The sequence below is a fragment of the Mesorhizobium sp. Mes31 genome (genome assembly GCF_024519675.1).
Classification (GTDB): Bacteria; Pseudomonadota; Alphaproteobacteria; order Rhizobiales; family Rhizobiaceae; genus Mesorhizobium.
This window is the reverse complement of sequence record NZ_JALJRL010000009.1, coordinates 84,932-140,537: the sequence shown is the minus strand read 5'-3', so window position 1 is coordinate 140,537 and position 55,606 is coordinate 84,932. Positions and strand designations below refer to the sequence as shown.

The 55,606-nt window shown below is 64.0% G+C and carries 56 protein-coding genes and 1 tRNA gene (1 of these 57 only partly in view); 28 read left to right on the top strand and 29 right to left on the bottom strand.

Annotation, left to right across the window (positions count from 1 at the left end; all coding sequences use genetic code 11):
• Positions 1 to 1,740, top strand: partial view of a 3-hydroxyacyl-CoA dehydrogenase NAD-binding domain-containing protein gene (locus tag NR193_RS17170; RefSeq protein WP_256751967.1) — the 3' portion only. Its footprint begins 330 nt before the window's first position; 1,740 of the gene's 2,070 nt are visible here — the last part of the coding sequence; the start codon falls outside the window, past its left edge; the stop codon is at positions 1,738 to 1,740.
• Positions 1,741 to 1,805: 65 nt separating this feature from the next.
• Here the strand turns inward: NR193_RS17170 and NR193_RS17165 are convergent, their stop codons facing one another.
• Positions 1,806 to 2,711, bottom strand: a complete 906-nt coding sequence (locus NR193_RS17165) for a LysR family transcriptional regulator (RefSeq protein ID WP_256751966.1) — start codon at positions 2,709 to 2,711, stop codon at positions 1,806 to 1,808.
• Positions 2,712 to 2,816: 105 nt separating this feature from the next.
• Between NR193_RS17165 and bla the strand changes: the two genes are divergently transcribed.
• Positions 2,817 to 3,710 carry a class A beta-lactamase gene (gene bla / locus NR193_RS17160; RefSeq protein WP_256751965.1) on the top strand — a complete coding sequence of 298 codons (894 nt, stop codon included), beginning with the start codon at positions 2,817 to 2,819 and terminating at the stop codon, positions 3,708 to 3,710.
• Between the two features lie 34 nt (positions 3,711 to 3,744).
• On the opposite strand, the gene NR193_RS17155 is transcribed toward bla, so the two are convergent.
• The 9 genes from NR193_RS17155 to NR193_RS17115 all read right to left on the bottom strand — a co-directional run bounded on the left by NR193_RS17155 (position 3,745) and on the right by NR193_RS17115 (position 11,495).
• Positions 3,745 to 5,253 (bottom strand): aldehyde dehydrogenase, encoded by a 1,509-nt coding sequence (locus NR193_RS17155; protein ID WP_256751964.1) that lies wholly within the window; start codon positions 5,251 to 5,253, stop codon positions 3,745 to 3,747.
• Between the two features lie 19 nt (positions 5,254 to 5,272).
• Complete coding sequence (locus tag NR193_RS17150; RefSeq protein ID WP_256751963.1) at positions 5,273 to 5,617, bottom strand: cupin domain-containing protein; 345 nt, start codon at positions 5,615 to 5,617, stop codon at positions 5,273 to 5,275.
• 23 nt (positions 5,618 to 5,640) lie between these two features.
• Complete coding sequence (locus NR193_RS17145; RefSeq protein WP_256751962.1) at positions 5,641 to 5,982, bottom strand: cupin domain-containing protein; 342 nt, start codon at positions 5,980 to 5,982, stop codon at positions 5,641 to 5,643.
• Positions 5,983 to 6,003: 21 nt separating this feature from the next.
• Positions 6,004 to 6,354 (bottom strand): cupin domain-containing protein, encoded by a 351-nt coding sequence (locus tag NR193_RS17140; protein WP_256751961.1) that lies wholly within the window; start codon positions 6,352 to 6,354, stop codon positions 6,004 to 6,006.
• Complete coding sequence (locus NR193_RS17135) at positions 6,351 to 7,625, bottom strand: glycosyltransferase (protein ID WP_256751960.1); 1,275 nt, start codon at positions 7,623 to 7,625, stop codon at positions 6,351 to 6,353. Before NR193_RS17135 ends, NR193_RS17140 begins: the two co-directional genes overlap by 4 nt.
• Positions 7,626 to 7,637: 12 nt before the next feature.
• Positions 7,638 to 8,711, bottom strand: coding sequence for an ABC transporter ATP-binding protein (locus tag NR193_RS17130; RefSeq protein WP_256751959.1), 1,074 nt, complete (start codon positions 8,709 to 8,711; stop codon positions 7,638 to 7,640).
• A complete protein-coding gene (locus tag NR193_RS17125) occupies positions 8,708 to 9,502 on the bottom strand; it encodes an ABC transporter permease (RefSeq protein ID WP_256751958.1) in 795 nt (264 codons plus the stop codon). Before NR193_RS17125 ends, NR193_RS17130 begins: the two co-directional genes overlap by 4 nt.
• On the bottom strand, positions 9,495 to 10,337 hold the full coding sequence (locus tag NR193_RS17120) for an ABC transporter permease (RefSeq protein WP_256752096.1): 843 nt from the start codon (positions 10,335 to 10,337) through the stop codon (positions 9,495 to 9,497). Before NR193_RS17120 ends, NR193_RS17125 begins: the two co-directional genes overlap by 8 nt.
• 93 nt (positions 10,338 to 10,430) lie before the next feature.
• On the bottom strand, positions 10,431 to 11,495 hold the full coding sequence (locus NR193_RS17115) for a spermidine/putrescine ABC transporter substrate-binding protein (RefSeq protein WP_256751957.1): 1,065 nt from the start codon (positions 11,493 to 11,495) through the stop codon (positions 10,431 to 10,433).
• Between the two features lie 239 nt (positions 11,496 to 11,734).
• Between NR193_RS17115 and NR193_RS17110 the strand changes: the two genes are divergently transcribed.
• The 4 genes from NR193_RS17110 to NR193_RS17095 are packed head-to-tail and all read left to right on the top strand — an operon-like array spanning position 11,735 to position 16,656.
• Positions 11,735 to 12,673 (top strand): GntR family transcriptional regulator, encoded by a 939-nt coding sequence (locus NR193_RS17110; RefSeq protein ID WP_256751956.1) that lies wholly within the window; start codon positions 11,735 to 11,737, stop codon positions 12,671 to 12,673.
• Positions 12,674 to 12,683: 10 nt separating this feature from the next.
• Positions 12,684 to 13,967 (top strand): glycosyltransferase, encoded by a 1,284-nt coding sequence (locus NR193_RS17105; protein ID WP_256751955.1) that lies wholly within the window; start codon positions 12,684 to 12,686, stop codon positions 13,965 to 13,967.
• 5 nt (positions 13,968 to 13,972) lie between these two features.
• On the top strand, positions 13,973 to 15,355 hold the full coding sequence (locus NR193_RS17100) for a glutamine synthetase family protein (protein ID WP_256751954.1): 1,383 nt from the start codon (positions 13,973 to 13,975) through the stop codon (positions 15,353 to 15,355).
• A 2-nt stretch (positions 15,356 to 15,357) separates the two neighbouring features.
• Positions 15,358 to 16,656: an FAD-binding oxidoreductase gene (locus NR193_RS17095; RefSeq protein WP_256751953.1), complete on the top strand. Its 1,299-nt coding sequence runs from the start codon at positions 15,358 to 15,360 to the stop codon at positions 16,654 to 16,656.
• Between the two features lie 261 nt (positions 16,657 to 16,917).
• Here NR193_RS17095 and NR193_RS17090 read toward each other — a convergent pair whose 3' ends face one another.
• On the bottom strand, positions 16,918 to 17,688 hold the full coding sequence (locus NR193_RS17090) for an IclR family transcriptional regulator C-terminal domain-containing protein (RefSeq protein WP_256751952.1): 771 nt from the start codon (positions 17,686 to 17,688) through the stop codon (positions 16,918 to 16,920).
• A 119-nt stretch (positions 17,689 to 17,807) separates the two neighbouring features.
• Here NR193_RS17090 and NR193_RS17085 point away from each other — a divergent pair, with 119 nt between their 5' ends.
• The 7 genes from NR193_RS17085 (at position 17,808) to NR193_RS17055 (ending at position 25,652) form a co-directional block, all read left to right on the top strand.
• Positions 17,808 to 18,665, top strand: a complete 858-nt coding sequence (locus NR193_RS17085; RefSeq protein ID WP_256751951.1) for a CoA transferase subunit A — start codon at positions 17,808 to 17,810, stop codon at positions 18,663 to 18,665.
• On the top strand, positions 18,662 to 19,459 hold the full coding sequence (locus tag NR193_RS17080; RefSeq protein ID WP_256751950.1) for a CoA-transferase subunit beta: 798 nt from the start codon (positions 18,662 to 18,664) through the stop codon (positions 19,457 to 19,459). The genes NR193_RS17085 and NR193_RS17080 overlap by 4 nt, the downstream gene beginning before the upstream one ends.
• A 1-nt stretch (position 19,460) precedes the next feature.
• Positions 19,461 to 20,666 (top strand): 3-oxoadipyl-CoA thiolase, encoded by a 1,206-nt coding sequence (gene pcaF / locus NR193_RS17075; RefSeq protein WP_256751949.1) that lies wholly within the window; start codon positions 19,461 to 19,463, stop codon positions 20,664 to 20,666.
• Between the two features lie 257 nt (positions 20,667 to 20,923).
• Complete coding sequence (locus NR193_RS17070) at positions 20,924 to 21,955, top strand: BMP family protein (protein ID WP_256751948.1); 1,032 nt, start codon at positions 20,924 to 20,926, stop codon at positions 21,953 to 21,955.
• Positions 21,956 to 22,144: 189 nt separating this feature from the next.
• Positions 22,145 to 23,656: an ABC transporter ATP-binding protein gene (locus NR193_RS17065; protein ID WP_256751947.1), complete on the top strand. Its 1,512-nt coding sequence runs from the start codon at positions 22,145 to 22,147 to the stop codon at positions 23,654 to 23,656.
• Entirely contained in the window at positions 23,656 to 24,711 is a 1,056-nt protein-coding gene (locus NR193_RS17060; protein ID WP_256751946.1) for an ABC transporter permease, read from the top strand. Before NR193_RS17065 ends, NR193_RS17060 begins: the two co-directional genes overlap by 1 nt.
• Entirely contained in the window at positions 24,708 to 25,652 is a 945-nt protein-coding gene (locus NR193_RS17055) for an ABC transporter permease (protein WP_256751945.1), read from the top strand. Before NR193_RS17060 ends, NR193_RS17055 begins: the two co-directional genes overlap by 4 nt.
• A 243-nt stretch (positions 25,653 to 25,895) precedes the next feature.
• Here NR193_RS17055 and NR193_RS17050 read toward each other — a convergent pair whose 3' ends face one another.
• A complete protein-coding gene (locus tag NR193_RS17050) occupies positions 25,896 to 26,663 on the bottom strand; it encodes an SDR family NAD(P)-dependent oxidoreductase (protein WP_256751944.1) in 768 nt (255 codons plus the stop codon).
• Positions 26,664 to 26,954: 291 nt separating this feature from the next.
• Between NR193_RS17050 and NR193_RS17045 the strand changes: the two genes are divergently transcribed.
• Positions 26,955 to 27,110 (top strand): hypothetical protein, encoded by a 156-nt coding sequence (locus NR193_RS17045; RefSeq protein WP_256751943.1) that lies wholly within the window; start codon positions 26,955 to 26,957, stop codon positions 27,108 to 27,110.
• 112 nt (positions 27,111 to 27,222) lie between these two features.
• Entirely contained in the window at positions 27,223 to 28,170 is a 948-nt protein-coding gene (locus NR193_RS17040; RefSeq protein ID WP_256752095.1) for an LLM class flavin-dependent oxidoreductase, read from the top strand.
• A gap of 23 nt (positions 28,171 to 28,193) precedes the next feature.
• On the opposite strand, the gene NR193_RS17035 is transcribed toward NR193_RS17040, so the two are convergent.
• Complete coding sequence (locus tag NR193_RS17035) at positions 28,194 to 28,868, bottom strand: cysteine hydrolase family protein (RefSeq protein WP_256751942.1); 675 nt, start codon at positions 28,866 to 28,868, stop codon at positions 28,194 to 28,196.
• Between the two features lie 266 nt (positions 28,869 to 29,134).
• Between NR193_RS17035 and exbB the strand changes: the two genes are divergently transcribed.
• From exbB to NR193_RS17020, 3 genes are read left to right on the top strand one after another with little or no spacing between them, the layout of a single operon-like run.
• Positions 29,135 to 30,073 carry a tonB-system energizer ExbB gene (exbB, locus tag NR193_RS17030; protein ID WP_256751941.1) on the top strand — a complete coding sequence of 313 codons (939 nt, stop codon included), beginning with the start codon at positions 29,135 to 29,137 and terminating at the stop codon, positions 30,071 to 30,073.
• Between the two features lie 26 nt (positions 30,074 to 30,099).
• The gene (gene exbD / locus NR193_RS17025) at positions 30,100 to 30,561 is read left to right on the top strand and encodes a TonB system transport protein ExbD (protein WP_256751940.1); all 462 of its coding nucleotides are present in this window, start codon (positions 30,100 to 30,102) and stop codon (positions 30,559 to 30,561) included.
• Positions 30,558 to 31,484: an energy transducer TonB gene (locus NR193_RS17020; RefSeq protein WP_256751939.1), complete on the top strand. Its 927-nt coding sequence runs from the start codon at positions 30,558 to 30,560 to the stop codon at positions 31,482 to 31,484. Before exbD ends, NR193_RS17020 begins: the two co-directional genes overlap by 4 nt.
• A gap of 23 nt (positions 31,485 to 31,507) precedes the next feature.
• Here NR193_RS17020 and NR193_RS17015 read toward each other — a convergent pair whose 3' ends face one another.
• The 5 genes from NR193_RS17015 to NR193_RS16995 all read right to left on the bottom strand — a co-directional run bounded on the left by NR193_RS17015 (position 31,508) and on the right by NR193_RS16995 (position 34,755).
• Entirely contained in the window at positions 31,508 to 31,828 is a 321-nt protein-coding gene (locus tag NR193_RS17015; RefSeq protein WP_256751938.1) for a hypothetical protein, read from the bottom strand.
• Positions 31,829 to 31,936: 108 nt separating this feature from the next.
• Positions 31,937 to 32,197 carry a hypothetical protein gene (locus NR193_RS17010; protein WP_256751937.1) on the bottom strand — a complete coding sequence of 87 codons (261 nt, stop codon included), beginning with the start codon at positions 32,195 to 32,197 and terminating at the stop codon, positions 31,937 to 31,939.
• Positions 32,198 to 32,202: 5 nt separating this feature from the next.
• Positions 32,203 to 32,454: a hypothetical protein gene (locus NR193_RS17005; RefSeq protein ID WP_256751936.1), complete on the bottom strand. Its 252-nt coding sequence runs from the start codon at positions 32,452 to 32,454 to the stop codon at positions 32,203 to 32,205.
• 71 nt (positions 32,455 to 32,525) lie between these two features.
• The gene (locus NR193_RS17000; RefSeq protein ID WP_256751935.1) at positions 32,526 to 33,584 is read right to left on the bottom strand and encodes a SagB family peptide dehydrogenase; all 1,059 of its coding nucleotides are present in this window, start codon (positions 33,582 to 33,584) and stop codon (positions 32,526 to 32,528) included.
• Positions 33,585 to 34,005: 421 nt separating this feature from the next.
• Positions 34,006 to 34,755, bottom strand: a complete 750-nt coding sequence (locus tag NR193_RS16995) for a helix-turn-helix transcriptional regulator (RefSeq protein WP_256751934.1) — start codon at positions 34,753 to 34,755, stop codon at positions 34,006 to 34,008.
• Positions 34,756 to 35,217: 462 nt separating this feature from the next.
• Here NR193_RS16995 and NR193_RS16990 point away from each other — a divergent pair, with 462 nt between their 5' ends.
• Positions 35,218 to 35,958, top strand: coding sequence for a metallophosphoesterase (locus NR193_RS16990; RefSeq protein ID WP_256751933.1), 741 nt, complete (start codon positions 35,218 to 35,220; stop codon positions 35,956 to 35,958).
• Positions 35,959 to 35,971: 13 nt separating this feature from the next.
• Complete coding sequence (locus NR193_RS16985; RefSeq protein WP_256751932.1) at positions 35,972 to 37,426, top strand: bifunctional serine/threonine-protein kinase/universal stress protein; 1,455 nt, start codon at positions 35,972 to 35,974, stop codon at positions 37,424 to 37,426.
• A gap of 293 nt (positions 37,427 to 37,719) precedes the next feature.
• Here NR193_RS16985 and NR193_RS16980 read toward each other — a convergent pair whose 3' ends face one another.
• Together NR193_RS16980 and NR193_RS16975 are read right to left on the bottom strand one after the other, a co-directional pair.
• Positions 37,720 to 39,879 (bottom strand): bifunctional diguanylate cyclase/phosphodiesterase, encoded by a 2,160-nt coding sequence (locus tag NR193_RS16980; RefSeq protein WP_256751931.1) that lies wholly within the window; start codon positions 39,877 to 39,879, stop codon positions 37,720 to 37,722.
• A 380-nt stretch (positions 39,880 to 40,259) separates the two neighbouring features.
• Positions 40,260 to 40,335 (bottom strand) — tRNA-Ala (locus NR193_RS16975).
• 160 nt (positions 40,336 to 40,495) lie between these two features.
• Between NR193_RS16975 and NR193_RS16970 the strand changes: the two genes are divergently transcribed.
• Both NR193_RS16970 and NR193_RS16965 read left to right on the top strand, forming a co-directional pair.
• Positions 40,496 to 40,786 carry a YggT family protein gene (locus NR193_RS16970; RefSeq protein WP_091576245.1) on the top strand — a complete coding sequence of 97 codons (291 nt, stop codon included), beginning with the start codon at positions 40,496 to 40,498 and terminating at the stop codon, positions 40,784 to 40,786.
• A 13-nt stretch (positions 40,787 to 40,799) separates the two neighbouring features.
• Positions 40,800 to 41,114: a DUF167 family protein gene (locus tag NR193_RS16965; protein WP_256751930.1), complete on the top strand. Its 315-nt coding sequence runs from the start codon at positions 40,800 to 40,802 to the stop codon at positions 41,112 to 41,114.
• Positions 41,115 to 41,351: 237 nt separating this feature from the next.
• Here NR193_RS16965 and NR193_RS16960 read toward each other — a convergent pair whose 3' ends face one another.
• The 3 genes from NR193_RS16960 to NR193_RS16950 are packed head-to-tail and all read right to left on the bottom strand — an operon-like array spanning position 41,352 to position 44,084.
• Complete coding sequence (locus NR193_RS16960; RefSeq protein ID WP_091576109.1) at positions 41,352 to 42,233, bottom strand: MurR/RpiR family transcriptional regulator; 882 nt, start codon at positions 42,231 to 42,233, stop codon at positions 41,352 to 41,354.
• A 10-nt stretch (positions 42,234 to 42,243) separates the two neighbouring features.
• Positions 42,244 to 43,311 (bottom strand): ABC transporter ATP-binding protein, encoded by a 1,068-nt coding sequence (locus tag NR193_RS16955; protein ID WP_256751929.1) that lies wholly within the window; start codon positions 43,309 to 43,311, stop codon positions 42,244 to 42,246.
• 2 nt (positions 43,312 to 43,313) lie between these two features.
• Positions 43,314 to 44,084, bottom strand: a complete 771-nt coding sequence (locus tag NR193_RS16950; RefSeq protein ID WP_256751928.1) for an SDR family oxidoreductase — start codon at positions 44,082 to 44,084, stop codon at positions 43,314 to 43,316.
• Between the two features lie 181 nt (positions 44,085 to 44,265).
• Between NR193_RS16950 and NR193_RS16945 the strand changes: the two genes are divergently transcribed.
• From NR193_RS16945 to NR193_RS16930, 4 genes are all read left to right on the top strand, one after another.
• Positions 44,266 to 45,498 carry a sugar ABC transporter substrate-binding protein gene (locus tag NR193_RS16945; RefSeq protein ID WP_256751927.1) on the top strand — a complete coding sequence of 411 codons (1,233 nt, stop codon included), beginning with the start codon at positions 44,266 to 44,268 and terminating at the stop codon, positions 45,496 to 45,498.
• Positions 45,499 to 45,590: 92 nt separating this feature from the next.
• A complete protein-coding gene (locus tag NR193_RS16940; RefSeq protein WP_256751926.1) occupies positions 45,591 to 46,460 on the top strand; it encodes a carbohydrate ABC transporter permease in 870 nt (289 codons plus the stop codon).
• A complete protein-coding gene (locus NR193_RS16935) occupies positions 46,457 to 47,281 on the top strand; it encodes a carbohydrate ABC transporter permease (RefSeq protein WP_091576114.1) in 825 nt (274 codons plus the stop codon). The genes NR193_RS16940 and NR193_RS16935 overlap by 4 nt, the downstream gene beginning before the upstream one ends.
• A gap of 150 nt (positions 47,282 to 47,431) precedes the next feature.
• Positions 47,432 to 48,907, top strand: coding sequence for a M81 family metallopeptidase (locus NR193_RS16930; RefSeq protein WP_256751925.1), 1,476 nt, complete (start codon positions 47,432 to 47,434; stop codon positions 48,905 to 48,907).
• 7 nt (positions 48,908 to 48,914) lie between these two features.
• On the opposite strand, the gene NR193_RS16925 is transcribed toward NR193_RS16930, so the two are convergent.
• The 6 genes from NR193_RS16925 to NR193_RS16900 all read right to left on the bottom strand — a co-directional run bounded on the left by NR193_RS16925 (position 48,915) and on the right by NR193_RS16900 (position 54,321).
• Complete coding sequence (locus tag NR193_RS16925) at positions 48,915 to 50,969, bottom strand: M3 family metallopeptidase (protein ID WP_256751924.1); 2,055 nt, start codon at positions 50,967 to 50,969, stop codon at positions 48,915 to 48,917.
• A gap of 90 nt (positions 50,970 to 51,059) precedes the next feature.
• Positions 51,060 to 51,479 (bottom strand): nuclear transport factor 2 family protein, encoded by a 420-nt coding sequence (locus tag NR193_RS16920; protein ID WP_256751923.1) that lies wholly within the window; start codon positions 51,477 to 51,479, stop codon positions 51,060 to 51,062.
• Between the two features lie 5 nt (positions 51,480 to 51,484).
• Positions 51,485 to 52,129, bottom strand: coding sequence for a carbonic anhydrase (locus NR193_RS16915; protein ID WP_256751922.1), 645 nt, complete (start codon positions 52,127 to 52,129; stop codon positions 51,485 to 51,487).
• A gap of 146 nt (positions 52,130 to 52,275) precedes the next feature.
• Complete coding sequence (locus tag NR193_RS16910; protein ID WP_256751921.1) at positions 52,276 to 53,175, bottom strand: DUF429 domain-containing protein; 900 nt, start codon at positions 53,173 to 53,175, stop codon at positions 52,276 to 52,278.
• On the bottom strand, positions 53,172 to 54,056 hold the full coding sequence (gene pdxY / locus NR193_RS16905) for a pyridoxal kinase PdxY (RefSeq protein ID WP_256751920.1): 885 nt from the start codon (positions 54,054 to 54,056) through the stop codon (positions 53,172 to 53,174). Before pdxY ends, NR193_RS16910 begins: the two co-directional genes overlap by 4 nt.
• 13 nt (positions 54,057 to 54,069) lie before the next feature.
• Entirely contained in the window at positions 54,070 to 54,321 is a 252-nt protein-coding gene (locus NR193_RS16900; protein ID WP_256751919.1) for a hypothetical protein, read from the bottom strand.
• 165 nt (positions 54,322 to 54,486) lie between these two features.
• On the opposite strand from NR193_RS16900, the gene NR193_RS16895 reads away from it, so the two are divergent.
• Both NR193_RS16895 and NR193_RS16890 read left to right on the top strand, forming a co-directional pair.
• Positions 54,487 to 55,125 carry a LemA family protein gene (locus NR193_RS16895; RefSeq protein ID WP_183447365.1) on the top strand — a complete coding sequence of 213 codons (639 nt, stop codon included), beginning with the start codon at positions 54,487 to 54,489 and terminating at the stop codon, positions 55,123 to 55,125.
• 177 nt (positions 55,126 to 55,302) lie between these two features.
• The coding region (locus tag NR193_RS16890; protein WP_375162709.1) for a TPM domain-containing protein at positions 55,303 to 55,606 on the top strand (304 nt) is incomplete at its 3' end.

Genomic DNA, 55,606 nt, shown 5'->3' with positions numbered 1-55,606 from the left:
CATTTCCGCGTCGCCGATGCCGGTGCCAAACTCGGCCTTCCTGAGGTCAAGCTCGGCCTGCTGCCGGGCGGCGGCGGCACAGTGCGGCTGCCGCGTCTTGTCGGCGCGGTGAAGGCGCTCAAGATGATCGTTTCCGGTACGCCGATCGGTGCGGCCGAGGCGCATGCCGCCGGTCTCGTCGATGCCGTCTTCGAAGGCGACCTGACCACGCATGCGGTGAACTTCGCCAGGGAAATAGCCCGCATGGGTGGTCCCTTCACGCCGGTGCGCGATCGCGATGAGGGGCTCAGGGAAACCGACCTGGCGGCCTTCGACGCCGAGGCAACGGATCTTGCCAGGAAGGCGCGCGGCCTCGAAGCGCCGATCGCCTGTGCGCAGGCGGTGCGCAATGCCGTCACGCTGCCCTTCGACGAGGCGCTGGCGGCGGAGCGCGCGCTGTTCGTCAAGCTCATCGCCAGCGACCAGTCGCGCGCCCAGCGCCACCTGTTCTTTGCCGAACGTGAGGCGGCAAAGCTTCCCGGCAAGGACATCGTCAAGCGCAAGATCGCCCGCGTCGGCGTCGTCGGTGCCGGCACGATGGGCGGCGGCATCGCCATGGCTTTCGCCAATGGCGGCTATCCCGTCACCTTGCTGGAAACCAGCCATGAGGCGTTGCAACGCGGGCTGGCGACGATCGACAGGAACTATGCCGTTTCGGTCAGTCGCGGCTCCTTGACCGAAGATGCCAGACAGCAGCGGCTCGCCCAGTTCAAGGGTTCCACCGACTATGCCGATCTCGCCGATTGCGACCTGATCGTCGAGGCGGTGTTCGAGGACATGGCGGTCAAGAAGGAGGTTTTCGGCAAGCTTGACGCCGTGGCCAGGCCGGGCGCGATCCTCGCCACCAACACCTCCTATCTCGACATCGACGAAATCGCCGCCTCGACCTCGCGGCCGCAGGATGTGCTCGGCCTGCATTTCTTCTCGCCGGCCAATGTCATGAAGCTGCTGGAGATCGTGCGGGCCGACAAGACCGCGCCCGATGCGCTGGCGACCGTGGTCGACCTGGCGCGGCGGATCGGCAAGGTGGCTGTCGTCGTCGGCGTCTGCCACGGCTTCGTCGGCAACCGCATGCTGGCGGCGCGTGGCGCCGAATCCGAAGCGCTGCTGCTGGAGGGTGCCACGCCGCGCCAGATCGACCAGGCGTTCACCGATTTCGGCTGGCCGATGGGTCCGTTCCAGATGGGCGATCTCGCCGGCCTCGACATCGGCTGGCGCAATCGCAAGGCGCGCGGTCAGACGGCCGTCATCGCCGATACGCTGTGCGAACAGGGCCGCTTCGGCCAGAAAACCGGTAGGGGTTTCTATCTCTACGAGGCAGGCGCTCGCACGCCGGTTCCCGATCCAGAAGTCGAAGCGCTGATCCGCGACAAGGCCGCCGAGAAGGGCATCGCGCCGCGCGCGATCAGCGCCGAGGAGATCGTCGAGCGCACGCTCTACCCCCTGGTCAACGAGGGCGCGAAGATTCTGGAGGAGGGGATAGCGACCCGCGCCTCCGACATCGATGTCGTCTGGGTCAACGGCTACGGCTTTCCCATCGGCAAGGGCGGCCCGATGTTCTGGGCTGGTCTCGAAGGCGCGGCCAAGATCATCGAGCGCCTCGAATACTGGCATCAGCGGACCGGCAAGGATGTGTTCAAGCCCGCGCCGCTGCTGAAGCGGATGGCCGAAACCGGCTCCTGGGACGGCGCGCCAGGTTGAGCTCGTCCCCCTGGCGGCTTTGCATAGTATGTCTCAGGTCTTGCCGGAAGGCACGGAGAGCGTCCTTAGGACGCGATTGGAGCTCGCTCCAAGGCTTCGTCAGATCGAGCCGCCTCGGCCCTCAGCCAATCCGCGAAGCTGGTCATCGCCTGTGAGTTCTGCCGCCGGCGCCTTGCCGACAGCCAGTAGCGGCCGACATCGACGGTGCTGGCGAAAGGCTGGACCAGCTGGCCGCAAGCAAGCTCGCGGCTGAACATCGACACCGGCAGCAGCGCCACGCCGGCACCCTGGACGGCGGCATTGGCCATGGTGACGGAGGAATCGAAGACGATGCCCTTGATCGGCGGGCAATGCCGCCCAGCCGCTTCGAACCAGCGCAGCCATTCGTCCTCGCGGTACGAACAGAGCAGGGTTTCGCGGCCGAGATCCAACGGATCGCGAAGACGCGCTGCGATGTCCGGCGCGCAGGCAGGTGAGAACGAGCCCGGCAGTAGCGGTGCGTTGTCGGTTCCTTGCCAGGAACCGTCGCCGAAGCGGATGGCGAAGTCGAGACCGTCGGCGGCGAGATTGACCCGGTTGTTGTTGGTCGAGATGCGCAGTTCGATGTCCGGATAGGCCTTGTGAAACAGTGGCAATCTCGGGATCAGCCAGCCCGAGGCGAAGGTGCCGACGACGCCGACGGTGACGATGTCATGGAAGCGGCCGCCTTCGAAGCGGTCGAGCGTGACGCTGATCCTGTTGAAGGCGTCGCTCAGCACCGGCAGCAAGGCCTCGCCTTCCTCGCTCAAGGCGAGGCCGTGCGGCAGCCGGCGAAAGAGCCGGACGCCAAGTACCTCTTCAAGGCCCTTGACCTGATGACTGACGGCCGCCTGTGTGACGCGCAATTCCAGGCCGGCGCCGGTGAAGCTGAGATGCCGTGCGGCGGCCTCGAAGGCGCGCAGGCCGTTCAGCGGGAGATGCGATCGCTTCATCGGTCGCAGCCCTAATTTTTCTCATGGCGCAGGCGACGTTTACTCGTTTGCGATGGCGCCGGATCCGGTCCAGTTCTGCGGCGCGGGGCAACAGAGAGTATGGACATGACAAGCAGACGCAGTTTCATTGGTGGTCTCGCGGTGGTTTTGACGGCCCCCATCGCGCTTGGCGCCATGGCGAAGGCGGCGACGAGCCCGACAAAATTTGATGGGGTCTTGCCGAAAATAAGGCGGATCGAGGCAAAAAGCGGCGGCCGGCTTGGCGTGGCCTGCCGAATCTCCGGAACGGCTGTTCAGTTCGAGTATCGCGAGAACGAGCTGTTTCCGATGTGCAGCACCTTCAAGGCACTGGCGGCAGCCCTTGTCCTGCACCGTGTCGATGGCGGCATCGAACAGCTCGACCGCAGCATCAAGGTTCCGCATGACGCGATCATCGCCAATTCTCCGACGACCAAGAAATTCGCTGGCGCCGCAATGACAGTGGCGCAGCTTTGCGAGGCCGCGGTGACGGTCAGCGACAATGGCGCCGCCAATCTGCTGCTGGCATCCTTTGGCGGGCCGCCGCAGCTGACCGCCTATCTGCGCTCGATCGGCGACACGGTGACCAGGCTCGACCGGATCGAACCGGAACTGAACGAGTCGCTGCCGGGCGACGCGCGCGATACCACCTCGCCGCTCGCCATGATCGAGGATTACGAACGCCTCACGCTCGGCGACAGCCTCTCGCAAAAGAGCCGGGCGCAGCTTGTCGACTGGCTGGTGGCCAACAAGACCGGCGACGAGCGCATCAGGGCAGGATTGCCGAAAGGCTGGAAATGCGGCGACAAGACCGGCACCGGCGCCAACGGCAGCACCAATGACGCGGCGGTCATCTGGCCGACATCAGGCAATCCGGTTCTGATGTCGGTTTACCTGACCGGCACGAAGCAGAGCCTGGCCAAGCGCAACGCGGTGATTGCTTCGGTCTCGCGGGCGCTGGTCGAAGCGATCGAGGCGTAAGCCCAATCGGCGCGGCTTTGCCGCGCCGATACTTTCACACGTGCTTGCGGCCGCCGGTCTCGCGGAACCAGCTGTCGGGATAGGGGTACCACCAGTCCTGGATCGCCGGCTTGTGGTCGATGATGACCATCTTGGAGCGGCGGAAGGCATCCAGCCCCTGGCGTCCAAGCTCGCGGCCGAGGCCCGAGGCCTTCCAGCCACCGAAGGGCAGGGCGTCATTGTCGATCAGCGGGTTGTTGACCCAGACCATGCCGGCCTCGAGCCGTTCGGCCGCCTCATGCGCCTCGGCCAGATCGGTGGTGAAGACCGAGGCGCCGAGGCCGAACGGGCTGTCATTGGCAAGCCGGATCGCCTCGTCGAAATCCCTGACCCGGCAGATCGCGGCGACCGGACCGAAACACTCCTCGCGCACGATCGCCATGTCAGGGGTGACGCCGGTGAGGATGGTTGGCTCGTAGAACCAGCCGGTGTTATGCGCCGGTGGGATGCGCCCGCCTGTCACCGCCTTGGCGCCGTGCGCGATGGCGTCGTCGACCAGCCGCATCACCTTTGTCCGCGCGCTTTCGCTGACCAGCGGGCCGATCTCGGTCTTGTCCATGCCGTTGCCGATGCGCAGCGCGCGCGTCCTTTCGGCGAACAGCGCGACGAAGCGGTCGTGAACGGCGTCGACGACGAAGAAGCGCTCGGCCGAAGTGCAGACCTGGCCGGTGAGGTGGAAGGCGGCGGTGACGCTGCCAGCTGCCGCTATGTCGAGCGGGGCGTGCTCGCTGATGATCAGCGGATCACTGCCGCCGGCCTCGATGACGCAAGGCTTCATGCGCTCGGCGCAAGCCACGGCAACCGCCTTGCCGGCAGCGACCGAACCGGTGAAGGCAACCGCATGGGTACGCTCGGAAGCGATCAATGCCTGCGCGGTGGCGGCGCCGCCTGGCAGGCAAGAGACCAGACCCTCGGGCAGCGAGCGGAACACGGTCATGTAGTCTGATGTCGACAGCGTCGTCGCCTCGGCCGGCTTGATCACACAGGCATTGCCAGCGGCAAGCGATGCCGCGACGGTCCAGCACATCAAGAGGATGGGGAAGTTGTAGGGCATGATGTGGACGGAGACGCCATAAGGCTCGTAGCGGGCGTACTGGAACGAGCCGGCCTGCGTCGTGCCGGCGATCTTCCCGGCATCGTCGCGCGCCATCTCGGCATAGTAGCGGAAGATCGGCGCGCAATTGGCGATCTCGCCGATCGCTTCGGGATAGGGCTTGCCCATCTCGCGCACCATCAATTCGGCGCAGCGGGTGAAGTCGGCCGCTTCGATAGCGTTGGCGACGGCATGCAGATGCTTTGCCCGGCTCTTGGCGTCGAGCCTTTTCCAGGCGGCTTGCGCCTTGGTGGCGGCGGTGAGCGCGGCGTCGATTTCACTATCGGTAGCGGCCGAGATCGCGCCGACGGTTTCGAGCGTCGCCGGATCGATCACCGGTTTCGTCGTGCCGGCCATCGGCCGATAGTCCGGATTGACGAAGAACGCCGGCTGGTCAGGGGAGAAATTCATGGAATCCTCTCAGATCCGCTCAGCGGATCATGTAGACCTTCTTGATCGTCTCATGGACGGTGCAGACGCCTTTCCAGTCCTGCGGGAAGAAGGCCGCCGTGTCCGGCTCGATTTCGATCACCTCGCCGGATTCATGGACATAGGTGCAGCGGCCTTCGAGGAAGTGGCAGAACTCGTCGCGGGTGACGTGGCAGTGCCATTTGCCGGGCGTGCAGACCCACAGACCGCATTCGGAGCGGCCCTCCGGCCCCTTGTGCAGCAGCTTGCCCGAGGTGCGGGATTCGCCCTCGATCATGGTCGGGATGATGCCCCAGTCGACGAGGTCTGAGATGGCGAGCGGCGATTGCATGATGGGGGTGGTCATATCGATTTCCTTGAAATGGCTGCTTACCGGCACATGAAGGCCTTGGTCAGCGTTTCGGTGATGATGGAGATGCCGGTCCAGCCGGCGGGAAAGAACACCAGCGTTCCGGCCTCGACCGGGATCTGCTCGCCGGCATCGTGGACATAGCTGCCGCGCCCCGACAGGAAATGGCAGAACTCGTCGACGGCAAAGGTGACCTTGCGGGTGCCCGGCGTGCACGACCACAGGCCGCATTCGCTCGATCCATCCGGGTTTTTCGAGAGGATCCGTCCCGAAGCGCGAGGCGCGCCGGCGAGTGTGTTGGCCCCCGCGCCCCAATCCTCCAGTTCAACGCTCGAGGCCTTCGGCCAGTGCGGTGTCGACATCTGATCAAGCTCCGTTGCCGTTCAGGCCAGCATGTAGACGTTGCGCATGGTCTCATGCACGGTGCATTCACCCGTCCAACCAGCCGGGAACATGACCACGGTCCCGGTGGAGACTTCTATCACCTCGCCGACATCCGACCGGTAGGTCGCGCGACCGGCGACGAAATGGCACAATTCGTCGCGCGGGATGCTCAGGCGCCAGCGCCCTGGTGTGCAGACCCAGATGCCGGACTCCGGCTGGTTGTTCGGACCCTTGTGCACCAGCCTGCCGGTGGAATGCGAAGCGCCGTCCAGCGCATCGGGCTGAACGCCCCAGTCGACGAGATCGGTGCGAGTAGAGGCCTTGTGGAGGTGCGGGGCGGAGGAGGTCACAGCAGCGCCTCCAGCAACCCGGCCGCCTTCTCGGGGCCGTTCTGCGCGTGCATCTGCGCCGAGGTCTTTGCCAGCTTCGCCTTCATGGCCGGGTCGGTCAGGCAGGCTTCGATCCTGGCGATCAGCTCGGCATCGCTCCAGTCGTAACGCGGCATGCCGAAGCCGTGACCGGTTTCCTCGACGCGGGTGGCGTTGTCGTGGCCGTCCCAGACATAGGGCATGATGATCGCCGGCTTGCCGAAATAGAGGCATTCGGTGAACGAGTTGTTGCCGCCATGGTGGATCACCGCATCGACCTGCGGGATGACAGAAGGCTGCGGAAACCAGCTCTCGACGATGACATTGCCGGGCACGTCCGTGTATAGGTCCTTGTAGCCGCCGACATTGACCAGCGCGCGGTAGCGCGTCTTGCCCAGCGTCGCGATGATGCGCTTCAGCAGCTCGACATCGCCGGCGCCGAGGCTGCCGAAGGAGACATAGAGCAGCGGCCCGTCATTGTTCTTGGCGAAGGTCGGCACCGTGTAGGGTTTTTCCTGCCGCACGCAGCCTTCCAGATACTGGAACTTTGCCGGGTCGAGCGGATGGCGGCGCTTGAATTTCGCCGCTTCGGGATAGAGCAGCAGATTGAGATAGGGCGAGGCCTCGAAGAACTGGCCGATCGGATAGGGCGCCTCGTTGTTGGCGGTGAGGAAGGCGTTGAAGTCGTCGTGGATCGGCTTGATCACGGCGTTGAAATGGTCGCGGTAGCGCTGGTGCCCGGCATGGTCGTTCTCGCCGCAGCCCGACAGATGCGGCGGAATGTCCTCGTCCTCGATCTCGTTTTCCGAGCAGGAGATGACGCGCACCCACGGCTTGCCGAACTGCTTGATCGCCGGGAACAGGATGACGTTGTCGACGCAGATGACATCAGGCTTGATGCTGGCCAGAACGCGCGGCAGGTCCTTCTGGGCCCATTTGGCGCTGTCGACGATCGCCGTCCAGCAATCCTTCACGTAATTGTCGACCTGGTCGTAGGGGGATTTGCGGAAGTTCGGGATGTGGCCGTTGATGAAATCCTCCCAGAACTTGGCCATCTGCTCGGGCGGCATTGGCTCGGACAGGTTCACCGGATGCGCCTCGAAGCCGTAGCCCCTGTAGACGTCAACAAAGCCGGGGTCGGACAGGAAAACCGCTCTGTGGCCGCGCGCCTCGACCGCCTGGGCGATGCCGACGGAATTGAGCGCCGGGCCGTAAGCCGCTTCGGGAAAAAACGCGATCGTCTTCTGCGCCATCAAGCTTCTCCTCTATTCCTCAAAAATTCTGACATCGGAGGCGTCCCAGCCGAGTTCGACCTGATCGCCCGACGAGACCGGCCGGCGGTCGGCCGCATCGGCGGTGACGCGCACCAGGAATGGCTTTGGCGACAGGGGCGTGCGGACATGCAGCTGCAGGTCGAGCCCGTGGTACGCCAGCGCCTCGACCGTGCCGGTGGTGCGGTTGGCGGTCTGAGCCTCCGGGAACAACCGGATGCGTTCGGGCCGCACTGAGGCGACGGCGGAAGCACCGGGTGAAAGCGCGGCGGGAACCTTGCCGGCGATGCGCGCGCCATTGCTCGCCACAACGCCATCGCTGGTGGCCTTGCCCGGGACGAAATTCATCACGCCGATGAAGTCGGCGACGAAACGGTCGGCGGGATGTTCGTAGACCGTGTGCGGGGTGTCGCACTGCAGCAGTTTGCCATCCCTGAGCACCGCCATGCGGTCGGCCATGACGAGTGATTCCTCCTGGTCGTGGGTGACGATGACGAAGGTGATGCCGACCTCGTGCTGCAGGCGTTTCAACTCAAGCTGCATGGCGCCGCGCAGTTTCTTGTCGAGCGCGCCGAGCGGCTCGTCGAGCAACAGCAGCCGGGGCCGCTTGACCAGCGCACGGGCCAGCGCGACGCGCTGCTTCTGGCCACCCGACAATTGCTCGGGCTTGCGGTCGGCGAAGGGGACAAGTTCGGTCGTCGCCAGGATGGCGTCGACGCGCGAGCGGATTTCGCTGGCCGGCAACCGCTCCATTTCGAGGCCGTAGGACACGTTGGCGCGGACGCTCATATGCGGAAACAGCGCGTAGGACTGGAACATCAGATTGACCGGCCGCTTGTTGGGCGGGGTTTTTGCGATGTCGCGGCCGTCGAGCAGGATGCGCCCGTCACTGGGTGTCTCGAAGCCGGCGAGCATGCGCAACAGCGTGGTCTTGCCGCAGCCCGATGGGCCGAGCAGCGCGAAGAACTCGTTCTCGCGGATGTCGAGCGAGATACCGTCGACGGCGGTGACCCGGCCGAAATTCTTCGACACCTGATCGATGGCCAGCAGCGTGCGCGGTTCGCTCATTGGCCGATGATCCCACGGTTGAGCCGCTGCGACAGGGTCAGCGCGGTGATCGAGACCGCCATGACGATGGTGGCCAGGGCGTTGATCTCCGGCGTGATGCCGAAGCGGATCATCGCGTAGATCTGCATCGGCAGCGTCGTCGAAGCGCGCCCGGCGCCGGCAGTGAAGAAGGCGATGATGAACTCGTCGACCGAGAGCGTGAAGGCGAGCAGCGCGCCGGCTATGACCGCCGGCAGGATCACCGGCAAGGTGACCCGCCGGAACGTGGTGACGGCGGAGGCGCCAAGGTCGGCGGATGCTTCGACGATCGACCAGTCGAAACTCTTCAGCCGGGCGCGCACCACCGAACAGACGAAGGCGAGGTTGAACACGACATGGGCAAGGATGATGGTGTGCAGCCCCATGGTGAGGTTGAGCATCGAGAAGAACGACAGCAGCGCGATCGCCAGCACGATGTCGGGAATGATCATCGGCGCGAAGATCAGTGCTTCGAGGCCTTTTCCGTATTGCCGGCGCATCTCGACGCTGATCGCCAGCAGGGTGCCGAGCAGCGTGGCGATGGCCGTGGAAACCAGCGCCACGATCAGCGTGTTCAGCGCAGCGGAGAGGATGGCGGAATTGCCGGCCAGCGAGGTGTACCATTTCAGCGAGAAGCCGGACCATGCCGTCGGCAGTCCGCCTTCATTGAAGGACAGCGCCACCAGCACGGCGATCGGGATGTAGAGGAAGGCGAAGACGAGGCCGAGCACGAGCCAGAGCGTGCGCCGCGTGGCAGGGGAGCGCTCAGCCATCGGCGCTACCCGCGGCTTGTGCGGCGCGGCCAGCGGCACGATCGGCGGCGAGCGCCTGCGCCATCAGCACCAGCAGCATGATGGCGATCAGCGCCATTGCGAGCGCTGCGCCGAAAGGCCAGTCATTGGCGGTCAGGAACTGGTCGTAGACGAGATTGCCGATCATCTGGAAGCGGCCGCCACCGAGCAGCGCCGGGGTTACGAAATTGCCGATCGACAGCACGAAGACGAACACGGCGCCGGCGGCGATGCCAGGCACGGTCAGCGGCAGGATGACACGGCGAAAGGTGGTCATCGCGGAAGCGCCGAGGTCCCGCGAGGCCTCGGCGAGTTCCGGGTTGAGGCGCGACAGTGGCGCGTAGCAAGCGAGGATGACGAAGGGCAAATAGTTGTAGACGAGGCCGGCGATGACCGCGCCTTCGGTGTAGAGCATCGATGGCGGCTCGCCGGTGTAGCCGAACCAGCGCAGCAATTGCGTGATCAGCCCTTCGCGGTTGAGCAGCACGATCCAGGCATAAGTGCGGATCAGATAGTTGGACCAGAACGGCAGCACGGCGAAGAACAGGAATACCGGCTGCAGCCGGCGCGGTGCGGCTGATATCGCGTAGGCGGCGGCATAGCCGATCACCACCGCGATCAGGGTCGCCGTGCCGGCGATGCGAGCCGACTTGAGGAAGATGCCGGCATAGAGCGGGTCGAAGACCAGCCCGAAATTCTCCAGCGTGAAGGTGTATTCGATGCCGCCATAGATGCCGCGCCGGAAGAAGGCGAGCGCCAGCACCAGCGCGCACGGCACCACCATCAGCGCGGTCAGCCAGACCAGCGCCGGGGCCATCAGCAGGGAGGAGCGAAGTCGGGTCTGGGACAATTTTCGGATACCGCTCAAGGCCGGCGGCAGAAAGTGCCACCGGCCGTGATGTCTGGCCGCTTACTGCGCGGCCTTGATCTCGCTGACGATCTTCGAATAGTCGCGCTGGGCGTCGCCCACGTCGCGCAGCTGTTCGAACTTGACGAGGTCCGCCACCGGCATCGCCATGTTGGGGAATTTCGCCAGGAAATCGGCGGGCAGGCTTTCCATCGCCGGCTTGTTCGGCACCTTGTAGTCGATGTTCTGCGCCGCCCAGGCGTGGTTCTTGGCGTCGAGCATGAAATTGATGAACTGGAAGGCGGCGTCCTTGTTGGCGGACGCCTTCATCACCACCATCGTGTCGACCCATAGGTCCGAGCCTTCCTTGGGGATGATGTACTTGATCTCGGGCTTCTCGGCGATGCCGTAATTGCACCAGCCGTCCCATGCCTGCACCATCAGCGCCTCGCCCGATACCAGCTTCGAATAGAAGGTGGTGTCATCATAGGCGAGCAGGGTCTTCTTGGCCGAGATCAGCAGGTCCTTGACCTCGGCCATCTTGGCCGGGTCGGTCTCGTTGACCGAATAGCCCTTGTCGAGCTGGCCGGCGGCCAACAGCCAGCGATCGGTCGCCAGCATGGTGGTCTTGCCCTTGAGGTCATCGGAGGGGCTGAGCAGGTCGCTCCAGCTCGTCGGTGCCACCTTCACCAGATCCGAACGGTAGCAGAGGCCGGTCGTGCCCCAGGTGTAGGGCACGGAGAATGCGTTGCCGACATCGTGCGGCAGCTTGGTCGCTTCTGGATAGAGGTTGGCGAGGTTGGGGACCTTGGCGTGGTCGATCGGCTCGGTCAGCCCGAGCTTGTTCAACACCTCGGCAAAGGGTGAGGAGACGAAGACCACGTCATAGCCCTTGCCGCCAGCGGCGATGAGCTTGCCCATGATCTCTTCATTGGTGGCGTGCACCACCACTTCGCCCGAAACCCCGGTCGCGGTCTTGAAGGCGGCCATGGCATCCGGCGCCATGTAGCCATCCCAGTTGGAAATGACGAGATCGGCGGCCATCGCCGGCGCAGACAGCGCCAGGGCCAGGCCGAGCGCGATTGAAGACGTTCTCAGCGCACGGCGCCGCAGGCTGGTAGCGGTCATGACAGACTCCCATTCCGGTTGATCGTCGAATTTCATTCGTCGGACCAACGCTTGCGACCCATGCCGCGGCCTCGATCCTGTTCCCCGGTCTTTTTCTCGCCGATTACATTGACAGTACTATTGCAGAAAAAAGTACGTCAATCCATAATTTGCCAAGCGACCGAGGAATCTGGCCGATTGCGTCCGCGCGGGTGATCGGTCAAATCAATGCGGCCCCATTCGTTCCACCGAGACCAGTCATGCAAACCGCAGCCCGACGACCTCGCACCAACCACCTCGATCTGGCGCAGCGCATCCTCGATGTGGCGCGGCAGCGCGGCTTCGAACCCGGTGCACGCCTGCCGGAACAGCAGATCGCCTCATTGTGCAACGTCTCGCGCACGCCGGTGCGCGCCGCGCTCAGCCTGCTCGCGGACCGGGGCGTCGTGCGCTGGGAGGCGGATTCGGGTTATCATCTGGCCATCGACCTCACCGCGCAGCCGACCATTGCCGCCGAGCTGCCTGTTACCGAGGAAGACGAGCTGGCCGAAGCGATACTGCGCGACCGGTCGGCGCGGCGGCTGGACCAGACGGTGACCGCCGCGGGGCTGATGCGACGGTACAGTGCTGAGCGCAAGACGGTACTAAAAGCGCTTAACAAACTGACGGAAGAGAATCTGCTGGACCGTGCGCCTGGCCAGTCCTGGCTTTTCCGCCGCGCCCCTGACGATCCGGAGGCGCAGGGCGAAAGCTACGAGTTCCGCCTGCTGCTGGAGCCCGCAGCCATCCTGACGCCTGGCTTCCAGCTGGACGGGGCTCGGGCGGCGGCGTTGCGCCAGGGCATGGAAGCGTTGGCGGCACTGCCGGACGCCGCCTTCGACACACGCGAGTTCCAGCGGCTGGACATCGATTTTCACGGCATGATCGCCGAGGGCTGCGCCAACCGCTTCGTCGCCGATGCGCTGGCCGATCATCTCAGGCTGCGCCGGCTGCCGGGCATCTATGGTGGCGTCAACGTCTTCCGGCTGAAGCAATCGCTGCGCGAACATCTTACCATACTCGACCATCTCGAAAGCCGGCAGTATGAGGTGGCTGCCGATCTGCTTCGCATCCACCTGCGGCTCTCCCGCAACCAGCGACCGCAAGCGGCCAGCCGCGGGGCCCCCGCGCTGTTCGGCATGATCAGCCGGCCGGAATGACGAGGATTAATTGACGCGCAAAGCCAGCCCGACCATCGCGCTGTTTCCCGAGGCGAGCTTCGGCGCGGCGCTGAATTGCGTCGGCATCGCGCAGGCGTTGCGTGCGAGGGGCGCCCGGCCGGTGTTCATCTGCCATGCCGGCTTCTCCGGCGTCTTTGCCGACTACGGTTTTCAGGAATACCAGCTGCCGACCGACGAGCCGCTGAGCGACAGCGAGCGCCAGAGCTACTGGCAAGCCTTCGTACGCCGCCACCTGCCGCATTTCAGGCTGAGCCCGATCGACCAGCTGGAAACCTATGTCGCGCCGACCTGGCAGGCGATCGTCGACACCGCGGTCAATGCCGAGGCGCCGCTGCGCCAATTGCTGGCGCGGCTGAAGCCGGACGCCGTGGTGCTCGACAATGTCATCATGTTCCCGGCGATCGCCGCCGCCGGCTGTCCCTGGGTGCGCGTCGTCTCCTGCGCCGAGACCGAGCTTCCGGACCCGCTAGTTCCACCTTATCTGTCGGGACTCGGCGCGGATGACCCGCAACGCGCGGCGTTCGAGGCTCGGTATCTGACGGCTTCCGCGCCGGCCCATGATCGCTTCAACCGCTTCCGGACAGACGTCGGCCTGGCACCATTGCCAAAGGGGCTGTTCCTGGAAAGCTCGCCAGACCTCAATCTGCTGCTGACACCGTCGATCGTGCGGCGCGAGCGCGCCGAGCCGCTCGACCCGGCCCGCTTCGTCTATCTCGAAGGCTGCGTGCGTTCGGAAGGGCCGTTCGAAGTGCCGGTGTTCCCACGCAATGGCGGGCCGTTGGTCTATATGAGCTTCGGCAGTCTCGGCGCCATGGATGTCGGACTGATCCAGCGCATGCTGGCCGTTTTCGACAGGCTGCCGGCGCGCTTCATCGTCAATGCCGGCGGCCTGCGCGATGCGTACCGCGCCGTGCCGGACAATGTCTATCTCGACGCCTGGTTTCCGCAGCCCTCGGTGGTGGCGAAGTCGGACCTGTTCATCCACCACGGCGGCAACAACAGCTTTTGCGAGGCGCTGCGCTTCGGCGTGCCGTCGCTGATCATGCCCTATTGCTGGGACGGGCACGACAATGCGCGCCGCGCCGTGGAGACTGGCGTCGGCGACCATATCGGCCGTGATGCCTGGACCGAAGGAGTATTGGAGAGAGCCATTCTCGGCCTGCTGGCCGACGATGCCATGCGCGCCCGCCTCAGGGACAATGCGGCCCAGATGGCGCTGAAACCCGGAACGGACGTGGCCGCGCAAGCCATACTCTCCCTGATACGGACATGAACGAAATGCCTGACAAACACACGACGAATACCGCGACCTTAAACGGCACCGATCCGAAAAGCTGGCTGACCCAGCACGGCATCAACGAGGTCGAGTGCCTGGTGCCCGACATGAACGGCGTGCTGCGCGGCAAAGCGCTGCCGACAGCCAAGTTCCTCAAGGCGCTGGAAGACCGCGCGCTGTATCTGCCGAGCAGCGCCTTCCTGGTCAGCATCGACGGCCGGTATTCCGGCTCCATCGACGAGGGTTTTGCCTATTCGGACCCGGACATGCGCATGGTGCCTGATGTCTCGACGCTCTGCCTGGCGCCGGGTGCGGGCGCTGGCAAGGCCTATGTCTTCGCCGACGCCTTCCACATGGACGATCGGCCATGGATGGCCTCGCCGCGCCATGTGCTGCGCGCCGTGCTCGATCTCTACCGCCAGCGTGGTTGGCGGGCGGTGGTGGCGCCGGAGCTCGAATTCTATCTCACCGCGCCCAATCCTGATCCGGACAGACCGCTGACCGCACCGCTCGGCGGCAATGGCCGCGCGGAGACCGTGCAGCATCCCTATGATATGGCCGCGCTCGAGGAATTCGAGCCGGTGCTCCGGCGCATCTATGATTACGCCGCGGCGGCCGGGTTGCCGCTCGACACGCTGATCCATGAGTCGGGCACGGCACAGCTGGAAATCAACTTCCTGCATGGTGATGCGCTGCCGCTGGCCGACAAGGTGCTGCTGTTCAAGCGACTGACGCGGCAGGCCGCGCAGCAATGCGGCATGCACGCCACCTTCATGGCCAAGCCGATCGCCGCCCAGGCCGGCAGCTCGATGCATCTGCACATGTCGGTCATCGACGACGCCGGCAAGACGCTGTTTGCCGGCGGCGACGATGCCGATACCGAGATGTTCGGCCATTTCATCGGTGGCCTGCAGAAATACGTCCCGGAGATCATGCCGTTGTTCGCGCCCAATGTGAACTCGTTCCGCCGCATCCGGCCGAACCACAGCGCGCCAGCCAACATCGAGTGGTCGCACGACAACCGCTCCTGCGGACTGCGCGTGCCTGCCGGTGGCCGCGCCGCGCGCCGGGTGGAGAACCGGTTGCCCGGTGCCGATTCCAATCCCTATCTGGCGATCGCCGGCTCGCTGCTCGCCGGCTATCTCGGTGTCGAGCAGAAACTGGCGCGGTCGGCCGAAGCCTCGGGCAATGCCTACAAGATCCAGAGTACGCTGCCGAAAACCATGGAGGAGGCGCTGGACCGGTTCACGGCCTGTGACCCGGTGCGGGCGCTGCTCGGCGAGGATTTCTTCCAGACCTATCTGCGCGTCAAGAGCGTCGAGCTCGACCTGTTCCAGAGCGTGGTGACGAGCTGGGAACGCGACCACCTGCTGTTGAAGGTGTGATCATGGCATCTTCAACGGGTTTCAATTCCGGTCTCGATATCGGCAAATCCTACTATGTCGCCACCGCCAATCCGGCGCCCGACCATCCGGCGCTTGCCGGTGATGTCGAGGCCGACCTTGTGGTTGTCGGCGGCGGCTGCACCGGCCTGTCGGCTGCCCTTCACGCCGCCGAGCGCGGCCTGAAGGTGGTGCTGCTCGAAGGCGGCAAGATCGGCTGGGGGGCATCGGGGCGCAATGGCGGCCAGATGATTCCCGGCCTGCGCAAGGGCGCCAAGGGTCTGGTCAAGCTCTACGGGCCTGAACGGGCGAAGGTGCTGTTCGATCTCGCCTTCGAGGCGCGCGGGCTGGTGCTCGACATCATCGAGCGCCATGCCATCGATTGCGACCTCAGGCTGACCGGCCATCTGGTCGGCGCGGTCAACGGCTCCGATCTCAGGGACCTGGAGGAAGAGGCTGAGTGCCTGGCTAAGGTGATGAAGTTCCCGCATGCCGAGATCCTGTCGGCGGCGGACGCCCGGGCCAAGGTCGACACGCCCTATCACGGCGCGATGTACGAGCCGCTGGGCGGCCACATGCATCCGCTGAACTACACGCTCGGCCTTGCCCGCGCAGCAAGCGCGGCCGGCGTCACCATCCATGAGAATTCGGTGGCCACGCGGCTGGAGCGCGAGCCTTCGATCCGGGTGCCGACATCAAAGGGTTCGGTGCGGGCAAAACATGTCGTGCTGGCGGGCGATGCCCTGCTCAATGGGTTGGAGCCGCGCGTCAACAGCCGCATCATGCCGGTCGGCAACTACATCGTCGCCACCGAGCCGCTGGAAGGCAAGCGCAATGTCATCCCGGCCAATGTCGCGGTGTCCGACACACGCTTCGTCGTCAACTATTACCGGATGTCGGCCGATGGACGCCTGCTGTTCGGTGGCGGCGAGCGCTACACGCCGTCGCCGCCGGCCGACATCGCCGGCTTCGTGCGGCCGCATATGGAAGGCACCTTCCCGCAGCTTAGGGGCTGCCGCATCGATCATGCCTGGGGCGGGCTGGTGTCGGTGACGACGTCGCGGCTGCCGCATGTCGGGCATTATGGCGAGGTCTATTTCGCGCATGGCTATTCCGGCAAGGGTGTCATCCTGTCGACGCTGTCGGGCAAGCTCTTGGCCGAAGCGATCACCGGCGATGCCGCGCGGCTCGACCTGTTCTCGACGCTCACGCCCATGCCGTTCCCCGGCGGCACGGCGCTGCGCGGCCCGCTCTATGTGCTGGGAATGCTCTGGTACGCGATGCGGGATCGGATCAAGCATTGAGGGGCGCGAGCCTCGGGCTTCGTATCAAAGGAAATGCGAAGTCGGCGCAACCCCTCACCTGCCTGCCGGCATCCTCTCCCCGTATAGTGACGGGGAGAGGGGCGCTGTCTTTGGCGATTTCGCCAATCACCAGCGTTGCAAGGAGGGCGGAGGCGTTACGGCCAGCTGCTTTCTCCCCGTTCTACGGGGAGAAATGCCCGGCAGGGCAAGGAGGGGCGGCGCCGAGGGTTGGCCACTCAAATCTCCCTTCGCAAAGTCTTCTTAGACGACGAAGAAATCCTCGATGCGCTGCCTGGCTCCAAGCAGAGCCGGCAGGATTTCCCGTTCCATCTCGGCGACGGTGAATCGCGCCGACTGGGTCGAGACGTTGATGGCCGCGACCGTGCTTCCTGAGCGGTCGCGGATCGGCACGGCGATCGAACGCAGGCCGAGTTCCAGTTCCTCGTCGACGATGGCAAAGCCGTCCGCCTTCGCCTTGCCGATCGCTTCGGCCAGCAGATGCCTTTCGGTGATCGTCTTCGGCGTCCGCCTCTCGATCGTCGCCTGGCCGAGAAATGTGTCGAGGTCGCCCGGCGCCAGGCCGGCAAGCAGGATCCGCCCCATCGAGGTGCAATAGGCCGGCAGCCGGGTGCCGACATCGAGCGACACGCTGAGGATGCGGCGGCCGGGAATGCGGGCGACATAGACGACATCCTGGCCCGACAGGATGGCAGCCGAACAGGCTTCGTTCAGCTGTGCAGCAACCGCGCGCATGATCGGCGCGGCGAAGCTCCACAGCGAGCCGCCGCCGAGCCAGGTGCGGGCAACCGTGAGCAGGCGCGGCGACAGCGAAAACACGCGGCCGACCTGGGTGGCATAGCCGGTGGCGACAAGCGTCAGCAGAAAGCGGCGGGCGCCGGCTCGGGTCAGGCCGGCTTGCTCGGCCATTTCTGTCAGCGTCATGCCCGAGGGGTGGCCGGCAAGGATCTCCATGACGGCGAGGCCGCGCTCGAGCGAGCCGACATGGTCACGGGAAGCGGTCTCTTCGTCCATCGAACCTCCGCGGAAGGGTATTGTCGTGCGAATTGACTCCGCACCCTCAATCGGCATAAAAGTATCGCATATGGAACATATGTTCGCAATGCGAACTTTTGAATCCCGGAGCATGTTGGATGGTCAAGTTCCTGCCGCTCAAACAGGCCGTCGCGGAGAACCTGAATGACGGCGATACGGTCGCCTTCGAGGGCTTCACCCATCTGATCCCGACAGCCGCCGCGCATGAGGCGATCCGCCAGGGTTTTCGCGACCTGACTTTGATCCGCATGACACCGGACCTGATCTACGACCAGATGATCGGCATGGGCATGGCGAAGAAGATCATCTTCTCCTATGTCGGCAACCCCGGCGTCGGCCTGCTGCGGCGCGCCCGCGACGCCATCGAGAACGGCTTTCCCAGGTCGATCGAGATCGAGGAGCACAGCCACGCCGGCATGGCCAATGCCTATGAGGCGGGCGCGGCCGGCCTGCCCTGCGCGGTGTTCCGCGGCTATCGCGGGGCCGGGCTGGCGGCGGTCAATCCGAACATCAGATCGGTCACCTGTCCGTTCACCGGCGAAGTGCTGGCCGCCGTTCCCTCGATCCGGCCTGACGTCACCTTCATCCATGCGCAGAAGGCCGACCGGAAAGGCAATGTGCTGGTCGAGGGCATCATCGGCATCCAGAAGGAAGCCGTGCTGGCGGCCAGGCGCGCGGTGGTGACGGTGGAGGAAGTGGTCGACAATTTCGATGATCTGCACCCCAATCTGACCGTGCTGCCGCGCTGGACGATCACGGCGATATCCGTCGTGCCCGGCGGCTCGCATCCGTCCTACGCGCATGGCTACTATGCGCGTGACAATGCCGCCTATCTCGAGTGGGACGAGATCGCCGCCGACCGGGAAAAATTCCAGGCGTGGATGCAGGCGAACGTCATCGAGAAGAGTGCCGACGATTTCGCGGCCCGGGTCGAGCATCTGAGGAAAGCGGCATGAGCGACAATTTGGGCTTCACCCCCAACGAAATGATGACGATCGCCGCCAGCCGTGCGCTGCAGAACGACGATGTCTGCTTCGTCGGCATCGGCGCTCCGTCCGCCGCCTGCAATGTCGCCCGGCTGACGCATGCGCCGGATATCACATTAATTTACGAGAGCGGCACGATCGGCACGGCGCCCGACGTGCTGCCGCTGTCGATCGGCGACGGCGAATTGTGCGAGACCGCGGTCACCACCGTCGCGGTGCCGGAAATGTTCCGCTACTGGCTGCAGGGCGGGCGCATCTCGATCGGCTTCCTCGGTGCCGCCCAGCTCGACAGGTTCGGCAACATCAACACCACGGTCATCGGCGACTATTTTCACCCGAAGACCCGGCTGCCCGGCGGCGGCGGCGCGCCGGAGATCGCGACGTCATCGAAGCAGGTCTATATCACCATGGCGCAGACCAAGCGCGGCATGGTCGAGAAGATCGACTTCTTCACCTCCTTCGGTCACGGCGAGGGTGGCGACCATCGCAAGCGTCTCGGCATCGACACCGCCGGCCCGACATTGCTGATCACCGATCTCGCCATCTGGAAGCCGGACCCTGTGACCAAGGAATTCACGGTGGTGTCGCTGAATCCCGGGGTCACGCGCCAGCAGGTGCAGGAGACCTGTGGCTGGGTGGTTAAGTTCGCAGAGGCGCTTGACGAAACGCCGGCGCCAAGCGAACTCGAACTCAAGACATTGCGCGACCTGCAGGCCCGCACCAAGGCGGCGCATGAGGGAACCGGAAAAGAGAAAGCTGCCTAGCATGGCCGAGGCCTATATCTGCGACTACATCCGCACGCCGATCGGGCGCTTCGGCGGTTCTTTGTCTTCCGTGCGTGCCGACGACCTCGGCGCCATCCCGCTGAAAGCGCTGGTCGAGCGCAATTCCGGCGTCGACTGGCAGGCGGTCGACGACGTCGTCTATGGCTGCGCCAACCAGGCCGGCGAGGACAATCGCAACGTGGCGCGCATGGCGCTGCTGCTGGCCGGCCTGCCGAAGGAGGTCTCCGGCTCGACTGTCAATCGCCTGTGCGGCTCAGGCATGGACGCGCTGACCATCGCCGCGCGCGCCATCAAGGCCGGCGAGGCGGAGTTGATGATCGCCGGTGGCGTCGAATCGATGAGCCGCGCGCCCTTCGTCATGCCCAAGGCCGACACGGCGTTCTCGCGCAATGCCGAGATTTACGACACCACCATTGGCTGGCGCTTCGTCAATCCGCTGATGAAGAAGCAGTATGGCGTCGATTCGATGCCGGAGACCGGCGAGAATGTCGCCGAGGACTTTTCGGTGTCGCGCGCCGACCAGGACGCCTTTGCCGTGCGCAGCCAGGACAAGGCCGTCGCGGCACAGGCCAATGGCCGACTGGCGAAGGAAATCACTGATGTGACCATCCCACAGCGCAAGGGCGATCCGATGGTCGTGTCGAAGGACGAGCATCCACGCGCCGGCACCACGGTCGAGGCGCTGGCCAAGCTGCCGACGCCGTTCCGCCAGGGCGGCACGGTGACGGCCGGCAATGCCTCCGGGGTCAATGACGGGGCGGCGGCACTGATCGTCGCCTCGGAGGCGGCAGCAAAGAAATACGGCCTGACGCCGATCGCGCGCATTCTTGGCGGTGCCGCCGCCGGCGTTGCGCCGCGCATCATGGGCATCGGCCCGGCGCCGGCGACCGAGAGGCTGTGCGCGCGGCTCGGTCTGACACCAGAACAGTTCGATGTCATCGAGCTCAACGAGGCCTTTGCCTCGCAAGGCATCGCCGTGCTGCGCCAGCTCGGCATTGCCGAGGATGCCGGGCACGTCAACCCGAATGGCGGCGCCATCGCGCTCGGCCATCCCCTGGGCATGTCGGGCGCCCGCATATCGGGCACGGCGGCGCTGGAGCTTCGCGAACGTGGCGGCCGCTATGCGCTGGCAACCATGTGCATCGGCGTCGGGCAGGGCATAGCGATCGCGCTCGAACGGGCCTGACCAACCGCACTCTTCCGCCGGCCAAGATCTAGGCCGGTTCGGCGCGTAGTCAAATTTGACCATGTGGACAAAAGTCTAGCGTCGTTCCATAGTTCCCAGCGCATGACCCCGAAAATCGATGTCGATTTTCGGAAAGGGTCATGCGCAGAACCAAGATGCTACAGCGTCCTTTGCGCGTCCGAAGGACGCGCGGCGCTGTAGGCTGACATTTTCACGAACAGCCGGCTCGACACGGCTGTCGAACAGAGGGGAATGCAATGGAAAACCGGAAGAACAGATTCCAGATAAAACGCGAAGGGCTTTCGCGACGCAACGTGCTGGAGCTCGGCGCGCTTGGCCTGGCCGCGGCCATGCTGCCGGGCGCCGCCTTCGCCAAGGACAAGAAGCTGAAGGTGGCGGCGATCTTCGCTACGCCGATCGAGGAGCCGTGGGACAACCAGATCCATGTTGCCCTGCAGAAGGCCGAGAAGGAACTCGGCATCGAATACAAATGGTCGGAGAAGGTGCAGACCGCCGATTTCAGCCGCGTCATGCGCGAATATGCGCAAGGCGGCTATCAGCTGGTGCTTGGCGACGCCTTCGCCGCCGAGCGTGAATCGCGCCGCACGGCCAAGCAGTTCCCGAAGACCGCCTTTCTGTTCGGCTCGGGCGCCGGTCCGGCGGAACCGAATTTCGGCGTCTTCGACAACTGGATCCACGAGCCGGCCTATCTCTCCGGCATGATCGCCGGCAAGATGTCGAAGTCGGGCACGATCGGCGCCGTCGCGGCGATGGGCATCCCGGAAGTGAACCGGCTGGTCAACGCCTTCTTCGCCGGCGCCAAGGAGGTCAATCCGAACATCAAGAAGAAGGTCGCCTTCATCGGCTCGTTCTTCGATCCGCCCAAGGCCAAGGAAGCAGCGGTCGCGCAGATCGATGCCGGGGCCGACGTCATCTATGCCGAGCGTTTCGGCGTCATCGAAGCGGCGGCCGAGAAGAAGATCCTCGCCATTTCCAACATGTCCGACCAGTCGAGCCTCGGCCCCGACACGGTCATCACCGGCCCGGTCTGGGACATGTATCCGACGGTCGAACAGGCGATCAAGCTGGTCAAGGCCGGCGTCTTCACCGCGCAGGACTATGGCGACTTCTCGCGCATGGCCAAGGGCGGCTCCTATCTCGCGCCCTACCACAAGTTCGACAAGACGCTGCCCGCCGACGTCAAGGATCTGGTCGAGAAGAAGAAGGCCGAGATCCTCGAAGGCAATTTCCGCGTCGACGTGGACGAGAACACGCCGGTTTCGGATTAGAGCGCCTTGCCCTCTCCCTCGAGGGGGTGAGCCGGTTCGCTAGTTGTCAGCCCAGCCCTTCGCAGGCTCAGGGCGTTCGAAGCTCGAAAAGCCAAGCAATTGGCTTTTCGTCCGCTGCACGGACCGCTTCTCACCCCCACAAAGGGGAGGGTAAAGAGCCGCGCCATCTCATCGGAGGCATTCTGACCCTTGCCCGCCCCACTCATCGAAATGCGCGGCATCACCAAGAGCTTCGGCGCCGTCAAGGCGAACGAGGCCATTGATCTCAGCGTTGCACCGGGCGAGATCCTCGGGCTGCTGGGCGAGAACGGCGCTGGCAAGACGACGCTGATGAACGTGCTGTTCGGCGCCTATGCGCCGGACGCCGGCGAGATCCTCATCCAGGGCAAGCCGGTGCGGATCACCAGTTCGGCCGATGCGCTGGCCGCCGGCATCGGCATGGTGCACCAGCATTTCCATCTGGCGCCACGGCTGACGGTGCTGGAGAATCTGCTCATAGGCATTCCCGGCAAATCGGGACGGATCGACCGCGCCGGCGGGCTGGCCCGTCTCGCCGAGATCGGCCGCCAGCATGGGCTGACGCTCGATCCCGACCTTCCGGTCTCGGGGCTGTCGGTCGGCGAGCAGCAGCGGCTCGAGATCGTCAAGGCGCTGTTTCGCGGCGCCAGGCTGTTGATCCTCGACGAGCCGACGGCCGTGCTGGCGCCGAGCGAGGTCGACGGGCTGTTTTCGGCATTGCGTTCGATGGCGGCGCAAGGGCTCGGCATCATCTTCATCTCGCACAAGCTCAACGAGGTGCGGGCGCTGACGCATCGCTGCACGGTGCTGCGGCTCGGCCGCGTCGCCGGCCGCGTCGACGACCCGGCCAACACGACATCGGCCGCAATGGCGCAACTGATGTGCGGCCACGAGATCGTGCCGCCGGCGAGGGGGCCATCATCGCCCGGTGCTGCGGTGCTGACGCTCGACGGCATTTCCACATCGCAGCATTCGGGAACGGCGCTGCGCGACGTATCGCTTGCCGTCCGTGCCGGCGAGATCCTCGGCATTGCCGGCGTGTCGGGCAATGGCCAGCGGGCGCTGGCGGAGGTCATCTCCGGCGTGCGTGCGCCCGATGCCGGCCAGATGACGATCGCCGGCCAAAACGTGTCGCGGTTCTCGCCGCGCGAGGTGCAGGCGCTTGGACTCGGCCGTATCCCGGAAGACCGCATGACCACCGGTCTGGTCACCAATCTGCCGCTCGCCGATTCGATGGTGCTGCCGCGCATCGGCACGGCGGCGTTCAGCAGCAAGGGCCTGCTCAAGCCGGATGCGATCCGTGCCTTCGCCGAGGCGCAGATCAAGGCCTATGATATCAGGTGTCCCGGGCCGATGACCCGCGCCGGCGCGCTGTCCGGCGGCAATCTGCAGAAGGCGCTGCTGGCGCGCGAACTTGCCTTCGATCCGAAGGTGCTGATCGTCTCGCAGCCGACACGCGGCCTCGACATCGGTGCCGCCCGTTTCATCCACGAAAAATTCCTCGACATGCGGGCCAAGGGCTGCGGCATCATCGTCATTGGCGAGGATCTCGAAGAACTGCTGGTGCTCTGCGACCGCATCGCGGTGATGTATGAAGGCCGCATCGTCGGCACACTCGACAGCGCCGATGCGACGATCGCGCGGCTTGGCCTGATGATGACCGGGGCGGAGGGCCATAGCTGATGTTCCGCCTGGAAGTCCGCACCTCGACGCCCGCCTGGTTCAACCTCGCGCTGCCGCTGCTGGCGATCGGTGCCACGCTCGTGCTGTGCAGCGGTCTGATCGCGCTGGCCGGCGCCGGCGTCCTCGAAGCCTATGGCGTGATGTTCACCGCCTCGCTCGGCGACAGCTACGCGATCACCGAAACGATGGTGCGCGCCGCGCCGATGATCTTCACCGGGCTGGCGGTGGCCGTCGCCTTCCGGGCCAAATTCTGGAACATCGGCGCCGAGGGTCAGTTGCTGGCCGGCGCGGTGGCCAGCTGCTTTGTCGGCGCCATCCCGATGCCGGGGCCGCTGGCCATGGTCTTGATGGCGGTGGCGGGTGCCGCGGCCGGTGCGGCCGTTGCCCTCGTGCCGGCAACGCTGCGGGTGAAATTCAAGGTCGATGATGTCGTCAGCTCGCTGTTGCTCAACTCGGTCATCTACTATGCGCTGATGGCGCTGATCGAGGGGCCGTGGAAGGATACGTTCAGCGGCTATCCGATCTCGCCGCCGATCGAGGATTCGGCGAATTTCCCGGTGCTGCTCGAAGGCACGCGGCTGCATCTCGGCGTCGTTGTGGCGCTGATCGCGGCACCGTTGATCTGGTTCCTGATCGTGCGCACGACGCTCGGCTTTCGGATCAGGGTCACCGGCGAGAATCCCGAAGCGGCGCGTTATGGCGGCATCAACGTCGAACGCGTGTTGCTGTCGACCGCGCTGCTGTCCGGCGCGCTGGCCGGACTGGCCGGCGTCGGCGAGGTCGGCGGCGTGCATTTCCAGGTGATGAGCGACATTTCGCCGGGCTACGGCTATTCGGGCATTGTCGTCGCCATGCTGGCGCGGCTCAATCCGCTCGGCGTGGTGCCGGCGGCGATCTTCCTCGCCGCCGTGATGACCGGCGCGGAGGCGATGTCGCGCGCGACCGGCGTGCCGGCCTTCCTCAGCGACGTCATCCAGGGCACTGCCTTGCTTGCCATGCTGGTGGCGCTGCTGTTCACCGCCTATCGCATCCGCCGCGTCGGAGCCGCCAGATGAGCGCGGTGTTCGAACAGATCTTCCAGGTAGGCTTCCTCGCCGCCATCATCCGCATCGCCACGCCGCTGGCCTTCGCCACGCTCGGCGAAATGTTCTCCGAGCGCGCCGGCGTGCTCAATCTCGGCATCGAAGGCATCATGCTACTGTCGGCGATGACCGGCTTCACCGCCACCAGCCTCAGCGGCAGCCTGTGGCTCGGCGTGCTGGTGGCGGTGTTCACCGGCATGCTGATGGGCGCGCTGCATGCGCTGTTCACGGTGGCGCTCGGCCTCAGCCAGCATGTCTGCGGCATTGGCGTCACGCTGTTCTCGTCGGGTCTCGCCTATTTCCTCTACCGGCTGATCTTTGGCCAGCAATCCGTGCCGCCCAACATCAAGGGGTTCGAGACGCTGCCGATCCCGGTCTTGTCCGACATTCCGGTGCTCGGGCAGGCGGTGTTCAACCAGTTTTCGCTGGTCTACATGGCGATGCTGGCCATACCGCTCGCCGCCTTCGTTCTCTACCGCACGCCATGGGGCCTGTCGGTGCGCATGGTCGGCGAAAATCCGCGCGCCGCGGACTCGGCCGGCGTCAGCGTCATCGCCACGCGTTTCCAGGCGGTGATCCTGGGTGGCGCGCTGATGGGGCTGGCCGGCGCCTTCCTGTCGATGGCGCAGTTCAACGCCTTCACCTTCGGCGTCGTCTCCGGGCGCGGCTGGGTGGCGATCGCGCTGGTGGTGTTCGGCCGCTGGGATCCGTGGCGTTCGGCGGGCGCGGCCCTTCTGTTCGCCTTTGTCGATGCCTTGCAACTGCGCATGCAGGCAAGCGGGCTCGGGCACATACCCTACGAAGCGTTCCTGATGCTGCCCTTCATCTTCACCATCGTCGCCATGGCGGTGATGTCACGCAACGCGGTGGCGCCATCGGCGCTGCTCAAGCCGTTCCGACGCGAGGAGCGGTAGACGAGTAGAACTTGGCGTCCTTTCCTCTCCCTCCGGAGGGGAAAGGGTGGCGCTGCGAAGCAGCGACGGAGTGGGGGAACCACCTGGCAACCGTCGCCAACGGATATTGAAAGGGGACCAAGGAGGAAGAATCTTCCTGCACCGCGCCCAAGGGTCGACCCCCACTCCGTCGAGCTGCGCTCGACACCTCTCCCCCGATCGACGGGGTAGAGGAAAGGCACGCCAGGCTGTCCCTGGGACGCCTCACATGGCGGTAAAGCCATTGTCCACGAACAGATGCGCGCCGGTGACGAAGCTGGCCTCGTCGCTGGCGAGGTAGAGCGCTGCCTTGGCCACCTCTTCCGGCTCGCCGATCCGGCCCTGCTGCGCGGCAAGCGCCGCGTCGGAGACATCGACGCCGAGCCGGCCCAAATCGGCGACCTCACGCAGGCCGTGGGGTGTGCGGATGAAGCCGGGGCAGACCGCGTTGCAGCGGATGTTGCGGTCGCGGAATTCGACGGCGATGGCGCGCGCGAACATGTGGCAGGCGCCCTTGGTGGTGTCGTAGAGCACCTCCATCGGCGTCGCCGCAACCGCCGAGATCGAAGAGGTGCAGACGATCGAGCCGCCACCCGCCGCGATCATGCCGGGCAGTACGGCGCGCGTCATCAGGAACATCGAGCGCACATTGACGGCATGCAGCCAGTCCCATTCCTGAACGGTGGTCTCCAGGAAGGGTTTGATGACGATGGTGCCGGCATGGTTGAAAAGCACGGTGACCGGGCCGAGTTTTTCCGTCGCGCTCCTTACGGCAGCTTCGACCTGCGCTTCGTCGGACACGTCGGCGACAAAATGCTCGGCGACATGGCCGCGCGCGCGGATCGCCGCGGCTGTGGCAGCGGCCGCCTCGCCGTTGCGGTCGATGATCGCCACCCTGGCGCCTTCCGCCGCGAACAGCTCCGAGGCCGCCCCGCCCATTCCCGTCGCGCCACCCGAAATGATGGCAACCTTGCCGGCCAGTCTTGTGCCCATTTTTCCACTCCCCTTTTGATGATTTTCGTTTGCTGGTTTGGCGATTCTATCGCGCACACACCGGGCGGCCAATGCACCAAGTGGGGTGCAGTGAGAACAAGAATATGGGCCCATTCATCTGCGCAGGGAGACCATGGATATGCCATGTCGATCGGCGGCCAAGGCGGCCATCTCAGCAAACGGGAACCAATTTGAGGCCATAGGGGAGAAAATTATTCTGCTTTTGGCTCAAAAATAGCACTCGACAAAGTCTACAAGTTTTATAGATTAAGCAGCGAGACGGAGGTCGATATGTCCTATATCCAGAACGCTCAGACTGACGGCAACGGCCAGCGGCTGGCCAATGCCCAGACTTTTCGCCCGGCCTATGCCGGAGCTTTCGCCTATCTCGTCTTTGCCCTTGCGTTCGTGTTCACCGGGGCAGTTGTCCTGGGCCTTATTCCCTGAGTCGTCGGATCGACCGGGGCTAGCCGCCCACCGCTTGCAGTCAAATCGGAGTTGAATGAACCGAATCCTCGGTGCGCTTTTGCGCGCGCCTGACGTGACGGAGGAGATGGCAATGCCGATCGAGTTCACGCATGTTCCCGGTAAAACGCACCCTGCCCACACCACGGCTCCGTTCTTCTATGATTTCGCCGAGACCGCGACCAAGCTTGGGCTGATCGAGGACGGCGGCTTCCGCAAGATCGTCGTCGACGATTCGGCCGGGCTGCTGACCAACATGGATCTTGCTGCCCAGGTGCTCGATCGCACCTCGTCGCTCGAAGTCGTGCTCACCCACTGGGCAGGCGTGGTCGAGCCGACGGTGGCGGCGCGCCAGCTGGCGTCGATCGACAGGAAGAGCGGCGGACGTCTGGCGCTCAGGATGATCAGCGAGCCGTTGAGCGACGACGATGCCGAGACACGGCCGGTCGGGCATACGGTCGTCTGGCAGCGCATCGATGAATATCTGGTACTGCTGAAGCGGCTGTGGTCGAACGACCGCCCCTTCGACCACGAAGGCGCGTTCTACAGCATCAAGGGCGGCTATGTGCCCCGCAAGGGTCCTCACGGCGCCGACCTGACCATCCGCATGGGCGGGCAATCCGGAACGGCGCTCAAGGTGGCCGGCCGGCATGCCGATGTCTTTGAACTGGCGCCGGGCCCGATCGACGAGGTCCAGCAGTTGATGGAGCGGGTGCGTGGCGCCGCGGCCGAACACGGCCGGGCGAGCAAGCTGCGCTTTGCGCTTCCGGTTAGGATCCACCGGGGTGTTTCCACCACCGGCCACAAGGCGGTCGACGTTTCGGGGCCACCGGCCCAGGTCGCGCTGTCGCTGCTTGCCTATGCCGGGCTCGGGATCGATGAATTCATGATTGTCGGCGTCGACACGCCGCGCGAGATCGCGACAGTCGGCCGGGAAACGATCGCCTTGTTGCGCAACTCCCTGGCGCGTCGTGAAACCGACGAATTCCAGCCCGGGGCGTTTGCGGCTCGCACGAGGCCGGAGACGCGTGCAGCGGGTTGACAGGTGCCGTGGCGGCCGTCGAACTAGCCTGTCGCGTCGCTCAGCCGCGACAGGGCTTCGATGACGGCGGCGGAATCAGCCAGCGCGCCGAAGACGCCATCCTCGATCGTCACCATGTGAAGCGCGGCTTCGTGCGCCTGCCTGTCGCCACTGGCGCAGGCATCCGAGATCGTCAGGCACTGAAAATTGCGGTCGCAGGCCTCGCGCAGCGTGGTGTGGACGCAGACATCCGTCGTGCACCCTGAAAACAACAGATGCGTGATGCCTTGCGCGCGCAGGACAAGCTCGAGATCCGTATAGGTGAAGGCGCTGTTGCAGGTCTTGTCGACGATGATGTCCTGCGGCGCGACGTCGATCTCTGGAACGATCTGAAAACCCGGGCCGGAGCGCAGCAGGATTTCGGTGCCTTCGAGACCGGCGCGCTTGCGGCGCCATTTCTCGTAGGGCGTCATGTCGGCCATATCAGCCCTGTAACCCTGCCTTGTGTGGATGATCGTCAGGCCGGCCTTGCGGGCGGCGGCGATCAGCCGGCTCACCGTCGGCAGGATCGCCCTTAGCGGCGACGGATCATAGCCCTGCCTGGCGAAGTAGCCGGTCGTCGACAGGAAGTCCTGCTGCAGGTCGATGACGACCAGCGCGGTGTTTTCCGCAACCAGCCTGCCGTCATAGGGGAAGTCGAAGGGCCTCGCCTTGATCATCCGTGGTTCTCTCCTCACCGATTGTGAGGTCCATCCTGACCGGCGAAGTTGCAGCCGTCCAGCCGGGCGGCAGTCCTAACACGAAGAAGCGAGATGCTGGGCGTCGGCCAGCCGCCGGGTCGATGCCACCGCACGTCACTATGTTTTGTTGACTGTTGAAGCCATCTTCAATGTTGACTAGCAATGTCATGTTTTATAGTCAACCGGGCACTGGCACGCCGAAGCCCGGATCTGGAAATGCGGGCGGCCGCACTGGAGAGAAGCTGTTGTCGAGAAATGGCCTGTTGGCGGCGTTGACCGCGTCCGTGATCCTGTCGGCCGGCAGTGCGACCGCCCAGGAGCAATCGGGCACTGCTGCCCCGGCGATCGAGGCACCCACCGCACCCGCCGCTGCACCGGTAGCTTCCCCGCCAGCAGCGGCTGCGCCCGTGCAACAGCAGCCGGGCATCCAGCCGGTCGCCAGTTCGCCAGTCGAGGCCGGACCGTCGACGGCGATGGAATTGACCCTGCCGCATGATCTGTCGCCGTGGGGCATGTTCATGGCGGCCGATATCATCGTCAAGGCAGTGATGATCGGACTTGCCTTTGCCTCCCTCGTCACCTGGACGATATGGCTGGCCAAATCGTTGGAGATTTTCGGCGGCAAGCTGCGCATCCGTCGCGCCGTCCGGGCGATCGGGGATGCCGCGACGCTGAAGCAGGCCAGCCGCGCGCTCGACCGCAGCGGCGGCCCCGGCGCGCTTCTGGTGCGGGCGGCCGAGGAGGAAACCGCGCTTTCGGCCGGTGCGCTCGACCATGTCAGCGGTGACGGGCTGAAGGAGCGGGTCACCTCGCGCCTGTCGCGCATCGAGGCGGCGGCCTCGCGGCGCATGTCGCGTGGCACCGGGGTGCTGGCGACGATCGGCTCGACCGCGCCCTTTGTCGGCCTGTTCGGCACCGTCTGGGGCATCATGAACGCCTTCATCGGCATTTCGCAGGCGCAGACCACAAATCTGGCCGTGGTCGCTCCCGGTATCGCCGAAGCCTTGCTGGCTACGGCGATGGGGCTCGTCGCGGCGATACCGGCCGTCGTCATCTACAACGTCTTCGCGCGCTCAATAGCCGGCTACCGGCAGATCCTCGCCGACGCGTCGGCGGGCGTCGAACGGCTGGTCAGCCGCGATCTGGATTTCCGCGCCGTCGCGCCGGCGACGGCGGCGCGATGATGGCGGCACGGGAACGGAGCAACGCCATGGCAGGCAGAATCCGACAGACCGTGGACGACGATCTCGAGGAGAGCCACGAGATTAACGTCACCCCGTTCATCGACGTCATCCTGGTGCTGCTGATCATCTTCATGGTCGCCGCGCCGCTGGCGACGGTGGATGTCAATGTCGATCTGCCGGGCTCGACCGCAACGCCCGCGCCGCGACCCGAGACGCCGCTGTTCCTGACGTTGAAAGAAGATCTGACGCTGGCGATCGGCAACGATACCGTGCCACGCCCGGCTTTCGCCGCAACGCTGGACAGCAGAACCAAGGGCGACAAGCAGACGCGCATCTTCCTGCGTGCCGACAAGGCGGTCGGCTATGGCGACCTGATGCAAGTGATGAACCTGCTGCGCGGCGCCGGCTATCTGAAGATCGCGCTGGTCGGCCTGGAGACATCGTCCGCGGCCGATGCCCCGGCCGCCACGGGAGCGGCGTCGCCATGACGCCATCGGCTGCCTTGCCCACGGTGGAGCTTTCGCGTTTCGGTTGGCGCGATATTGGCTTGTGGGCAGGTGCGGCCATGCTGGTCCTTGGAGCCCATGTCGCGGTTGCCTATGCCGTGCAGAGCTTCAGCCTGATCGACGAAGCGGATGGCGGCCCGCCACCGGCCCAGCTGATCGAGATGGCGCCGATGGTGGCAATGCCGGCTGTGGAAGAACAGATGGCCGCGCTGGACGCGGTGACGCCCGATCAGACCGAGCCGGAGCCGGCACCGCAAAAGCCGGTGGAACAGATGCAGCCGATTGTCGAACAGGCGGACGCGGTTCCGCCCGAAGAGACCGAACCCGCCCAAACCGACGTGACTGAACAAGCCGACCAGCCGCCGCTGGACGAAGTCGTCCCCGATATTGTCGAGACCGTCGCCCCCGACGTGGTCATTCCGCTGCCGCAGGCGAAACCGGTCGAAGCGCCCGAGGAAAAGAAACCGGTTGAAGCCAAGGTGAAAAAGCCTGTCGAGAAGCCCGGGCCGCGGCCAAGGAAGGAGAAGGCGCCGCCGCCAACCGTCGCCAGTGCCGACGCCAGGCCGGCGGCCAAGACAGCCGCGCCGAAGTCGGCCGAAGCGGCTTCCCGATCGGGCGTGAACCCTGCCAGATGGAACTCCAGCCTGGCGGCCTGGATCAGGCGGCATACGCGCTATCCGAGTGCGGCGAGGGCCCGACGCGCGGAAGGCGACGTGAGGGTCACATTCACGATCGATTCTTCCGGGCGCGTATTGTCCGCCCGGATGGTTGGTTCTTCCGGCGACCCCGATCTCGATCGTGCGGCGCTCGCCGTGCTCCATGGCGCCACGGTGCCGGCACCGCCGGCGGAACTCGGTTCCCGCGTCAGCCGTACGGCGCCCTTCGTGTTCAGCCTGCGCAATTAGGGACCAGGGCAGGGATCAGCCGATCAATAGCCCTGCGACAGGCACAAGGCCTCGACCTGTTGCAGATAGAAGCGGCATTTCGTGCGCAGGATCCCGAGGTTCGGGTCGTCGGCACCATTGATCTCTATGGTCCGCAGCATGAAATCGAAATGGGCATGAAAGGCGTCCACCGCGCCCCAGAGATTGTCGGCCTGGCAGGTATCGGCTGTTGCCATCGAGATAAGTTGGTGGGCCTCGACCCGCGCGGCATCCGGTGACGGCGGTCGCCCGGCGATCAACGCGTCGAGCCGCCTGAAAATGCTCTCCCTGACATCAATGCTCCTGATGTCGACGATCATGTTCATTGGCGAGGTCCCCCTGAAGCAATTCCGGGAAAAGCGCGTGACGGTCTTCCGCCTGGAATTGCGCAAAAACGACTGGTTGGAGCGGTTCAACGATCAGACACTGAACGCCTAGGTCCGCGCGAGCGGATGCCGGTTGTGCGGGCTGCATGCGATCAAGGCCGGGATCGCCGTCGTATCGGACGGCCGGCCCCTGATGATGTTGGCGACCTCGGCATCAGCCAGCTCGAACCAGTAGATCATGTCGGCGCGGTCAAGATCGGCAACGGCTTTCTTCAGCATCGGCAGCAGGCTTTGCAACGCACACAGCGTCTCCCAGCGGTTTGGACGGGAGGTCGGGCCTGCCACCGCGCATGCGGCTGACGGTTGCATGCCGGCTACGCTCTCCCTGGCAGGGCGCGATTGTCTTTCGCGTGCATCTTGGAGTGGAGCGGGTTGCCGCCGAACTGCGCATGCTTGGCCGGCCGTGCGCCGCGAAGAGCGTCGAAGGCCTCGGCATAGGCCATGCCCAGAAGATAGGAGATCATCGGAAAACGGCTTGCTTCGGCCATCTGCACCAGTTCGTTGGTCATCGACGAAATATATTGAAGGCTGTCTATCTCAGACTGACGTAAGGACTGATTTGGCACGTGCTGCTCCTGTCATGATCGGGTGGAACTCAGGGAACGCGGTACTGGTCGTTCTGGACATACTAAGTCGACTAATTGATCGATTGGCCCACTGGAGACGGACCTGTTTGCGGGGTCGAGATGGTCAAGGCATAGACGGGCGCGTCGGTGAGGCGGTCCAGGCCGAGCAGGCGCGTGATTGCCGAATGACTGAGCGCGGCCGTGGGGCACGCCGACAAGCCATGATTGGTCGCTGCCAGCATGATGTTCTGGCCGATATGGCCGGCCTCGATCAGCACGACACGATAGGCGTTGGCATCCTCGTACTTCCACATCGTGCGATCGAGCTTCGCGCACAGCAGGACGAGGCATGGCATGGCGTCCGCCCACTCCTGCCCGCCGACCAGTTCGGAGATCTTCGGCAGGTGGTTCGCGGAAATCCTGCCAAGGTCGTGATCGGCGGCGGAATAGTGGTAGACACCGGGCTCGAGGCCTTCGACCGCCAGTGCGACCACATAGGCCTCGTAGGGATTTCTCGCGCCGCCGGAAGGCGTCATGCCAAGCGGCAGGGCGCCGACGCAGTTGGTGGTCTCGCCGGTAATGCCCATGCCTGCAAACAGGCAGTCGGAAAGTTGCTCCGATGTGATGGTGGGCGTCGCCGCCGTGCGGTTGGTGCGGCGCCGCGCCATCAGGGCGAGAAGTTCATTGCCTTCCAATGCGTTCGGCAGCCGAATGGCGCCCGGGGAATTCCTGAGCAGGAGGTCGGGCTGCGGCGTGTGGCCAGCGCGTTCGATCTGCCGCTCTTCCGCTTGCTCGATGGTCATGAACTCGCTGTCCTGAACGCAGAAATGCATCAGCGCGGTCGGAATGCCCCAGTTCCATTGTCCGGAGAACTGCGCCTCCTGTTCGGCGAGCGGCGATCCGGCGGTCACCAGGGCGGAAAAATCGAGCAACCGGGGAACGACAGCCTTCAGTTCGGACTGCGACCATCCATGGGCGCGGGCGACATCCGCTATCGAAGCCCATTTGTCCCAGGAAGCGAGAAGACCGATCACCTCGGGGCTGCATTCAAATACGTTCCTGGTCAGGAAATTGCAGCCAGTGACCTTGTTCGGTCCAGGGTAGAAAACAAGCGTTTTTGAAGAGCGCATTTTCATGATGCTGAATGCTGTCCATGGAGCCGAGGCGCCGACGAGCAACCCGCTCATCGGCGCCCAACGACTTCAGCGCTTGTTGTAGTGCATGCCCTGGGAAAAGAAGGCGGTCTGCGTGCCGGCGGCAATCGTCAGCTTCGGAGCCGTGTTCACTTTCTTCGCCATTTTCATCCCTTTCCTGACCCCCCAACGGGATCTGCTGAAAGACCCCCCAAACGGGATCCGCGACAAGAAAGGTAAGTTCGAAAGAGTTAGAAGTTTGTTAAAATCGCAGTAAATCCGCTACTTGGTAGCTTCGCTGCGAATTATATTTCTCCGCGGTAAAGTGTAAAAAATCGATTTTACTCAAACATCGAGTAAACTATCGTTAGTGTACGCTTTTTCGGTACATCTTGTTCATATTTAGCGTAAGCCATGGCTAGCCCAACCCGTCGCGGGCGAGACTGACCACGAGCGGGTCGACGCCCGGATCGTCGAGCCTGATGACATGCGCCATTTTGATCGCCTGCCTTGGCGGGATGTTGGCTACGTCCTGCCGCATGATGACGGGCACGAATGCTGGACCGGTCTCCGTCAGAAGCATGGCCTTGCCGGTCAGCACCGGCTCCGAGATGGGAGCCCACTGCACGGAGATCAGCGACGGTTCGCCTGTCTGGCGGCGGTTGATCCCGCTGAAATAGATCCAGTTCAGGCGTGCGATCGCCACCCCATAGTGGTTGCCGCGCGCACGCGCCCAGGTTGCCCCCCGGCGCTCCGACCATCCGGTGACCCGTCGGAACGTGACCAGCTCGACGTCACGCCGCACGAACGTCACCGACCGCATCAGGAGGTCGGGACGGGTCGGGATCGAAAAATAGGTGAAATAGGTGCCCCCCGCGATCGATGGACTGGGAGGGCGGATCATCTGTTTGAACAGCGCCTCGGAAATCGGCGGCAGGCCGCTGGCCGCTGGCTCGGGGGCGTCGGGATACTGGTACAGCTCGGCTTCGTTGATGCGGAAGTAGTCGCATATCAGCTTGGCGGTGGCTTTGTTCGGAACGGTCTGTCCCTGCAGGTAGCGTTCGAACTGTGTGCGGTTGATGTGCAGTTCACGGCACACCGCGCTTACAGAGGCATGATCCTTGCAAAGTCGTCTGAGGTTTGCAGCGAGATTCTCGCGAAGTGACACGTCTTTGCTTCCGCAGGGGGATTTTTCATTTCGATTCGAAATCCATATAGCGTCTTCGGTCGCCCCCGCCCGAAACGCTCCGGTACAACACACAGAAAAAAACCGATTAGATGACGTCAATGTAACGAGGGACTCGCGAAAAAAAATAGCGGCGATCCGATGGCCGTCGTCGCCATAAGTCCAATTGACAACAGTTTTGCCGGAGATTTCGAGTCGAGGCGCAATGGCGTGCGTTTCTCCTGTCGCGGAGAGCCGAAAAACGATTGTTTGCTGACGGTGGACGCCTTCGCGCCGAACCAGTCCCGACCGGGTTCTTGATCCAAATCAAGCAGCCAACCGATCAGGGCCCTAAGAACCTTGTTTGGCTTTTTGGGCGACCGGGGGGATGTTGGCACTGGGCCGGATGATATCAGTCGCGGCAAGTGACTTGCGATGTTCCGCCGATCCCCGGGATAATGTTGAATGCGCATCGCGATCCTGTCCGACATCCATGCCAATCGCGAGGCGTTCGACGCGGTGCTGGAGGCTGTCCACGAGCGTGACCCGGACCAGCTGGTCTTGCTGGGTGATCTGGTCGGCTATGGGCCTGATCCCATCCATGTGGTCGAGAGGGCCGCCGCTCTGGTGGCCCAGGGGGCGCTTTGCGTTCTCGGCAATCACGATGAGGCGGTGGTTCTGAACCGGAGTGACATGACCGAGAATGCACGATTCGCCGTCCAGTGGACCCGCGAACGCCTCGCTCCGGCGCATTTCGATTTCCTGGCGCGATTGCCGCTTTCGCTGCAATCCGAAGACCGGCTGTATGTGCACGCCAGTGCGGAGCGGCCGGCAAAATGGTTTTACATACGCGACGTCGACGCAGCAGAACGCTGCCTGTCGTCAAGCGATGCCCGTTTCATTTTCTGCGGCCATACCCACGTTCCGGCCGTCTATTACGCGCTGCCGGGCCGCCGGCCGATCCATTTCCGGCCGCTGGATAATGTGGCGGTGCCTTTGTCCGCGCCGGCACGGCATCTGGTGGTTGTCGGCGCGGTCGGCCAACCCCGCGATGGCAATCCGGCGGCGTGTTATGCTCTCGTCGACACGGAGCGGCACGAGGTCACGATGGTTCGTGTTCCCTATGATCACGAAGAGACGGCCCGCAAGATCCAGGCAGCCGGTCTGCCCGGGTGGCTTGGCATGCGTTTGAAGATCGGTCGCTGAGGAGGCGTATTCCATGCAACGGTTTGAGGCAGGGACAGTCATCGATGGTTTCGAGCTGGTCGAAAAGCTGCCCACCGGCGGCATGGCGTCGCTGTGGCGGGCGACCAACCTGCGGTACGATTTCCCGCTTGTGCTGAAGATACCGTTTCTCGATCCGGGCGGGGATGTCTCCGTCATCCTCGGTTTCGAGGCGGAGGAGCTGATCCTGAAACGCCTCTCGGGACCGCATGTGCCGCGTTTCGCGGCGTCCGGCAGCCTGGCGCAGGTTCCCTATATTGCCATGGAGTTCGTGGCCGGCACTGGCCTCGCAGATGTCATAGGCAACGCGCCGCTGCAGGCGGGCGAGGTGGCAAGGATCGGAACCGAGATCGCGACAGCTCTTGCCGCCCTGCACAGGCAGAAGGTCGTTCATCTCGATCTCAAGCCCGAGAACATCATTCTCGCCGGGCGCGGCGCGGTGCTGCTCGACTTCGGGCTCGCCCGGCACGCGGAGCTCCCCGATCTTCTCGGCGCCGAAAGCTCCGTGCCGATGGGCACCGCCGCCTATATTTCGCCCGAACAGGTGCTCGGCGAGAGATCCGATCCCGCAAGCGACCTGTTCGCGCTGGGTTGTATTCTCTATCAGCTGGCCACTGGCGAAGAGCCGTTCGGGCGCCCGGCGACTTTCGCCGGAATGAAGCGCAGGCTCTATCATGCCCCGAGGCCGCCGCGAGACATCAACGCGGCCATTCCGCGGTGGCTGGAGGCCATCATCCTGCGATGCATGGAAGTGGACAGGTCTCGACGGTATGTCGAGGCGGCACAGGTTCTCTCCGACCTGAGAAACCCCGACCAGGTGGTGGTGGTCAGACGCAAGCCCCGGGAGGTGGGCGCATGGGCTGCGATCACGAAGCTGTTTCGCAAGACGGATGACAGATCGCTTGTCGGCAAGCCGACCATGTCGAGGACACAGGCCGGACCGTCAATTGTCCTTGCCGCGGTCGATCTGACCAATGGCAGCGATGCGCTGGCAGGCGAAGTTCTCAACGAAACCGCCCGTGTGCTTGCATCGCGCGCGGACTCCTGGCTGGCCTGTGTAACGGTGCTGAAGACCGAGATCATCGGCGAGGCGCCGGCAGCCGACGAAACGGGCCGCTCGGAGTATCTGAGGCGGCTCGTCGCATTGAAGGACTGGGCCCGTCCGCTGCACCTGCCGGAAGACCGCATCAGCTACCATGTCCTCGAAGCGGTCAGCCCTGCCGATGCGATCCTCAACTACGCCGAGCACAATGACGTCGGACACATCGTCGTTGGAGCAAGGGCGTCCTCGGCAATTCGCCGTCACCTCGGCAGCGTCTCGACCAAAGTCGTGGCACAAGCCCTTTGCTCGGTTTCAGTGGTCCGCCTGAAGGCGGTGGAGGAACAGGGGCTGCACCGCAAGGGCCCTATCGCGCCAGTGGAGCGGGAGAGCGCCGAGCCAGATCAATGAACACGGGGCCAAGGCACGGTGCCAGTCGGGATTTGTCTCCGCGGGTCTCCGTGCGGTCGCCAGATCCGCGAGCACAACAAAGGATTTCAGGATATTCCGCTGGCGGAGCTGAGGTTCACCGAACTACTTCTTCAAGGTGTCCCATGCCGTCACGCGACCTCGAAAATGTTGGGGTTCTGGATGCTGTGCAAGCCAATCACCCAGCCGGCAGTGCGAAGCTGGGACGCCAAGAAAATCAGGGCGAAATCGACAGACGCGCTCCTCGGGCCTTGTCGTACGTCAACCCGTTCGTCTCATGCGGAAGCGCGTCGGGATAAAACTTCCTCGTCCAGCAGCTCTTGAAGTCTCACTTTCGGCACAGGCCTCGAGAGCAGAAAGCCTTGAAGCTGGTCGCAGCCGAGCTCGCGCAGATAATCGCATTGGCTCACGGTCTCAACGCCTTCGGCAGTGGTGCTAAGGCCAGTAGCGCGCGCCAGGTCGATAATCGCCTGAACGATTGCCTCGTCGCCATTCGAGCGGCCGAAGCCTTGCACGAAGCTCCGGTCGATCTTGATCCTGTCGACTTCCAGGGTCTGCAGGCGCCCCAATGACGAAAACCCAGTGCCAAAATCATCGAGAGCGAAGCGCACCCCGATGCGGCGCAGCGCCTCGATGTTGTGCTTGCATTCGGTCCGGCGCTCCAAAAGTGCGCTTTCTGTCACTTCCAATTCGAGGCGCCGCGGATCCATTTGCGCCTCCAATAAGATGCCGGTCACTTTCATTGCGAAAGCCGGATTGTTCAGTTGCAAGGCCGATACGTTCACGGCCAGGGTGTCGATCTTCCAATTGGCTGCATCGCGGCACGCCTGCCGCAGGACCAGTTCGCCCAACTGATCGATCAACCCCGTTTCCTCGGCCAATGGTATGAACAGGTCGGGGGGGACCCAGCCCCGATCCGCGTGGGACCAGCGAGCCAAGGCTTCGACGCCTATTATCTCCTTTGTGTCGGCCGTATAGAGCGGCTGGTAGTGGACCTGGATTGCGCCAGGCACTTCCAGCGCCTTGCGCAGTTCCTGCTCGAGGCCCTTGCGCATCGCCAGCGTCTGGTCCATCTCCGGCACGAAGAAGGCGTAGCTGCTGCGACCCGCCGCCTTGGCGTGGTAGAGCGCCGTGTCGGCTTTCCTCACCAGTTCGACCTGATCCAACCCGTCCTTGGGAGCAAATGCGCATCCGACACTCAAGCCAATAAAGACTTGCATCCCCGAGACTTCAAACGGCCGGCGGGCGGACTCAATTAGCCGGTCGCACAAAGCCTTGACATCATCTTCCCCTCCGATCGAGCGTCGGATGATGATGAACTCGTCGCCGCCCAGGCGGGCGACGGTGTCCGTTTCCGTGGTAAGCCGCCTCAGCCGATCGGCGAACTCCCTGAGCAGCTCATCGCCTGCCGGATGGCCAAAACTGTCATTCACCTGCTTGAATCGGTCGAGGTCGAGGTAAAGAATGGCGAACTGCTCGCCCGTCGAGGGTAGACGCGTCAGGGCATCGGCCAGTCGTTCGTTGAACTGGCCGCGATTGGGCAAGGCCGTAAGCAGATCATTGTGTGCGAGATGAAAAATCCGGTCCTCGGATTCTCTCAACTTCAAACTCCGCCTGCGAAAGGCGATCAGGCCCAAAATCACGCCACCCAAGACCAACCCAAACAAAGTTATAAGAATAGGGGCCAGCTGGAAGAGTACAAAGGCTCCAGGGCGATATGGTTGCCACACAAAAAAACCGATAGTCGAACCCGACCTGCTGAGGAGGGGATAAGCCGTCTCGGCCGAGGATTGTAGATTTACCCAGGAGAATCGCGCGCCGTCCAGAAAATAATCTTTTCTGAAGGAGGTGACGAGATTGCCATCGAGAAATCGGATCGCAACATGCAGAAATTCCTCACCCTGTACCTGGGCGATGTCGCCGCTGTCGGATACGACCGGCTTTATGCTGACAATGGCAGGGTGGCCCGAGACGATGGCCAAGTCGGCAACCCCTATCGTGAGAACTTGCTCCGAGACGCCTTCGGTGTCCCCCCGTTTGAGCCTTGCCCTGAGGTCATCAACAAGGCGTCCGGTGGTCCCCTTTATGGAAGTATAGCTGCCAGGGTCGGCCTTCGAACCGTCTATCGATGCGTAGATAGGCGCATCAGTTGGATCGAGAATATAGATCTCGTCTTGACCGAAGTAGGTGTGCATCCAACTGCCTAGATTGATGTCGATCCACTTCTCGTCCCGTTTGCGCAGCGCCGTTACCGCGTCGTCCCAGACGGTAACGCTCTCCTGGTCGTGTGCGACTCCGCTTTCCAGCTTGGATACAATCAGGGCAACCAGGCTTTGCTGCCGCGATACGGCAACGCTGTCGGTCTGAATCGTGGACCATAGCAGAAGCCCCGTGGTCGCGATTGCGATGAGCAGCGTCAACCCAATGATGGGCATAGCCATTCGGAGCAGAAAGAGCCGAAGGGTGGGTTCGTTCGAATGTCGAGGCAGTTTCATGTGGCAAATCTAATCGTCAACGGCTTCTATACTCTTAACGTGACGGCGCGGAGAGCACGATCTGAAGCACACGCCTCCGACGCTATTGACGTGGAGGTTCATAGGATAAGCGGTCGGATCTTCTGGACGGGCCAAGCCGGCGCTCGCTGAGAATCGCGAAAGCGGCCAATGATGCCGAACATGATGAGGCATCCGATAGCGTCGTCAACAGTTCTCATGTCACAGAACGCGAGCGGCTCGCCATTTGGGCGGGCGGTTATGCGCCACCAAAAGCGACGTTCAGGAGATAGCGGGTCTTTTCAGGTGTTGGGATATTCCGCTGGTGGAGCTGAGGAGGATCGAACTCCTGACCTCGTCATTGCGAACGACGCGCTCTCCCAGCTGAGCTACAGCCCCGTCCAGCGGATGGCGCATTTATCGGGCGCGGTGGTTTTCTGTCAAGGCGGCGTTTCGTGGAAATCTCCGGCCGCCGAACGCCGGGCCGGCGCGTGGCGGAAGGCGGCCCTTGCCGGTTTGGCGCGCAATGGCTACATGTCGGCAACAATTGGAGACCGGCATGATCGCCCTCATTCAAACAATCGTCATGGCGCTTGACCTGTACTGGTGGGTCATCATCGCCTCGGCGATCTTTTCCTGGCTTTACGCCTTCAACGTCGTCAACTCGCGCAATCAGTTCGTCGGCAGCATCGGCAACATGCTCTACCGGCTGACCGAGCCGGCGTTGCGCCCGATCCGCCGTTTCATGCCGGACCTTGGCGGCATCGATATTTCGCCTATCATCCTGCTGTTGATCCTGTTCTTCCTCCGGCAGTTCCTGCTCACCACCGTGCTGTCGCTGGTCGTCTGAGGCCGGCGGTTCCATGAGCTCACCGTTTCGCTTGCGCGATGGCGGTGTCGACCTGTTCGTGCGGCTGACGCCGAAGGCTGCGCTGGACAGGCTCGAAGGCGTTGAAACTTCGACGGACGGACGAAGGCATCTGAAGGCCCGCGTCCGCGCCGTGCCGGAAAACGGCGCCGCCAACCAGGCGCTGCAACGGCTTGTCGCCAAGGCACTTGGCGTGCCGGCGTCGGCGGTGTCGGTGGTTTCTGGGGGCACTAGCCGCCTGAAGACGCTGCGCATTTCGGGCGAGCCGCGAGCCCTGGCGCAGAGCATCGACGCGTTGAGTAGCGGCTAAAAATCGTCGGTCGGCGCCGCCCCTCATTGTCCTGCCGGACATTTCTCCCCGTATAGTGACGGGGAGAAAGACGCTGCCACCGATGATTTCGCCAACTGGCAATGGAATGAGCGCCGGCGGTTCGGACAAAGTTCCCTTCTCCCCGTCACTATACGGGGAGAAGGTGCCGGTAGGCGGATGAGGGGCAGCGCATTCGTTTCAGATTAGCCCTCTCCTGGCGAACAGATAGAAGACGTCTCAATCCCCGAGCGGCAGGCGCGGATCGTCGACTTTCAGCGTGTTCACGCTCTGCTTGATGCGGCGCAGATTCTCGAGGACCTTTGGTCCGCGCGTCTCGGCGACCGAGGTGACGAGCATGTCGACGATCGCCAAAAGGGCATAGCGCGACGATGTCGGCTTGTAGATGTTGCCGTCTTCCAAGGGCTGGAAATGGATCACCGTGTCGGCGGCCTTGGCAAGTGCCGAGTCCGGCGCCGTGATGGCGACGGTGGTGGCGCCATACTGCTGGGCGACCTGCACGGCATCGATGACCGAACGCGCATAGCCGGAAACGGAGAAGGCGACCAGCGTGGTGTCGGGCGTGGCAACGGCGGCGTACATGCGCTGCAACTGTCCGTCGATCTGCGCCACCACCGACATACCCAGCCTGAACAGCCGGTTCTGCATTTCGGTCGCCATCATCGACGAAATGCCGCCGGAGCCGATGCAAAGCACATTGCCGGAGACAGCGATCCGCGCGGCGACGCCGACCAGCGTCGTCATGTCGAGATTTTCGCTGGAGCGCTGGATGGCGGCGATCGCCGCCTCGGTAATGGCCGACGCGATACGCTGCTCGCGCGCGTCGCGGCTCAATGGCTCGGGCGACAGATACTGGCCGCCGATGGCGATGGCCTGCGCCAGATAGAACTTGAAGTCGCGCAGGCCCTCGCAGCCGAGGTTGCGACAGAACCGCGTCACTGTCGGCTCGCTAACGCCGACGCGCGCGGCAATTTCCGAGATCGCCGCCTTGGAGACGAAGTCGAGGTCGGCAAGCACGAAACCGGCGAGCTTGCGATCCGACTTGGTTCCGTCCTGCGACATCAGTTGCAGGCGGGTGATGATGTCGGCCGGCGTCTTCATGCGTGTGTTTTCATAGCGGCATGCCTGTCGCCTTGTCGAACAGATGGACGTTGCCGGGATCGACGGTCACCGGTAGCAGATCACCCGGCCTGACCGGTACCCTGTCGCGGAACACGGCACGTACCGTATCAGCGCCAATGGCGCCATAGACATGGGTTTCGGAGCCGGTCGGCTCGACGACATCCACCTTGATCGCCATCGCGTCGTCAGCCTCGCCGATGATGAAATGTTCGGGCCGGATGCCGGCTTCCACCGCACTGTCCGCCGGCACCGTCTTGCCGACAAGCGCAAGCCGCCCGCCGCCGGCCGATTCGAACCAGGTTTTCTCAGGCGATGTCTTGAGGGCCCCGGACACGAAACTCATCGACGGGGAGCCGAGGAAGCTGGCGACGAATTTGTTGGCCGGCCGGTCATAAAGCTCCAGCGGTGCCCCGACCTGCTGGATCCTGCCGCGGTCCATCACCACGATGCGGTCGGCCATGGTCATGGCCTCGATCTGGTCGTGCGTGACATAGACGATCGTCGATTTGAGCCGCTGATGCAGTGCCTTGATCTCGACGCGCATCTGCACGCGCAGTTGCGCGTCGAGATTGGACAAGGGTTCGTCGAACAGGAACACCGACGGTTCGCGCACGATGGCGCGGCCCATGGCGACGCGCTGGCGCTGGCCACCGGACAACTGGCGGGGATAGCGGTCGAGATAGGAGAAGAGATTGAGGACGCCCGACGCCTTCTTGACCTTCTGGTCGATCGCGGCGCGCGTTTCACCCCGGATCTTCGGGCCGAAGCCGATGTTGTCCGACGCTTTCAGATGCGGGAACAGCGCATAGGACTGGAACACCATGGCGATGTTGCGCCGCTGCGGCGGCAGTTCGTTGGCGCGCACGCCGCCTATCAGCAGGTCGCCGGAGGTGATTGTCTCCAGGCCGGCCAGCATGCGCAGCAAGGTCGACTTGCCGCAGCCGGATGGCCCGACCAGAACGACGAACTCGCCGCTCTTGATATCGAGGCTGATGTTCTCGAGGATCTTGTGCTGCCCGAACGATTTCGACAGGTCGCGGAACTCGACGTCGGTCATGATCACGCTCCCAGAATGTCGTCGATGAATGGCAGGCAGCCGGCCGTCAGTCCCGCATCCACGGGCATCACCACGCCTGTTACGCCCGATGCGCGATCGGACGCAAGAAAGGCAACGGCTTCCGCCACTTCCGAAGCGTTGACGATGCGACCGAGCGGATAGAGCCGCTGCAGCTTGCCGAGGATTTCGGGATCCTTGGCAAGGCGGTGGTCCCAGGCGGCGGTGCGGATGGAACCCGGACACACGACATTGGCGCGCAGGCCACTGCGGCCGAGCTCGACGGCGATTGCCTTCGCATAGGCATTGATGCCAGCCTTGGCCGCGGCGTAGGCAGGATTGCCGAAATGCGCGATGGCGTTGACCGAGGAGATGAAGACGACACTGCCGGAGCCGCGCCCGGCCATTGCCTTGACCAGAGGGTCGGCGAAAGTCATCACGCCGGTCAGATTGAGATCAAGCTCCTGCTCTATCTTGTCGGGGGTCAGCGCGGAGATCGTCTCGGCGCGAGTCCAGCCGGCGTTGTTGATGAGAATGTCAGGCACGCCGTCCCTGTCGAGGATGGCGCCGATCGCCGCCGCTATCGAATCCCGGTCGACAAGATCGAAGACGTGGCGGGAGGCTAGGTGCGGGCTCTTCAGCGCCTCGCTCGACTGGTCGCAGCCGACGACCCTGGCGCCCCTTTGAGCCATCAGCGCCACGATGGCCGTGCCGAGGCCGCCGCCCGCGCCGGTCACCACGACAGTCTTGCCTTCGAACTCGGCTTTCGAAACCACCGCGCGTCATCCTCCGGGAGCTCTGACGGATCATGTCAGGCCTAGCCCTGTAAATGTAATTAAGCAACAGAATAATCCGCTTGCAAGCCTTGAATTCATCGATAATGTAGGAAAGTCACATAAATCTTCTGCTCCGGCAGCGAGAGGCGCGCAGGCGCAAAATCAAAATGGGAGACATCAAATGAGCCTTGCAAAATGGACTGTCGGCCTGATGGCCGGAATGAGCATGCTGGCATTCGCGGCGCAGGCCGATGCGGGCGAGGTGCGGGTCACCGTCGCTGAATACAGCGCCAAGACTGGCCCTTATTTCGAAAGCGTCAAGAAGGAATTCGAGGCGGCGAATCCTGGCATCACCGTCAAGTTCGAAGTGGTGCCGTGGGACGTGCTGCTGCAGAAGCTGACCACCGACATCACCGCCGGCACCAATGCCGACCTGTCGATCATCGGCACACGCTGGCTGATCGACTTTGTCCAGCAGGGCGTTGCCGAGCCGCTCGACAGCTACATCACGCCCGACTTCAAGGGCCGCTTCATCGACACGTTCCTGTCGCCCTCGATCATGGAGGGCAAGACCTACGGTCTGCCGATCGCGGCCTCGGCGCGCGCCATGTACTACAACAAGGAGCTGTTCGAGAAAGCCGGCATCGCCAATCCGCCGGCCAACTGGACCGAGCTGCAGGAAGACGCCCGTAAGATCAAGGCGCTCGGTTCCGGCACCTTCGGCTTCGGCCTGCAGGGCAAAGAGATCGAGACCGACGTCTACTACTATTATGCAATGTGGTCCTACGGCACCGAAATCCTCAACAAGGACGGTACCTCCGGCCTCGGTACGCCGGGCGCGCTTGAAGCCGCCAAGCTCTACAAGTCGATGATCGATGAAGGCCTGACCGAACCGGGCGTCACCTCCAACAACCGCGAGGATGTGCAGAACCTGTTCAAGCAGGGCAAGGTCGGCATGATGATCACCGCACCCTTCCTGTCCAACCAGATCAAGGACGAGGCGCCAAACCTGAAATATGGCGTGGCGGCTATTCCGGCCGGACCGACCGGCGCGCGCGGCACCTATGGCGTCACCGATTCCATCATCATGTTCAAGAATTCCAAGAACAAGGACGAGGCCTGGAAGCTGCTCGATTTCCTGTTCACCACCGAGCAGCGCGCCAAGTTCACGCAAGGCGAAGGCTTCCTGCCGGTCAACAAGGAAGAGGCCAAGATGGACTACTATGTGAACAATGCCGATCTCGCGGCGTTCACCGCCCTGCTGCCCGACGCCCGTTTCGCGCCGATCATCCCGGGCTGGGAGGAGGTCGCGCAGATCACCTCCGACGCCATGCAGAAGATCTATCTCGGCGGCGACCCCGAGGCAGGCTTGAAGGACGCCGCGGCCAAGGCCAACGCCGTGCTGAAGAAATAGGGCGTCTCTCCCGCGCCCGTGGCGCGCCCCGACGACCGGGCGCGCCACATTTCCCTGAAGCGAATGTCAAATTCGCCACACCAGGTCAGCCGATGCAAAATCGTTTCTTGCCCTATCTCCTGACCTTGCCCAGCCTGCTCCTGGCGGCAGTGGTCATCTTCTGGCCGGTCTGGGACCTGATCCAGATCTCGACGCATGACGTGAACCGCTTCGGCCAGCTTCGCGAACTCAACGACTTCGCCAATTTCTCGGCGCTCACTGCCGATCCCGATTTCATCGCCGCGCTCTGGCGCACCGGCCAGTGGACCGTTCTGGTCGTCGGCGGTGCGCTGCTGTTGTCGCTCCCGGTGGCGATGATCCTCAACACCGATTTCTATGGCAGGGGCATCGCCCGCGTCATCATCATGCTGCCCTGGGCGGTGTCGCTGACCATGACCGCGGTGGTCTGGCGCTGGGCGCTGAGCGGCGAAAGCGGCATGCTGAATTCGGCGCTGATCGGCCTCGGCCTCATCGACCACAACATCCAGTGGCTGGCGAGCGCGGAGACCGCCTTTCCCATGCAGGTGCTGATCGGCATCCTGGTGACGGTGCCGTTCACCACGACGATCTTCCTCGGTGGCCTGTCGTCGATCCCCGACGACCTCTACGAGGCGGCGGCGCTCGAAGGGGCCACGCCGCTGCAGCAGTTCCGCGAGATCACCTTTCCGCTGCTGAAACCGTTCATCAACATCGCCATCGTGCTCAACACCATCTACGTCTTCAACTCCTTCCCGATCATCTGGGTGATGACGCAAGGCGGGCCGGCCAACTCGACCGACATCCTGGTCACCCACCTCTACAAGCTGGCCTTCCGCATCGGCAAACTCGGCGAGGCATCGGCGGTGTCGCTGGTGATGTTTGCCATATTGCTGGTATTCACCATGATCTATGTGCGGCTGGCGATGCGGGAGCAACGCGCATGACGAGTAAGCTGAAGCGTTCCGTCATCGCCTGGCTGCTGCTGGCGCCGCTGATCGTGGTGACGATCTTTCCCTTTGCCGTGATGTTCCTGACCGCGGTCAAGCCGAGACAGGAAGTGCTGTCGCCAACCTGGTGGCCGAGCGAGTTCCGCTGGTCGAACTTCGCCGACATGTGGGTGGCGACCGGGTTCGGCCAGGCGCTGGTCAATTCGCTCTATGTGTCCGTCATCGCCACCGTCGGCGCCATCCTGATCTCGGTTCCGGCGGCATACGCGATGTCGCGCTTTCGCTTCGCCGGCTACGGCGCCTTGCGCCAGTTCCTGCTGATCTCGCAGATGATTTCGCCGATCGTTCTGGTGCTCGGCCTGTTCCGGCTGATGGCGGCGTGGGGGCTGGTGGAGAGCACCACGGCGCTCGGCTTCATCTACATGGCCTTCAACGTCGCCTTCACGGTGTGGATGCTGCAGAGCTATTTCGACACCATTCCGCGCGATCTCGAGGAGGCGGCGTGGATGGAGGGTGCCGGCCGCTGGCTGACCTTGCGCAAGGTGTTCCTGCCGCTCTGCCTGCCGGCGATCGCGGTGACCGCGATCTTCACCTTCATCAATGCCTGGAACGAATTCGTCGTGGCGCTGACCATGCTGCGCAGCCAGGAAAGCTATACCTTGCCGATCCAGGTGTTTTCACTGGTTGCCGGCCGCTACACCATCGAATGGCACCACGTCATGGCCGCGACGCTGCTGGCGACCTTGCCGGTGGCCATCCTGTTCATCTGGCTGCAGCGCTACCTCGTTCGCGGGCTGGCACTCGGGGCGGTCAAGTAGCCGCGCATTGATGCCGAACGGAGTTCTTGATGTCACACAAATATGTGTCCGGGTCATCGCACGCGCCGCTGTCGCCACGGCCGACGATCTCGTCTACATGCCCAGCCGCAACAACCACGAACTGACCAGAGCGAAGCGGAATTCCTGAAAATGCGCATCTTCACCGCCTCGCTGGCGACGGAAACCAACACCTTCTCGCCGGTGCCGACCGATCGGGCCTCGTTCGAGATGGCCTTCTATGCAGGACCCGGCAAGCATCCGGAGACGCCGACGCTGTGCTCCTCGCCGATGGTCGCCCTGCGCCGGCGCGCGACCGCCGAGGGCCTCACCGTGATCGAGGGCACCGCCACCTGGGCGGAGCCGGGCGGCCTGGTGCAGCGGCAGACCTATGAGGCGCTGCGCGACGAGATTCTCGGTCAGCTCAAGGCAGCGCTGCCGGTCGATGCGGTCATCCTCGGCCTGCATGGCGCGATGGTGGCGCAAGGCTATGACGACTGCGAAGGCGATCTGCTCGAGCGCGTCCGCGAGATGGTGGGTCCGCAGGTGGTGATCGCCTCGGAGTTTGATCCGCACAGTCATCTGACGCCGAAGCGGGTGGCGGCGTCGGACATCATGGCCTACTTCCTCGAATTCCCGCACACCGACTTCTACGAGCGCGGCGAACATGTCGTCGAGCTTGGCCTCGCGGCGGCGCGCGGCGAGATCAAGCCTGTCATCTCGACCTTCGACTGCCGCATGATCCAGGTGCTGCCGACCAGCCGCGAGCCGATGCGCTCCTTCGTCGACCGCATCAAGGCGCTGCACGGCAAGGACGGCGTGCTGTCGGTCTCGGTCATCCATGGCTTCATGGCGGCCGACGTCGCCGAGATGGGCACGCGCATCCTGGTCGTCACCGACAATGCCAAGGCCAAGGGCGATGCGCTGGCGGAACGGCTTGGGCGTGAGCTCTACGATCTTCGTGAAAAGACGGCGATGACGATGCTGAGCGCCGCCGCCGGCATCGATCGGGCGCTGGCCGTGCGCGCTGAAAATCCGGGCAAGCCAGTGGTCATCGCCGACATCTGGGACAATCCGGGCGGGGGCGTTGCCGGCGACGGCACCGTCGTGCTGCGTCAGATGCTGGCACGCGGCCTGAACAATGTCGGCGTCGCGACGATATGGGATCCGATCGCGGTGACCTTCTGCCTGGCGGCAGGCGAGGGCGCGGTCATCGACCTTCGTTTCGGCGGCAAGGCCGGGCCGCAGGCCGGTGAGCCGATCGACGCGCGGGTCAAGGTGCTGAAGGCCGTTGCGGAGGGCTGGCAGAGTTTCGGGCCAAGCCGGGTGACATTGGGGCCGACGGCGCTGGTCCGCATCGAAGGCACCGAGGTCGACATCATCCTCAACACCAACCGCACGCAGGCCTTCGAACCGGATATCTTCGTCAATCTCGGCGTCGATCCGCTGGCCAAGGATGTCCTTTTGATCAAGTCGACCAATCATTTCTACGCGGGCTTCGTGCCGATCGCCGCCGAGATCATCTATGTCTCGGCGCCCAGTTCATATCCCAGCAATCCGGCTGCGACCAACTACACCAAGCTGACGCGGCCGATCTGGCCGCGGGTGGCTGATCCGTGGAAGGGGTGAGGCTGGATCACACCAGCCCGCGCTTGACCATCATCGCTTCTGGCGAAGGCATCTTGCCGCGAAACGCGGTGTAGAGTTCTTCCGGGTCCTTGGAGCCACCGGCGGCGTAGATGTTCTTCCTCAGCCGCTCGGCCAGCGCCGGGTTGAAAGGGTCGCCGGTCTCCTCGAAGGCGGCGAAGGCATCGGCGTCGAGCACTTCCGACCACATGTAGGAGTAATAGCCGGCCGAATAGCCGTCGCCTGAGAAGACATGGCCGAAATGCGGAGTGCGGTGACGCATGGCGATGGTGTCCGGCATGCCGAGTTTTTCAAGCGTTTCGGCTTCGAAACGAAGTGGCGCTTCAGGCGCGTCCGGCCGCGCGTGATAGGCCATGTCGATCAGCGCCGAGGCGGTGAACTCGACCGTGGCGAAGCCGGCGCCGAAGGTGCGCGCCGCCAGCATCTTGTCGAGCAGCGCCTTGGGCATCGGCTTGCCGGTCTCGATGTGCAGCGCGTGCTTTTCCAGCACCGCCGGCACCGTCAGCCAGTGCTCGTAGAGCTGCGAGGGCAGTTCGACGAAGTCGCGGCTGACCGAGGTGCCGGAGACCGACGGCCAGGTGACGTCGGTCAGCATGCCGTGCAGCGCATGACCGAATTCATGGAACAGCGTTTTCGCCTCGTCGACCGACAGCAGCGCCGGCTCGCCCGCCGGCGGCTTGGCGAAGTTCATGACGTTGTAGATGACCGGCTTCGAACCATGGCCGAGACGATAGCCGGATTGCAGCGCGCTCATCCAGGCGCCGGAGCGCTTTGACGGCCGGGCGAAATAGTCGGCGAGGAACAGGCCGCGCTCGCTGCCGTCTGCATTCCTGACGACGAAGACGCGGGCATCCGGGTGCCAGGCGGCAATGCCTTGCTTCTCCTCGAAGGTGATGCCGAACAGCCGTGTCGCCACGTCGAAGCAGGCGTCGATGACACGGTCGAGCTGCAGATAGGGCTTCAGTTCGGCCTCGTCGAAGGCGAACTTTTCCGCGCGCAGCTTTTCCTGGTAGAAGCGCCAGTCCCAGGCGGCGAATTTCTCGTTGCTGCCGGCTTCCGCCGCCAGCCGTTGCAACTCAGTCTGGTCGGCTGCTGCTTTCTCCAGCGCCTTTTCCCACACAGGATCGAGCAGCGCGTGCACCGCCTTCGGTGTCTTGGCCATGGTGTCGTCGAGCTTCAGCGCGGCGAAGGAGCCGTAGCCGAGAAGTCTGGCTTTCTCGGCGCGAAGCTTCAGCATGTCGCGCACCACCGACGTGTTGTCGGTGGCGCCGCCGTTCTGGCCACGCATGGTGAAGGCGCGGAAGGCGATCTCGCGCAGATCGCGGCGTTCCGAGAAGGTCGAGAACGGTTCGTAGATCGAGCGCGACAGGGTGATGGCATAGCGGCCCTTCTGGCCGCGCATTTCGGCGGCTTCGGCCATCGAGCTCTTGAGGAAATCGGGCAGGCCGGCAAGGTCCGCCACGTCGAGAAACAGCGCCCAGTCGCGCTCGTCGGCGAGCACATTCTGGCCGAAACTGGTGCCGAGCGAGGACAGCTCCTCGTTGATCTTGGCCAGTCGCTTCTTGCCCTCGGCATCAAGCTTCGCGCCCGAGCGGACAAAGCCTTTCCAGGTCTTCTCCAGCACGCGCAGCGTCTCGGCGTCGAACTTCAGGCTCTCCCGGCGCTGGTAGAGGTCGTCGATGCGGGCGAACAGTCTCTCGTTCATCGAGATCGCCGAGAAATGCCTGGACATTTTTGGCGAGATGTCGCGCTCCAGGGCCTGGATCGCATCGTTGGTATGGGCACCGGCGCGGCACCAGAAGATCGACGAGACACGGTCGAGGGCGTCGCCGCCGAGTTCCAGCGCCTGAAGCGTGTTTTCGATGGTTGGCGTATCCTTGTTGCCGGCGATCGCGTCGATCTCGGCCTCATGCGCCTTCAGCGCCGCGTCGAAGACCGGGGAAAAGTCGTCGTCGCCTATATGGGCGAAATCGGGCAGGCCGAGCGGCCCATGCCATGCGGTCAATGGATGGGTGGCAAGGTCGACGGTTTTCGTGGCAGGCATTGGCTATCTTTCGATTGGCGGGCGAGGAAAGGGCGGGGCACCACCGATGTAGGGTGCTGGTTTGTCACGCGCAACAGCGCGACGGGTCGGTCAATAAGCCGCGCAGCTTTCGGCGAGCGCCTTTTGCGTGCTCGCCGTGATGCGGTCGTCGGCAATGGCGAAGGTCTCGTGCATCAGCATGTCATTGTTCGGGAAATCGTAGCAGGCAATCACAGTGGTTACGCCGGCTTCGCTCTTTTCGATCCTGTGCCGGATCGCGGCACCCGCGACGGCGCCCTGCCATTCGTCGATCGAGTCGATGAATTCCTGTTTGTTTTGCACGACGCCGACATCGTCGAGTTTCATACGGACATCATCGGCGAGCAGGTCCGTCAATTCGGTGCGGTCGGCCACCAGCAACGCCGAATACCAGCGGTCGATGATCGCGCCATCGTCGGCGCGGGCGCAAACCAGCGAGGACAGCAGCGCGGCGGCAACGAAAGCGGCCCGATGGCAATCCTGGCGCATCATCGGCGTCACCCCAGCTCCGGCCGCTCGAAGTCGCCGGTTTCCTTGTTCATCACCCAGAGCTCGCCGCTCGAAATGTCGAACCATGCACCGTGCAGCGACAGCCGGCCCTTGCCTTCGAGGATCGAGACGCAGGGAAAGGTCCTGAGATTGGCGATGGAATAGCGGATCGAGATGCGCTCCAGCGCGGTCTGGCGCTCCGTTGCCGTCATGAAGGTGCTGGAGGAGACGGTTTCGGCCGCCGGCGCGATCAGGCTCATCCACTTGCCGATGAAGTCGCCGGGCGACAGCGGTGCGGCCGTGGTGTCGAGCGCGGCGCGGATGCCGCCGCAGCGGCCATGGCCCATGACGACGATGTTCTTGACCTTGAGGCTTTGCACGGCGAATTCGAGCGCGGCGGAGGTCGAATGGAACTCGCCATCCGGCGCGTAGGGCGGCACCAGATTGCCGACATTGCGCAGCACGAAGAGTTCGCCCGGCCCGGCGTCGAAGATCGCTTCTGGCGCGGCGCGCGAATCGCAGCAGGCGACGATCATCGTCTCCGGTGCCTGGCCTTCGCGCGCGAGCTCGCGATAACGTCCGCTCTCGGTGAGATAGCGGCCATTCATGAAATTGCGATAGCCTGAGAGAAGGTGTTCGGGGAGATGAGGCATGGGCGGCTAAGGCCTTTCCGGGTTGGAGGCGGCAGCTCGTTGCGGTCGAGACAAGCCTCTAGCGGCAAAAGCCTGTCGCGAGCAATGCAGAATTGCAGGGGCTCGGTGCAAATGGCATGCGCCAGGCACGGTTCGCGCCGATAGCCTCACGCCCAGATGGCGACCGGAATGCCAAAGCGGTCGGTGAGCGGCGGGTCGGGAAACGGCCTTGCCTCACCGCTGACAATGCGACCAGCAACCAGCATCATTGCCGCCGCATCGAGGAAATCATCGGCTGCCGCGCCTTTCGGTGGCGCCTGGTCGAGAAAGTCCATCTCATAGCCGTGCCGGCACAGCAGCGCCTTGCGTTCCGCCATGCCGGCCGGATTGATGCTGCCCTTGACCTTCTTCGGCAGCTGCATGGCCTGGTCGCCGTTCAGCCGGCAGAAGGCGACCTCAGGATGCGATTCGAAGACGCGGCGGCGCAAATCGGCTCGCGCGATCAGCAGCGCGTCGATCTCACGGATCTTGGCAAAGATGCCAAAAGCCTGGATCGAGACACCGCGCGGCGGATCGGACGTGGTCCTGGCGACATCGCTCGCCCGGCGGTGCGCGGCGTACCAGACTTCGATCGTGCTGAAGTCGGCCGTGTCGGCGTAGAGCGCGGCGCGGGACGGGATCGAAAAGACGCTGGATTGGCGTGCCCCGAGCAGAGGCCGCACCAGCGCTTCCGGTCCGCGCCCGCCTTTGTTCGAAAACTCGGGCAGGCCGATCGGCATGTCGACGGCAATGACCGCATCATCGGGATTTGCCGCAAGCAGCGCGGCGAAGCTGTCGAAGACCGTGACCAACGGCGTCGAGCCGGGGAGACCAGGTGTCGAACCGGGGTTACGAGGTATCGAACCGGGGTCACGAGGTGTCGGACCGAGGTTACGAGGTATCGAACCGAGGTCACGAGGTGTCGGACCGGGGTTACGACGTATCGAACCGAGATCGCGCCGCACGGCAATCCAGCCGGCCTTGCAGCCATCGACGCCGACAAGCACCGCGGTCGCCGCCGAGGTCACGCCCGGCGGTCCCGCCCGGGATGCGTGAGGTGGCGAAGCTGGACCATGGCCATCGGGTGCGACAGGCTCTGCGCATCGGTTTCGAGCTGCAATTCGTCGCCGCCGCGCTTGGCCGTGCGCGCCAGGATCTCGTAGACCGCCGCCGTGGTCGACTGCAGCGCCTTGATCGCCGGCTGGCCGGACAGGATGCGGGCCAGGTAGACGGCCGCCGTGAGGTCACCCAGACCATTCGGCGGCTTGTCGATCAGGCGGTGCTCGGCCAACAGCGCCTGGCTGCCGTTGAGCAGGAGGTTGCCGGTGCCGCCCGTCATCATCGAGGGCGCCGAGGTGACCAGCATGGTCGACGGTCCGGCATGGAGGGCGGCCGCGATCACCGATTTCAGGTCGGGCAATTGCGCGCCAGCCATCCATTCCAGCTCGTAGCGGTTGGGGGTGGCGATATCGGCGATCGGCATCAGCCGGTCGCGCAGGGCGATGGCGGTCGGCTCGGGCACATAGAGACCGCCCGAATCACCCATGACCGGATCGCAGATATAGACGGCGTCAGGCGTCCTTGCCTTCACCGCGGCGACCAGCGAGGCAACGGCATCGGCCTGGCCGGCCTCGCCGAGGTATCCGGACAGCACGGCGCCGACCTCGCCCAGCCAGGGCGCGCGCTCGAGATCGGCCATCAGTGCCTTGAACTGGTCGAGCGGCGGCACGATGCGCGTCGCTCGTCCATGGCCGGGATGCCAGGGCAGGATGATCGTCGGCACCGCCCAGACCGGAAAGCCCAGCGTCTCCAGCGCGAACACCGCGGCGCGATTGCCGACCGAGCCGCGTGCGACATGGCTGGAAATGACGATGACCGCACGCGGCGCGTCGGGTTTTTCGGCACTCATTGTTTCTTGATTCCTAACTGCCCCGGGTGACGAAAAGCACGAGCCAGATCATCAGGCCCAGCGCCACAAGCAGGCCGAGTATCCTGCCAATGCGCGTGCCCCAGACTTCGATCGGGTCAGCGCGGTCGGCATCGGCCGCGCTGACGTGATCGCGCACGCCTTTCGTGGTCCGCGCCACAAACGAGGTGCCGGCCGGATCGGTCTCGCGCGCGATGCGCTCGAGGATACGGCGCGATTCCCTGTCGCTGTCCTGGCGTCCCGCCATGATGATGTCCCGTTTCGACCGGACCTTATCGTGTTCGCAGCGCCAATCACAGAGCCCTTGCGACGACACCTTGCGTGCCAGGCAAGCGGTTGCCGGTCGAGGCCGTTTTCTTGCGCGCCGATTGTGGTAATGCTTCGCATGCAACTTCTACCGAAGGACCCCATCATGTTCGCCCAGCGCCTTGCCTCACCATCGATGTTCCGCACGCTTCCCGCTTTCCTGATGATGGCCATCGTGCTGCCGTTGCTTGCCGGCTGCGGCTACAACACCATCCCGACGGCAGAGGAAAACGCCAAGGCGGCATGGAGCGAGGTGCTGAACCAGTATCAGCGCCGCGCCGATCTCATCCCCAACCTGGTCGAGACCGTCAAGGGCTATGCCTCGCATGAAAAGGATACGCTCGACGCGGTGGTCGAAGCGCGCGCCAAGGCAACGCAGATAACGGTGACGCCGGAAACGCTGAAAGATCCCGAAGCTCTCAAGAAGTTCCAGGATGCGCAGGCCGGGCTGACCAGCGCGCTGTCGCGGCTGATCGCGGTGTCGGAAGCCTACCCCGACCTCAAGGCCAACCAGAACTTTCTCGCGCTGCAGGCGCAGCTCGAAGGCACCGAGAACCGCATCGCGGTGGCGCGGCGCGACTACATCCAGGCGGTCAGGGACTATAATCTGACGCTGAAGACCTTCCCGTCGGTGCTGTGGGCGACCTTCTGGTTCCGCAGCAACGAGCCCTATGCCAACTTCACCGTCGACGAAGACAAGATGCAGCCGCCAAAGGTCGATTTCGGCACGAAACAGGGCGGGTAATAGGCGACTGTCATCGGAATAAATTCCGCGAAAAGACGGACCGCTGGCGTGCAAACACCCCCCTCTGTCCTGCCGGAGATCTCCCCCTCAAGGGGGGAGATTGGCAGTTTCGAGCGCGTCGCTCATCCTTCTGCGTCGGTGATTGGCGAAGGCCGGCATGACGTCGAATCTCCCCCCTTGAGGGGGAGATGTCCGGCAGGACAGAGAGGGGGGCCTCGCGCTTACCTCACCCTTCTTGGCCTTCTTGCCAGCCTCCTCTTCTTCCCCCTGGCCGCCTTCGCCGCCGACCTCCCAGCGCTCACCGGCCGCGTTGTCGACAATGCCGGCATCATCGATGCCGGGACCAGAGCGGCGCTGACGCAAAAGCTCGCCGCCTTCGAGGCCAAGGGCTCCGACCAGATCGTCGTCGCCACCATCCCCAGCCTGGACGGCGAGGAGATCGAACCCTACGCCAACCGGCTGTTCCGCTTCTGGAAGCTCG

Bases quoted from the DNA above. Each gene is read 5' to 3' on its own strand.
- NR193_RS17165 (WP_256751966.1), bottom strand. From the start codon at position 2,711: ATGAAGCGATCGCATCTCCCGCTGAACGGCCTGCGCGCCTTCGAGGCC.
- bla (WP_256751965.1), top strand. From the start codon at position 2,817: ATGACAAGCAGACGCAGTTTCATTGGTGGTCTCGCGGTGGTTTTGACG.
- NR193_RS17155 (WP_256751964.1), bottom strand. From the start codon at position 5,253: ATGAATTTCTCCCCTGACCAGCCGGCGTTCTTCGTCAATCCGGACTAT.
- NR193_RS17150 (WP_256751963.1), bottom strand. From the start codon at position 5,617: ATGACCACCCCCATCATGCAATCGCCGCTCGCCATCTCAGACCTCGTC.
- NR193_RS17145 (WP_256751962.1), bottom strand. From the start codon at position 5,982: ATGTCGACACCGCACTGGCCGAAGGCCTCGAGCGTTGAACTGGAGGAT.
- NR193_RS17135 (WP_256751960.1), bottom strand. From the start codon at position 7,625: ATGGCGCAGAAGACGATCGCGTTTTTTCCCGAAGCGGCTTACGGCCCG.
- NR193_RS17130 (WP_256751959.1), bottom strand. From the start codon at position 8,711: ATGAGCGAACCGCGCACGCTGCTGGCCATCGATCAGGTGTCGAAGAAT.
- NR193_RS17125 (WP_256751958.1), bottom strand. From the start codon at position 9,502: ATGGCTGAGCGCTCCCCTGCCACGCGGCGCACGCTCTGGCTCGTGCTC.
- NR193_RS17120 (WP_256752096.1), bottom strand. From the start codon at position 10,337: ATGGCCCCGGCGCTGGTCTGGCTGACCGCGCTGATGGTGGTGCCGTGC.
- NR193_RS17115 (WP_256751957.1), bottom strand. From the start codon at position 11,495: ATGACCGCTACCAGCCTGCGGCGCCGTGCGCTGAGAACGTCTTCAATC.
- NR193_RS17110 (WP_256751956.1), top strand. From the start codon at position 11,735: ATGCAAACCGCAGCCCGACGACCTCGCACCAACCACCTCGATCTGGCG.
- NR193_RS17100 (WP_256751954.1), top strand. From the start codon at position 13,973: ATGCCTGACAAACACACGACGAATACCGCGACCTTAAACGGCACCGAT.
- NR193_RS17095 (WP_256751953.1), top strand. From the start codon at position 15,358: ATGGCATCTTCAACGGGTTTCAATTCCGGTCTCGATATCGGCAAATCC.
- NR193_RS17090 (WP_256751952.1), bottom strand. From the start codon at position 17,688: ATGGACGAAGAGACCGCTTCCCGTGACCATGTCGGCTCGCTCGAGCGC.
- NR193_RS17085 (WP_256751951.1), top strand. From the start codon at position 17,808: ATGGTCAAGTTCCTGCCGCTCAAACAGGCCGTCGCGGAGAACCTGAAT.
- NR193_RS17080 (WP_256751950.1), top strand. From the start codon at position 18,662: ATGAGCGACAATTTGGGCTTCACCCCCAACGAAATGATGACGATCGCC.
- pcaF (WP_256751949.1), top strand. From the start codon at position 19,461: ATGGCCGAGGCCTATATCTGCGACTACATCCGCACGCCGATCGGGCGC.
- NR193_RS17070 (WP_256751948.1), top strand. From the start codon at position 20,924: ATGGAAAACCGGAAGAACAGATTCCAGATAAAACGCGAAGGGCTTTCG.
- NR193_RS17060 (WP_256751946.1), top strand. From the start codon at position 23,656: ATGTTCCGCCTGGAAGTCCGCACCTCGACGCCCGCCTGGTTCAACCTC.
- NR193_RS17055 (WP_256751945.1), top strand. From the start codon at position 24,708: ATGAGCGCGGTGTTCGAACAGATCTTCCAGGTAGGCTTCCTCGCCGCC.
- NR193_RS17050 (WP_256751944.1), bottom strand. From the start codon at position 26,663: ATGGGCACAAGACTGGCCGGCAAGGTTGCCATCATTTCGGGTGGCGCG.
- NR193_RS17045 (WP_256751943.1), top strand. From the start codon at position 26,955: ATGTCCTATATCCAGAACGCTCAGACTGACGGCAACGGCCAGCGGCTG.
- NR193_RS17040 (WP_256752095.1), top strand. From the start codon at position 27,223: ATGCCGATCGAGTTCACGCATGTTCCCGGTAAAACGCACCCTGCCCAC.
- NR193_RS17035 (WP_256751942.1), bottom strand. From the start codon at position 28,868: ATGATCAAGGCGAGGCCCTTCGACTTCCCCTATGACGGCAGGCTGGTT.
- exbD (WP_256751940.1), top strand. From the start codon at position 30,100: ATGGCAGGCAGAATCCGACAGACCGTGGACGACGATCTCGAGGAGAGC.
- NR193_RS17020 (WP_256751939.1), top strand. From the start codon at position 30,558: ATGACGCCATCGGCTGCCTTGCCCACGGTGGAGCTTTCGCGTTTCGGT.
- NR193_RS17015 (WP_256751938.1), bottom strand. From the start codon at position 31,828: ATGAACATGATCGTCGACATCAGGAGCATTGATGTCAGGGAGAGCATT.
- NR193_RS17010 (WP_256751937.1), bottom strand. From the start codon at position 32,197: ATGCAACCGTCAGCCGCATGCGCGGTGGCAGGCCCGACCTCCCGTCCA.
- NR193_RS17000 (WP_256751935.1), bottom strand. From the start codon at position 33,584: ATGCGCTCTTCAAAAACGCTTGTTTTCTACCCTGGACCGAACAAGGTC.
- NR193_RS16990 (WP_256751933.1), top strand. From the start codon at position 35,218: ATGCGCATCGCGATCCTGTCCGACATCCATGCCAATCGCGAGGCGTTC.
- NR193_RS16985 (WP_256751932.1), top strand. From the start codon at position 35,972: ATGCAACGGTTTGAGGCAGGGACAGTCATCGATGGTTTCGAGCTGGTC.
- NR193_RS16980 (WP_256751931.1), bottom strand. From the start codon at position 39,879: ATGCCCATCATTGGGTTGACGCTGCTCATCGCAATCGCGACCACGGGG.
- NR193_RS16970 (WP_091576245.1), top strand. From the start codon at position 40,496: ATGATCGCCCTCATTCAAACAATCGTCATGGCGCTTGACCTGTACTGG.
- NR193_RS16965 (WP_256751930.1), top strand. From the start codon at position 40,800: ATGAGCTCACCGTTTCGCTTGCGCGATGGCGGTGTCGACCTGTTCGTG.
- NR193_RS16960 (WP_091576109.1), bottom strand. From the start codon at position 42,233: ATGAAGACGCCGGCCGACATCATCACCCGCCTGCAACTGATGTCGCAG.
- NR193_RS16955 (WP_256751929.1), bottom strand. From the start codon at position 43,311: ATGACCGACGTCGAGTTCCGCGACCTGTCGAAATCGTTCGGGCAGCAC.
- NR193_RS16945 (WP_256751927.1), top strand. From the start codon at position 44,266: ATGAGCCTTGCAAAATGGACTGTCGGCCTGATGGCCGGAATGAGCATG.
- NR193_RS16940 (WP_256751926.1), top strand. From the start codon at position 45,591: ATGCAAAATCGTTTCTTGCCCTATCTCCTGACCTTGCCCAGCCTGCTC.
- NR193_RS16935 (WP_091576114.1), top strand. From the start codon at position 46,457: ATGACGAGTAAGCTGAAGCGTTCCGTCATCGCCTGGCTGCTGCTGGCG.
- NR193_RS16930 (WP_256751925.1), top strand. From the start codon at position 47,432: ATGCGCATCTTCACCGCCTCGCTGGCGACGGAAACCAACACCTTCTCG.
- NR193_RS16925 (WP_256751924.1), bottom strand. From the start codon at position 50,969: ATGCCTGCCACGAAAACCGTCGACCTTGCCACCCATCCATTGACCGCA.
- NR193_RS16920 (WP_256751923.1), bottom strand. From the start codon at position 51,479: ATGATGCGCCAGGATTGCCATCGGGCCGCTTTCGTTGCCGCCGCGCTG.
- NR193_RS16915 (WP_256751922.1), bottom strand. From the start codon at position 52,129: ATGCCTCATCTCCCCGAACACCTTCTCTCAGGCTATCGCAATTTCATG.
- pdxY (WP_256751920.1), bottom strand. From the start codon at position 54,056: ATGAGTGCCGAAAAACCCGACGCGCCGCGTGCGGTCATCGTCATTTCC.
- NR193_RS16900 (WP_256751919.1), bottom strand. From the start codon at position 54,321: ATGGCGGGACGCCAGGACAGCGACAGGGAATCGCGCCGTATCCTCGAG.
- NR193_RS16895 (WP_183447365.1), top strand. From the start codon at position 54,487: ATGTTCGCCCAGCGCCTTGCCTCACCATCGATGTTCCGCACGCTTCCC.